This is a genomic window from Stutzerimonas stutzeri (genome assembly GCF_024448715.1).
GTDB classification, from domain to species: domain Bacteria; phylum Pseudomonadota; class Gammaproteobacteria; order Pseudomonadales; family Pseudomonadaceae; genus Stutzerimonas; species Stutzerimonas stutzeri_AR.
The window spans coordinates 1-55,293 of record NZ_JAMOHZ010000012.1 but is presented as its reverse complement, the minus strand read 5'-3'; the positions used below and the strand labels follow the sequence as shown (position 1 = coordinate 55,293).

The 55,293-nt window shown below is 57.1% G+C and carries 57 protein-coding genes and 3 tRNA genes (1 of these 60 only partly in view); 32 read left to right on the top strand and 28 right to left on the bottom strand.

The window, feature by feature from the left end:
* A protein-coding gene (locus tag NAV33_RS20560; RefSeq protein WP_255983551.1) for an OprD family porin crosses the window boundary here: on the bottom strand, positions 1 to 1,201 show its 5' portion. Its footprint begins 41 nt before the window's first position; only the first 1,201 of its 1,242 coding nucleotides appear in the window; the start codon lies at positions 1,199 to 1,201; its stop codon lies off the left edge, out of view.
* A gap of 201 nt (positions 1,202 to 1,402) precedes the next feature.
* The gene (locus NAV33_RS20555; protein ID WP_255983549.1) at positions 1,403 to 1,705 is read right to left on the bottom strand and encodes a putative quinol monooxygenase; all 303 of its coding nucleotides are present in this window, start codon (positions 1,703 to 1,705) and stop codon (positions 1,403 to 1,405) included.
* Between the two features lie 58 nt (positions 1,706 to 1,763).
* Here NAV33_RS20555 and NAV33_RS20550 point away from each other — a divergent pair, with 58 nt between their 5' ends.
* Both NAV33_RS20550 and NAV33_RS20545 read left to right on the top strand, forming a co-directional pair.
* The gene (locus tag NAV33_RS20550) at positions 1,764 to 2,168 is read left to right on the top strand and encodes a VOC family protein (RefSeq protein WP_255983547.1); all 405 of its coding nucleotides are present in this window, start codon (positions 1,764 to 1,766) and stop codon (positions 2,166 to 2,168) included.
* Positions 2,169 to 2,426: 258 nt separating this feature from the next.
* Positions 2,427 to 3,308: a restriction endonuclease gene (locus NAV33_RS20545; RefSeq protein ID WP_255983546.1), complete on the top strand. Its 882-nt coding sequence runs from the start codon at positions 2,427 to 2,429 to the stop codon at positions 3,306 to 3,308.
* A gap of 202 nt (positions 3,309 to 3,510) precedes the next feature.
* On the opposite strand, the gene NAV33_RS20540 is transcribed toward NAV33_RS20545, so the two are convergent.
* From NAV33_RS20540 to NAV33_RS20510, 7 genes are all read right to left on the bottom strand, one after another.
* On the bottom strand, positions 3,511 to 3,735 hold the full coding sequence (locus tag NAV33_RS20540; RefSeq protein WP_255983544.1) for a hypothetical protein: 225 nt from the start codon (positions 3,733 to 3,735) through the stop codon (positions 3,511 to 3,513).
* 246 nt (positions 3,736 to 3,981) lie between these two features.
* Complete coding sequence (locus NAV33_RS20535) at positions 3,982 to 5,430, bottom strand: hypothetical protein (RefSeq protein ID WP_255983542.1); 1,449 nt, start codon at positions 5,428 to 5,430, stop codon at positions 3,982 to 3,984.
* 88 nt (positions 5,431 to 5,518) lie between these two features.
* The gene (locus NAV33_RS20530) at positions 5,519 to 5,848 is read right to left on the bottom strand and encodes a hypothetical protein (protein ID WP_255983540.1); all 330 of its coding nucleotides are present in this window, start codon (positions 5,846 to 5,848) and stop codon (positions 5,519 to 5,521) included.
* A gap of 335 nt (positions 5,849 to 6,183) precedes the next feature.
* A complete protein-coding gene (locus NAV33_RS20525) occupies positions 6,184 to 6,414 on the bottom strand; it encodes a hypothetical protein (RefSeq protein WP_255983538.1) in 231 nt (76 codons plus the stop codon).
* A 247-nt stretch (positions 6,415 to 6,661) separates the two neighbouring features.
* Positions 6,662 to 9,133: an SIR2 family protein gene (locus NAV33_RS20520; RefSeq protein WP_255983536.1), complete on the bottom strand. Its 2,472-nt coding sequence runs from the start codon at positions 9,131 to 9,133 to the stop codon at positions 6,662 to 6,664.
* Entirely contained in the window at positions 9,123 to 9,626 is a 504-nt protein-coding gene (locus tag NAV33_RS20515) for a hypothetical protein (RefSeq protein ID WP_255983534.1), read from the bottom strand. The genes NAV33_RS20520 and NAV33_RS20515 overlap by 11 nt, the downstream gene beginning before the upstream one ends.
* Before the next feature lie 42 nt (positions 9,627 to 9,668).
* Positions 9,669 to 9,935 (bottom strand): DNA-binding protein, encoded by a 267-nt coding sequence (locus NAV33_RS20510; protein WP_082082143.1) that lies wholly within the window; start codon positions 9,933 to 9,935, stop codon positions 9,669 to 9,671.
* 109 nt (positions 9,936 to 10,044) lie between these two features.
* On the opposite strand from NAV33_RS20510, the gene NAV33_RS20505 reads away from it, so the two are divergent.
* The 13 genes from NAV33_RS20505 (at position 10,045) to NAV33_RS20445 (ending at position 18,648) form a co-directional block, all read left to right on the top strand.
* On the top strand, positions 10,045 to 10,317 hold the full coding sequence (locus NAV33_RS20505; RefSeq protein WP_046162628.1) for a hypothetical protein: 273 nt from the start codon (positions 10,045 to 10,047) through the stop codon (positions 10,315 to 10,317).
* A 308-nt stretch (positions 10,318 to 10,625) separates the two neighbouring features.
* Positions 10,626 to 10,964 carry a lysogeny maintenance protein PflM gene (gene pflM, locus NAV33_RS20500; protein ID WP_255983532.1) on the top strand — a complete coding sequence of 113 codons (339 nt, stop codon included), beginning with the start codon at positions 10,626 to 10,628 and terminating at the stop codon, positions 10,962 to 10,964.
* A gap of 3 nt (positions 10,965 to 10,967) precedes the next feature.
* Entirely contained in the window at positions 10,968 to 11,312 is a 345-nt protein-coding gene (locus tag NAV33_RS20495; protein WP_255983530.1) for a hypothetical protein, read from the top strand.
* A 284-nt stretch (positions 11,313 to 11,596) separates the two neighbouring features.
* A complete protein-coding gene (locus tag NAV33_RS20490) occupies positions 11,597 to 11,986 on the top strand; it encodes a hypothetical protein (RefSeq protein WP_255983528.1) in 390 nt (129 codons plus the stop codon).
* A 15-nt stretch (positions 11,987 to 12,001) separates the two neighbouring features.
* Entirely contained in the window at positions 12,002 to 12,181 is a 180-nt protein-coding gene (locus tag NAV33_RS20485) for a hypothetical protein (protein ID WP_255983526.1), read from the top strand.
* On the top strand, positions 12,178 to 12,393 hold the full coding sequence (locus NAV33_RS20480; RefSeq protein WP_255983524.1) for a hypothetical protein: 216 nt from the start codon (positions 12,178 to 12,180) through the stop codon (positions 12,391 to 12,393). Before NAV33_RS20485 ends, NAV33_RS20480 begins: the two co-directional genes overlap by 4 nt.
* Before the next feature lie 11 nt (positions 12,394 to 12,404).
* Positions 12,405 to 12,614: a major capsid protein gene (locus NAV33_RS20475; protein WP_255983522.1), complete on the top strand. Its 210-nt coding sequence runs from the start codon at positions 12,405 to 12,407 to the stop codon at positions 12,612 to 12,614.
* 149 nt (positions 12,615 to 12,763) lie between these two features.
* Entirely contained in the window at positions 12,764 to 14,200 is a 1,437-nt protein-coding gene (locus NAV33_RS20470; protein WP_255983520.1) for a virulence factor TspB C-terminal domain-related protein, read from the top strand.
* On the top strand, positions 14,200 to 14,514 hold the full coding sequence (locus NAV33_RS20465) for a DUF2523 domain-containing protein (RefSeq protein WP_255983518.1): 315 nt from the start codon (positions 14,200 to 14,202) through the stop codon (positions 14,512 to 14,514). Before NAV33_RS20470 ends, NAV33_RS20465 begins: the two co-directional genes overlap by 1 nt.
* A 4-nt stretch (positions 14,515 to 14,518) precedes the next feature.
* Positions 14,519 to 15,715, top strand: a complete 1,197-nt coding sequence (locus NAV33_RS20460) for a zonular occludens toxin domain-containing protein (protein ID WP_255983516.1) — start codon at positions 14,519 to 14,521, stop codon at positions 15,713 to 15,715.
* Positions 15,716 to 15,845: 130 nt separating this feature from the next.
* Positions 15,846 to 17,126, top strand: a complete 1,281-nt coding sequence (locus NAV33_RS20455; RefSeq protein WP_255983514.1) for a hypothetical protein — start codon at positions 15,846 to 15,848, stop codon at positions 17,124 to 17,126.
* Positions 17,123 to 18,115, top strand: a complete 993-nt coding sequence (locus tag NAV33_RS20450; protein WP_255983512.1) for a phage integrase — start codon at positions 17,123 to 17,125, stop codon at positions 18,113 to 18,115. The genes NAV33_RS20455 and NAV33_RS20450 overlap by 4 nt, the downstream gene beginning before the upstream one ends.
* A gap of 59 nt (positions 18,116 to 18,174) precedes the next feature.
* A complete protein-coding gene (locus NAV33_RS20445) occupies positions 18,175 to 18,648 on the top strand; it encodes a hypothetical protein (protein WP_255983510.1) in 474 nt (157 codons plus the stop codon).
* Between the two features lie 63 nt (positions 18,649 to 18,711).
* On the opposite strand, the gene NAV33_RS20440 is transcribed toward NAV33_RS20445, so the two are convergent.
* The 3 genes from NAV33_RS20440 to NAV33_RS20430 all read right to left on the bottom strand — a co-directional run bounded on the left by NAV33_RS20440 (position 18,712) and on the right by NAV33_RS20430 (position 20,957).
* Positions 18,712 to 18,788: transfer RNA gene (locus tag NAV33_RS20440), tRNA-Met, on the bottom strand.
* 139 nt (positions 18,789 to 18,927) lie between these two features.
* A complete protein-coding gene (gene dkgB, locus NAV33_RS20435) occupies positions 18,928 to 19,728 on the bottom strand; it encodes a 2,5-didehydrogluconate reductase DkgB (RefSeq protein ID WP_255983508.1) in 801 nt (266 codons plus the stop codon).
* Between the two features lie 20 nt (positions 19,729 to 19,748).
* Positions 19,749 to 20,957 carry an MFS transporter gene (locus NAV33_RS20430; protein ID WP_255983506.1) on the bottom strand — a complete coding sequence of 403 codons (1,209 nt, stop codon included), beginning with the start codon at positions 20,955 to 20,957 and terminating at the stop codon, positions 19,749 to 19,751.
* A gap of 101 nt (positions 20,958 to 21,058) precedes the next feature.
* Here NAV33_RS20430 and NAV33_RS20425 point away from each other — a divergent pair, with 101 nt between their 5' ends.
* The 3 genes from NAV33_RS20425 to NAV33_RS20415 all read left to right on the top strand — a co-directional run bounded on the left by NAV33_RS20425 (position 21,059) and on the right by NAV33_RS20415 (position 23,763).
* Complete coding sequence (locus tag NAV33_RS20425; protein ID WP_255983504.1) at positions 21,059 to 21,961, top strand: LysR substrate-binding domain-containing protein; 903 nt, start codon at positions 21,059 to 21,061, stop codon at positions 21,959 to 21,961.
* Positions 21,962 to 22,031: 70 nt separating this feature from the next.
* On the top strand, positions 22,032 to 22,226 hold the full coding sequence (locus NAV33_RS20420; protein ID WP_255983502.1) for a hypothetical protein: 195 nt from the start codon (positions 22,032 to 22,034) through the stop codon (positions 22,224 to 22,226).
* 421 nt (positions 22,227 to 22,647) lie between these two features.
* On the top strand, positions 22,648 to 23,763 hold the full coding sequence (locus tag NAV33_RS20415; RefSeq protein ID WP_255983500.1) for a metallophosphoesterase: 1,116 nt from the start codon (positions 22,648 to 22,650) through the stop codon (positions 23,761 to 23,763).
* Positions 23,764 to 23,769: 6 nt separating this feature from the next.
* Here the strand turns inward: NAV33_RS20415 and NAV33_RS20410 are convergent, their stop codons facing one another.
* From NAV33_RS20410 to NAV33_RS20365, 10 genes are all read right to left on the bottom strand, one after another.
* The gene (locus NAV33_RS20410; protein WP_255983498.1) at positions 23,770 to 24,468 is read right to left on the bottom strand and encodes a DNA-3-methyladenine glycosylase; all 699 of its coding nucleotides are present in this window, start codon (positions 24,466 to 24,468) and stop codon (positions 23,770 to 23,772) included.
* 225 nt (positions 24,469 to 24,693) lie between these two features.
* Complete coding sequence (ychF, locus tag NAV33_RS20405; protein WP_255983496.1) at positions 24,694 to 25,794, bottom strand: redox-regulated ATPase YchF; 1,101 nt, start codon at positions 25,792 to 25,794, stop codon at positions 24,694 to 24,696.
* A 132-nt stretch (positions 25,795 to 25,926) separates the two neighbouring features.
* Positions 25,927 to 26,511 carry an aminoacyl-tRNA hydrolase gene (gene pth, locus NAV33_RS20400; protein WP_255983494.1) on the bottom strand — a complete coding sequence of 195 codons (585 nt, stop codon included), beginning with the start codon at positions 26,509 to 26,511 and terminating at the stop codon, positions 25,927 to 25,929.
* A 34-nt stretch (positions 26,512 to 26,545) separates the two neighbouring features.
* Positions 26,546 to 27,163: a 50S ribosomal protein L25/general stress protein Ctc gene (locus NAV33_RS20395; protein WP_255983492.1), complete on the bottom strand. Its 618-nt coding sequence runs from the start codon at positions 27,161 to 27,163 to the stop codon at positions 26,546 to 26,548.
* Positions 27,164 to 27,286: 123 nt separating this feature from the next.
* Positions 27,287 to 28,228, bottom strand: coding sequence for a ribose-phosphate pyrophosphokinase (locus NAV33_RS20390; protein WP_255983489.1), 942 nt, complete (start codon positions 28,226 to 28,228; stop codon positions 27,287 to 27,289).
* A gap of 82 nt (positions 28,229 to 28,310) precedes the next feature.
* Positions 28,311 to 28,385 (bottom strand) — tRNA-Gln (locus NAV33_RS20385).
* 47 nt (positions 28,386 to 28,432) lie between these two features.
* A tRNA-Gln gene (locus tag NAV33_RS20380) sits at positions 28,433 to 28,507 on the bottom strand.
* 18 nt (positions 28,508 to 28,525) lie between these two features.
* Positions 28,526 to 29,386 carry a 4-(cytidine 5'-diphospho)-2-C-methyl-D-erythritol kinase gene (ispE, locus tag NAV33_RS20375; protein ID WP_255983487.1) on the bottom strand — a complete coding sequence of 287 codons (861 nt, stop codon included), beginning with the start codon at positions 29,384 to 29,386 and terminating at the stop codon, positions 28,526 to 28,528.
* Entirely contained in the window at positions 29,386 to 30,006 is a 621-nt protein-coding gene (gene lolB, locus NAV33_RS20370) for a lipoprotein insertase outer membrane protein LolB (protein ID WP_255983485.1), read from the bottom strand. Before lolB ends, ispE begins: the two co-directional genes overlap by 1 nt.
* A 3-nt stretch (positions 30,007 to 30,009) precedes the next feature.
* Positions 30,010 to 31,737, bottom strand: coding sequence for a tetratricopeptide repeat protein (locus tag NAV33_RS20365; RefSeq protein WP_255983483.1), 1,728 nt, complete (start codon positions 31,735 to 31,737; stop codon positions 30,010 to 30,012).
* Between the two features lie 180 nt (positions 31,738 to 31,917).
* On the opposite strand from NAV33_RS20365, the gene hemA reads away from it, so the two are divergent.
* From hemA to NAV33_RS20335, 6 genes are all read left to right on the top strand, one after another.
* Entirely contained in the window at positions 31,918 to 33,186 is a 1,269-nt protein-coding gene (gene hemA, locus NAV33_RS20360) for a glutamyl-tRNA reductase (protein ID WP_255983480.1), read from the top strand.
* Entirely contained in the window at positions 33,183 to 34,265 is a 1,083-nt protein-coding gene (gene prfA, locus NAV33_RS20355) for a peptide chain release factor 1 (protein WP_255983478.1), read from the top strand. Before hemA ends, prfA begins: the two co-directional genes overlap by 4 nt.
* A 108-nt stretch (positions 34,266 to 34,373) precedes the next feature.
* A complete protein-coding gene (prmC, locus tag NAV33_RS20350; RefSeq protein WP_255983476.1) occupies positions 34,374 to 35,201 on the top strand; it encodes a peptide chain release factor N(5)-glutamine methyltransferase in 828 nt (275 codons plus the stop codon).
* A gap of 23 nt (positions 35,202 to 35,224) precedes the next feature.
* Complete coding sequence (locus NAV33_RS20345; protein WP_255983474.1) at positions 35,225 to 35,980, top strand: molybdopterin-synthase adenylyltransferase MoeB; 756 nt, start codon at positions 35,225 to 35,227, stop codon at positions 35,978 to 35,980.
* Complete coding sequence (murI, locus tag NAV33_RS20340) at positions 35,973 to 36,764, top strand: glutamate racemase (protein ID WP_255983472.1); 792 nt, start codon at positions 35,973 to 35,975, stop codon at positions 36,762 to 36,764. Before NAV33_RS20345 ends, murI begins: the two co-directional genes overlap by 8 nt.
* Before the next feature lie 84 nt (positions 36,765 to 36,848).
* Complete coding sequence (locus NAV33_RS20335) at positions 36,849 to 37,367, top strand: acyloxyacyl hydrolase (RefSeq protein WP_255983470.1); 519 nt, start codon at positions 36,849 to 36,851, stop codon at positions 37,365 to 37,367.
* 191 nt (positions 37,368 to 37,558) lie between these two features.
* On the opposite strand, the gene NAV33_RS20330 is transcribed toward NAV33_RS20335, so the two are convergent.
* From NAV33_RS20330 to upp, 3 genes are all read right to left on the bottom strand, one after another.
* The gene (locus NAV33_RS20330; protein ID WP_255983468.1) at positions 37,559 to 37,873 is read right to left on the bottom strand and encodes a YkgJ family cysteine cluster protein; all 315 of its coding nucleotides are present in this window, start codon (positions 37,871 to 37,873) and stop codon (positions 37,559 to 37,561) included.
* A 114-nt stretch (positions 37,874 to 37,987) separates the two neighbouring features.
* Positions 37,988 to 39,250, bottom strand: a complete 1,263-nt coding sequence (locus tag NAV33_RS20325) for a uracil-xanthine permease family protein (RefSeq protein ID WP_255983466.1) — start codon at positions 39,248 to 39,250, stop codon at positions 37,988 to 37,990.
* 2 nt (positions 39,251 to 39,252) lie between these two features.
* On the bottom strand, positions 39,253 to 39,891 hold the full coding sequence (gene upp, locus NAV33_RS20320; RefSeq protein WP_255983464.1) for a uracil phosphoribosyltransferase: 639 nt from the start codon (positions 39,889 to 39,891) through the stop codon (positions 39,253 to 39,255).
* A gap of 178 nt (positions 39,892 to 40,069) precedes the next feature.
* On the opposite strand from upp, the gene NAV33_RS20315 reads away from it, so the two are divergent.
* The 4 genes from NAV33_RS20315 to NAV33_RS20300 all read left to right on the top strand — a co-directional run bounded on the left by NAV33_RS20315 (position 40,070) and on the right by NAV33_RS20300 (position 47,426).
* On the top strand, positions 40,070 to 40,627 hold the full coding sequence (locus tag NAV33_RS20315) for a hypoxanthine-guanine phosphoribosyltransferase (RefSeq protein ID WP_255983463.1): 558 nt from the start codon (positions 40,070 to 40,072) through the stop codon (positions 40,625 to 40,627).
* A 604-nt stretch (positions 40,628 to 41,231) separates the two neighbouring features.
* Positions 41,232 to 43,058, top strand: coding sequence for a DUF1302 domain-containing protein (locus NAV33_RS20310; protein WP_255983461.1), 1,827 nt, complete (start codon positions 41,232 to 41,234; stop codon positions 43,056 to 43,058).
* A gap of 108 nt (positions 43,059 to 43,166) precedes the next feature.
* Complete coding sequence (locus tag NAV33_RS20305; protein WP_255983459.1) at positions 43,167 to 44,528, top strand: DUF1329 domain-containing protein; 1,362 nt, start codon at positions 43,167 to 43,169, stop codon at positions 44,526 to 44,528.
* A gap of 276 nt (positions 44,529 to 44,804) precedes the next feature.
* Positions 44,805 to 47,426 (top strand): LuxR C-terminal-related transcriptional regulator, encoded by a 2,622-nt coding sequence (locus NAV33_RS20300; RefSeq protein ID WP_255983457.1) that lies wholly within the window; start codon positions 44,805 to 44,807, stop codon positions 47,424 to 47,426.
* A gap of 159 nt (positions 47,427 to 47,585) precedes the next feature.
* Here NAV33_RS20300 and NAV33_RS20295 read toward each other — a convergent pair whose 3' ends face one another.
* The 3 genes from NAV33_RS20295 to NAV33_RS20285 all read right to left on the bottom strand — a co-directional run bounded on the left by NAV33_RS20295 (position 47,586) and on the right by NAV33_RS20285 (position 48,927).
* Complete coding sequence (locus tag NAV33_RS20295; protein WP_255983455.1) at positions 47,586 to 47,855, bottom strand: DUF3509 domain-containing protein; 270 nt, start codon at positions 47,853 to 47,855, stop codon at positions 47,586 to 47,588.
* A 121-nt stretch (positions 47,856 to 47,976) separates the two neighbouring features.
* On the bottom strand, positions 47,977 to 48,240 hold the full coding sequence (locus NAV33_RS20290) for a YebG family protein (protein ID WP_255983453.1): 264 nt from the start codon (positions 48,238 to 48,240) through the stop codon (positions 47,977 to 47,979).
* Between the two features lie 225 nt (positions 48,241 to 48,465).
* Entirely contained in the window at positions 48,466 to 48,927 is a 462-nt protein-coding gene (locus tag NAV33_RS20285; protein WP_255983451.1) for a DciA family protein, read from the bottom strand.
* 315 nt (positions 48,928 to 49,242) lie between these two features.
* On the opposite strand from NAV33_RS20285, the gene secA reads away from it, so the two are divergent.
* The 4 genes from secA (at position 49,243) to ahpC (ending at position 55,125) form a co-directional block, all read left to right on the top strand.
* Positions 49,243 to 51,981: a preprotein translocase subunit SecA gene (gene secA / locus NAV33_RS20280; RefSeq protein ID WP_255983449.1), complete on the top strand. Its 2,739-nt coding sequence runs from the start codon at positions 49,243 to 49,245 to the stop codon at positions 51,979 to 51,981.
* A gap of 111 nt (positions 51,982 to 52,092) precedes the next feature.
* Positions 52,093 to 53,310 (top strand): bifunctional glutamate N-acetyltransferase/amino-acid acetyltransferase ArgJ, encoded by a 1,218-nt coding sequence (argJ, locus tag NAV33_RS20275; RefSeq protein ID WP_255983447.1) that lies wholly within the window; start codon positions 52,093 to 52,095, stop codon positions 53,308 to 53,310.
* A 90-nt stretch (positions 53,311 to 53,400) separates the two neighbouring features.
* Positions 53,401 to 54,342, top strand: a complete 942-nt coding sequence (locus NAV33_RS20270; RefSeq protein WP_255983445.1) for a Nudix family hydrolase — start codon at positions 53,401 to 53,403, stop codon at positions 54,340 to 54,342.
* 219 nt (positions 54,343 to 54,561) lie between these two features.
* Positions 54,562 to 55,125, top strand: coding sequence for an alkyl hydroperoxide reductase subunit C (ahpC, locus tag NAV33_RS20265; protein ID WP_255983443.1), 564 nt, complete (start codon positions 54,562 to 54,564; stop codon positions 55,123 to 55,125).
* The last annotated feature ends 168 nt before the right edge of the window (positions 55,126 to 55,293 follow it).

Sequence of the window (55,293 nt, the reverse complement as noted above, 5' to 3'; positions counted from 1 at the left end):
GATCGATGTCGTTACCCGTGCTTCGGTAGGTCCCGTTGCGCAGCTTCACGCCGAAGTTTTTCAGCGCGCCTTGCTGGAACACGTATGCGATATCGGTATCGCGCTCCCACTCGTGGCCGTCGCGTCCGCCAGGGCCGTCGAAGTTGTCGCCACGCAGATAACGCGTCATGAAGCTCAGGCCGGGAATGCCCATGGCGGAGAAGTCATAGTCGTAACGCACCTGCCAGGATCTCTCGCCAGGGCTGGCGAAGTCCGGCGAAATCATCACGTAGTTGACCAGATACGAGTTGGTGCCATTGATGTGCGGGAAGCCCGTCTCGCCACTCATTTTCTGGTACGCCGCGCCGAACGCGTGGCCGCCGAGCTGGTAAGTGAACTTGGCGCCGAAGGCATCGTTGTCGACGTTGGTGTTACCCGCCTCGGTAGAGCGGGCGAAGCGCAGATCGCTCTTGATAGCCTGGTCTTCACCCAGCGGCAGTACATGCAACAGGTTGAAGATGTGCTGTTTGTAGTTCTGATCTAGATGACCGTAGTGGTAGCCCGTGGTCAGATTCTTGTTCCAGCGGTAGCTGGCGCTGGCGAAATCGAACTGATCGCTGGGTTGCCCGCCGCTGATGCCTTTGCCCGCTACCAGCATGTCGTCGTTGGCAGCGGAGTTTCGCAGGCTGTTCTGGGTCAGGCGGCCCGCGTTGAGCGTTAGTCCGTCGATTTCTCGCGAAGTCAGCAGCCCGCCGCGGAAGGTTTGCGGCAATAGGCGTGAATCGTTAGGCAACACCGTGGGCAGTTTCGGCAACAGAGTGCCAACTCGCAGCGTAGTTTTAGAATAACGAGCCTTTGCGGCCGCGCCAAGCTGGCTGTATTCGTCCGGCGCCTTGTCGTCACCCACCGGTAACAGCCCCGTATTCTGCCGCTCCGGCCCCGAGTCGAGTTTTACGCCGAGCAGTCCGATCGCATCGATTCCGAAACCCACCGGACCCTCGGTGAAACCGGACTCGTAATTGAGCAGAAACCCCTGTGCCCACTCGTCGCGCTTCGACTGATTGGCGCCTTCCTGACGGTAGTCGGCATTGTGGTAGAAGTTGCGCAGTTCCAGCGTCGCCTTGCTGTCCGCAAGGAATTCCGCCATGACCACACCGGGCAAACCCGCACCCAGCGCAGCAACCGCAATCGCCGCAGCGAGCGGCTTCGGTGACTTGAGCATCACTGTCTCCTGTTTATTTTTATTGGAGGTCGACGCTGCCGGCGCAGAACCGGCAGCGTCTGGAGTGATGCTAATCACCAACGGTTGGGATTAAAAATATATAGATTGTCTGATATGGATATCTATCAGATATGGCTACTTGAACGATGTGGTTCCCTGTTCTACCAGATGAAGCACTCCCGCATCGGATATCCGAATAACTCAGCGCTTGCTATTGGCGCTGACCATGCGGCCCTTCATGGCCTCTTGCTTGACGATGTATTCGCCTACCAGCGGACGGCTCTGCAGGTAGTGCTCGGTGGTCTTGTGGTAAGTGAAGGCCGATTCGTCGCGGTACAGCTCGTAGAGATACACCAGATCAGGATCATTCACATCCTGCACGACATCGAACACCAGGCAATCCGGCTCGTTCTGCACCGAAGCGGCGGCGTTGATGCGCATGGCCTCCATGAATTGAGCGAACGAGCCAGGCTTGAGCTGCGTTTTCAAAATGAGACAGTACATAAGCACCCTATTTTGTTTTATGGTTGTGCCTTGATTGTATACAAAAAAGGATCAAGCCATGCCAACCCGTCCCGGTCGCCTGAATGGCCTGCGTCACCTGGCGCTTACCGCCCCGAATCTAGAAGAGTGCGAACGTTTCTATGTCGACGTGCTGGGCATGGAAGTGCTCAACCGCGCCAGCAAAGACCTCGTCTACCTGACCTGCGGCAACGACAACCTCTCCCTGGGCCGCGCCCAGGAAAAAAGCAGCGGCGTCCAGGCGATGGATCACTACGGCTTTATCGTCGACAGCCTGGAAGAATTGCACGCCTGGTACGAATACCTGAAAGCGCAAGGCGTAACCCTGCTGGACCGCCCCTTCGCCCACAGCGACGGCGCTCATAGCTTTCATATGCTTGATCCGGGCGGTAATACGGTTCAGCCGCTTTACCACCCGGCGATATCGGGGCAGCGTTTGCGTTGATGTGAGCAGAGGCAAGGTTTGTAGCTGAGTTGGCCGGGTGGCTGTGGATTCAGAAAATATCCAGCGTTATCGATCCGGCAGTGCGGAAGCCGACTTCCGGTCAGGTGCGGGCCATAGACGCGCTGCCAACTCCTTCTAAACTCAGCGCAGGTCATCTCCTCGCATCCTGTCGCGCCGGTCAACCTGCCTTAAGGAATTATGCGTGGATGTTGTGCATGCCGGTGCCTCTGCTGGCACCTACTTATAGTTAGGTAGATCATGAGCATCTGGGTGCATTGCGAGACCGGAGAGGCCCCGTCTATCGGAGAAATTGCCGGATTGCGTTGCCGATTCTGTGACAGTCGCCTTGTTCAAGTACAAATTGAAGACCGCTGGGCCGGAATCTCAAATGAAATCTATGAATTGCACAGGGATACTGTACTTGAGATGGCCAAAATTCATGGTGATTTCATGTTCAGGGAGATGGAGCTACTACATGAGCCAGATGAGAGGGAAGCATACATTTCCACGTGCCCCCTGTGCGGTTGGTGGCACGTATCTAAGGAAATCTATCTTTGCACCAAGAATCAGATTTGGTTTGTCGAGTTCGGCACGAGTGCACTCCTTTACAGATTCAACACGGTTGACATAACAATCCCGGCTGAAGAGGTGCGCCAATACTTAGCGGCAAAATATGAGAGTCGTTTTTACGTGCATCCACGTCGATTCGAGGAGGTAGTCGCAAGTGTTTTCTCAAGTCACGGCTTCACGTCGGAGGTGACGTCCTATTCAGGAGATGGGGGAGTCGACGTAATCCTCCGCGACGTGCTCGATCGTCCGATAGCCGTCCAAGTGAAGCGATCCAAGGGTGTAATTGAGGTGGCCTCGATTCGCGAGCTGCTCGGAGCTATGGTTCTGAAAGGCTTCACTAAAGGGGCCTTTGTCACAACATCTACATTTCAGGCAGGCGGTCGAGAAGCTGTGAAGAATGCATCAGCTCGGGGCCTCGCCCTAGAGCTGATTGACGGTACGCGCTTTTTAAGCAGCCTCCGAATCGCCCAGCTAGCAGATTTCCTTCGGTATCCGCGACTCCTTCAGGACGATGTACTGGCTTCACTAAAGCTCCGACTAGGCAATGAATACCACTGCAATTCCCTTTAAGGACAAAGCACCTACGTATTTCAACATCAGTGGCCAATGGCTGCCTAGCCGATAGCTGACGTGACGTTAAATCCCCCGATGCTTGTGTAGCCCCGCTCCAACCGCAGAGAGCGTCTATTTGACGGAACCTTGGGGCCGGGTGAGAAAGGGAGCGGACGTTTCTTTTTGATGCTATGCGCTCGATTGAAGGTGCGGCAGTGGTTTACCCCTGCTTCCCCGTCCACGGCACAACAATATGCACATCCTCAACCAGCAGCTGCGCCGCCACCATCCAAATCACCGCACCACTCAGCCCCAACGACAGATGCCCAACCACGATGCCGATGACGGTCTGTTTCCACAGCCCGGCATGCTGGTTGGCTTGGGTAGCGGCGGGGCGGTAGGGCGTTTCGCGCTCGGCGCGGAGGTTGTCGAAGTCGTCTCTCATGATGCGCGCTCGGTGGGGTTGGCTAAACGGCGGGCACAAAAAGAGGTTCAGCTTTCGCTGAACCCTTTTTGATTTGGTGGCTACGCAGGGACTTGAACCCCGGACCCCAGCATTATGAATCACCTGCATTGGGCATAGTAATCCTGAAACCTCCATATAATCGGCTTACAGACGGCTCGATTTCCGCATTAAACCAGTGTGTTCCGACAAAAGCTCCTTCCGCAGTCACTGTCGAAATAGCCATCCTCAGGCTTCCTCTTCAGGCTGCTTCGCTCGCTCTGCCTTGCTGGCCAAGCCTTTTTCGATCTGCTGCTCTTTTGCTAGTAATTCGCTAGCTCGTTGCCTCTCAAGAATATCCGCGAGCTTAGAAACACCGGGTATCTTTGACAGCTTATCTAGCGCCTGCCCAAGCTTCGCGCCTTTTTCTATGGCATCCATTACTGGATGATCCGCGTTGTTATAATCAGAGATCAGCTTTCCAGGATTCTCTGAGCTTGTATCGAGCAGGTTGTAAAGCAGCTTCGTCCTTAACGCCTGCGATAACTCACCGTCTGTTTCATCTATCTGTCGCGACAAGCCCTCAAAAGTTTTGCTGAGAACTTCTTTGTGCGTATATTCCTCAACAAGCCGCTTAGATAATTTAATCTTCTTACTGGTAGAGTAAGCCAGCCACAACAAGGGAGCATACAAAGGGAATATGCTTAAGGTTAACCGCGGGAGTTCCAGCAGCGTTTCTTGTAGAGTTCTCCCTTGATACAGTAATACCATGCCCGCCGCGAACGGTATTAGCGAGCACAAAACCAGATACAGTATCGACTTTCTAAAGTCAGAGCTAAATTTCTTGCCCTCTGCTATTTCTGCCACTCTTTTCTCAGAATAAGCCGAGCTCAAACCTGCAGTCATAGCTGCTGGCAGTAAAGCCTTTATTTGGCCAAGTATGTACTCGTGCGACTCTTTCCAACCTTTTAGGTTCTTGCCAAATTCATCGTCATTTTCTTTTAATTTATCCTTTAACTGCTGCTTTACCTCAGATTGAAAAATTACCGTGTTCTTTTTGATTCCCTCAATATCAGCCTTGGTTTTCTCAAATGCCGCCTCCAATTCCTGAACCATCCCAGGAACTTTGACTGTTTCTCCTGTATCCTCATCAACCTCTTCAGTTCCAAAGACTTGATAATACAATGTGTCTAGTTCATTCTTCCTTTTTGTTATGTTGTTGTATATTGCGCTGATCTTGTTCGCGCTGTCCTCGCTTGAGGTCGATAGTTCGGCTAGGTTTGAAATCTTTTGGGAGAGCTCATCTTGATTCTCAAAAAGGGCCTCAATGGTCTCACTTTTTTCTGTTATCTCATCGATGCTATCTTTTAGAGAGTCTATCTGATCGAGGCGGGCCTTTATTGCCGCAACCTGTCGATCACATTCACTTCTTACCGCCTCGATGGTGCTCGCTGCTTTCTGCACCTCCGCAACGTAGCCGTCTGTTAACTCTTTATTTCTTTCCGCCTTGTTCTTAAATTCACTAGTTTTTCTAGATGCCTGCCTGGCGTCCTTCTCAGCTTCAGGTGTCTTTTTGTCGACATACTCGCGCAGTGAATTAATTTCAGAAATTACGCCATTATCAATTTGTTCTTTCAGCGAGGTGATTTCTTTCCACAGCTTTTTCCGCTCGTCTTCAAGGTACACTAATTCGTCCATTTTATTGTTCTCGCGGCAGATCTGTTGAAAAGCAAAGGCGATAGCGTTTAATTATGAATGTAAGTGTACCCATCGGCATCGTTATTCCTTACCATGTTCTTTCCCGTAACCCTTCCGTGCACTCCTTTACGTCATCATCAATGACGTTCCCAGGCTTAATGCAGTCCTTCATGGTGCGCCGAACCCCGCGATTTGCTTCGCGCTCGCGTCGGTCTTGGGATATGAGGTTGGCTCGTGCGGCTTCGCCCATGGGGCCTTTGGAGCCAGCGAAGAATTCGTTCACCAGCTCCTGCACACCTTTGCCGTAGGCTTCTGCAGCAGGTCGCATCGCATCACCGACTTGGGTGGCAAAGGGTTTTGATTCGTCAGCGAGGGCAGGGCTTGAGGCTAACGCCAGCGCCAGTAAAGTCCGTTTCATTGATCCTCTCCGTTCCTTCGGGCGTACCAGCGCCTAGCTACTTTCTGTGTGATCGCTATCCCGCGTTTGGATTGGCCAAGTTTCGATTGGCCTCGTCGTGGTCGGGGCTACTGTGGCCATTCTCTAGTAGCACATCGCCATTAATCAACCACCAGCGGTACCGGGGGAAGTCCCTCCGGGGATCTCAATTTCGTTCGCTCCGATCCGTGCTTTACCTCTTTTGATGTTCTGCCATCGGACATAGTCCGTGCTGCCAGCCTCGGCCAACGCTTTAACGAAAAGGGGACAGATTTATTTTCTCGGACGTGGCCTCCTGCTCAAACGCAGAAACCATATCATCCCCGATGTTCCCCTGCCCACGGCATCACAATCTGCAAATCGCCAACAAGCAGTTGCGCCGCAACCATCCAGACCACAGCACCAATCAACCCCAACGACAGATGCCCGACCACGATCCCAATGGTGATCTGCTTCCAGAGCCCTGCGTATTGTTTGGGTGGGGTAGCAGCGGCGGTACGGTAGGGCAGTTCGCGCTCGGCGCGGATGTTGTCGAAGTCGTCTCTCATGGTGCGCTCTCGGTGCGGTTGGCTAAACGGCGGGCACAAAAAAAAGGGTTCAGCTTTCGCTGAACCCTTTTTTGAATTTGGTGGCTACGCAGGGACTTGAACCCCGGACCCCAGCATTATGAATCACTTGAGTTGCCGCAGTCTGCTACAGAAAAGTCCATAAATTATGGTGTTACAGCTTCTCTTACCCATAGTAAACCACAGCTTTCCAAAGATGTTTCCGTTTGTAGTCACCCGCGCATCCTGCTTATCTGGCTCTTTCCTTTTCAATGTCATGTAAGATTTTTGAAAGATTATCCTTTGCTCTAGATATCATACTTTGCTTCGAGTGAGTCTCACCTGTGTTTTCAATTCTTTCTATCGTTCGAAGCATTGCTTTGCAAGAGTGCTCAAGCTTAACTCTATTTTTTATTGAAAGACCATTAAAGAAGCGCTCGTAAAATTCCAGATACAACTGAACTTGTCTGAATTTATAAGGATCATTTTTTATTCTGGATAGGAGACTGTTTGCCTGCTCAAAGGCGTTATAAGCAACATTTGGGTCTTGCTCAAGTTTTATAGATTTTTTTAAATACAATCTTGCCTGTTGTGTGTCAATGTGTTCAGTATGATAGTTATCTCTAAGTTCTGCTATCGAGTATGCTTGGTCGAAGTTACTTTGCGCTTTGCCAAAGTCATCAAAAGCCAGGCAGGCCATTCCATACTGGAGCCAGTAGTGGGGGTCCTTTTTCAACCAGGGTAGTGTTGTTTTTAGTGACTCATAATAGTGTTTTAGAGTGTTCAGCTTATTGGCATCAGGAAGAATACTTTCAACGCTTGAAAAACGCAGGGTGGCTTTAAATATGTGCTCTAGAGTGGAGTCGCCACTTCTATACTTGTCAAGATTTTTAGCTATTAATTGAAGCTGTGCTGAAACATAGCTCGGGCTGAAGTGGTTTTGTATAAGGGAGAGACAGAATAAGCTTGACTTAGAAATCACCTTTGTGGCGTTGAGCTTGAACAACTCTTTGAATCCCGGATCTGACCGCAGTCCAGAATGGTAGATTTCGTTATTTCCAGCAACTTCTGAAATCGTGCTAAAGTTATTGTTTGAGCCTAATGTCTCTATAAAGGCGATTGCAAAAATTGTATCCTTGTAGCTTTTTTTCTCCAACAAATTCTTTAAGAGTGCAGAAACTCTATTTTTCATTTGCGGTGCTTTTAGAAGAGTTAAAAGCGCTAATGAAAATTGCAAATTGTTTTCTTTTTGTAGGAAACGAAGCTTCCTTTCTTTAGATAGCCCAGCTTTATCGCCCCACAGGCCAACATGATCAATGATTTCTACAAAGTCCGAGGACTCTTGAGCCGTCAGTATATCGGTGCTGATCTCTGCGTACTGAAAGTCAATCTCACCAAGATTCTCCCTGTTTCGCTCGTGTTCAGAATCACGAGCAGCAGCAATGATTATAATTTTTTCTGGCTTCGTCAGCGCATGATGCGCTAATAGATGTATGTATCTTGAATAATCATCGATAATTATAACGCAAGTGCGTGGTTGCTTTGCTAGGATATCCATTTCCCCCGCACAATCACCTTCAGGATCGATGACTTCATAAACATCTATTGAGTTACTACTTAGATATGGCTTCAACTCTTGCAGTATAATACTTTTCCCATTACCGAAAGCTCCAGTAATTATTGTATTTTGCCCGGATCTTACGAAGCCAGCTATTTGCTCTAGATTTTCTCGCACAACTAGATAATGAGACTCTTCGTCATTAAGAACGGCATTTTCAATCAAGCTTAAATCGTGATGACCAAACAGCAGCGATGATTCGATCTCGGCATCGCGAGGAGATCGTATGGTCTTATTGAATTCATATTTTCCGATAGATCGCAATGGCAGATCTTCGTTTTCTTCAAGCGCTCTAGGATTTTTATTTATTAGCTCGGCAAATCCTTCGATACCTATAGGTAGGACATGGCCAAAGTTTGAGAGTGTAAATATTGTCTTGCTGCTTGGCTCGGGTCTAGTGATGAAGTAGGTCTTTTCTTTTAGGTACTCATTTTCATAAAGAACTTTTTGGATATCAATATCGTAGAGTGAATACCCTGCAAATACAATTGCCGCTGCCCGCTCTAAATCCTTTTTGAAAAAATAGTTCCATGGCGATTTAAGAAATGAATCAGGGCTTATGTAAGATGACGCAGAAAGCTTAAATGAGTCATTCAATGTTTCATCGGTAAGATTGTTTATTGAGCCATTTAAATGGATGCATAAACTTTCCCTTTTGTAGTACTCCGCGGCATTGTAATCGATGTCAATACACTCTGTTACCTTTCCTAGTTTTGCCCTAGAGGTTTCTATGCTTTGATCGTAATTTGTAGTATAGAATCTTCGCCAAGGAATTGAACATATAGTATCAACATCAGGCGGTGTTTTTATTATGGTGAATTCTTTTTTGAGTAACTCAATCAACCCGCTAGAGCCAAATTTTTTGATGTGGTAATCGGAGGCGTATCTAAGATCATCATCCTCTTCGATACTGCATCTCCTACAAATTGCAGCAGCTAGATCTTTTGCAAGCAGCAATTCACCACCATCTACTTTCGTGCACTTTTTTGAGAACCCGGCACCAGTAAATAATATTGCGGTACCGCTTGATAGCCTATCTAGCAACTCATCAGTATCGACCCCGGACTGGGGGACTTGTAGCCTTTTAAGGAAATTAATATCCACATATACTCCTTGTGCATTTTCTAGTAGCGCACTTTGAATTTATTTTTACGTAAGTTTTGATAATTATCTTATTCGTTATAGGAAAAATTTTTATGGCGTGAGCTCTTGCATTTATGGAAGTAGCCTTTGGCGCCTCATAAAAGCGGTGCTCACCATTCTTTAGATCTAAGTCCATTAATGCATTCGTTAACATCGCATCAATGACGTTCCCAGGCTTGATGCATTCCTTCATGGTGCGACGAACCTCGCGATTGGCTGCGCGTTCTCGTTGATCTTGGGCTTTGAGGTTGGCTCTGGCTGCATCGCCAAGCGGGCCTTTGCTGGCACCAGCCATGTATTCGTTTACCAGCCGGTTCATGGTCCTGCCGTAAGCTTCGGCTGCTGGCCGCATTGCTTCACCAACCTGGGTGGCGATTGGCTTAGATTCTTCTGCGAGGCGGGGCTTGCGGCTAGGGCCAGTGCCAACAGCATCCTTTTCATTGGTCTTCTCCATCCCTTCGGGCGTACCAGCGCCTAGCTACTTTATGAGTGATCGCTATCCCGCGTTTGGATTGGCCAAGTTTCGGTTGGCTTCATCATATTCAGGGCTTGTCTGGCCACACTCGGGCGCGGTCTCTCCAGTTACAAGCCACAGCGCATATTGAGGAAACACCTTCACCACTGCCTCGATCTCTGCATCAGAAAGGCGCGCCTTACCGTTGCGAATGTTCCCCCACCGATATCGATCGATGCCGGTCTCTTTCTCGAACCAGACACTTGTTCGGTTGCTATCAAAAAGGCTTATAAGCCGAGCTTTTATCATTCTAAAAAGATCTACTTAGTAGCTTGTACTCAGTAAAGCATGAGTCATAATGACCTCAGCTTAGTAAGTATTACTTAGTGGTCGATTGGATGATTATAGGGCAAATACTATGGAACAGTCTGGTGTAGCGGGGTTAACAATCGAAGGGCAGGCCGAACGGATCGTCAGCTTCCGAGAAGCGCCGTTCTGCACGCAGCTCGTGCTGGCCGAGATGATGGGTGTCGAGCAGATCACCGAGGACGTGGTTCGCGGCTGGGTGGAAACCTACACCCTCCCGACGGTAAAGATCGGTCGCCGTCGCGTCATCAACCTGCACCGCATCCGCCGCGACATCGAGCGGGGCAAGTCGGTGTTCTGCCAGGGGGACTACGCCGATGAATAGCCAACTCGGCCTAGCGCTTAGCTCCTTGCTGCATACGCTCGTAACGGTCCGTTGTGCTTTGCCGGAACGCTCGTCCGGTCGCTACTGGGCTGTGTTTGGTACGGCTCAAGGTCAGATTCGCGCCCTGGTGGATCTTGCCGTCATTACCCCAGAGCAGGGTTACCTCCTTTCTGACCTTCTTATGAACGCCTCGGAGCACGGCGGTAAGCCATTCCCCTCGACTAAGAATGTGGGGCCGGTGATGCCGTACCTGATCGCGCTCAAGCGTCGCCTGCCTGCGGTACAGCCACAACCGGAGTTGTCAGCCGATGAGCCAGCTAGCGAGCTACCTACGCCTGCCACACCCCGAGCACTGCGACTGCTCTGTCTGCTGGTCCAGACGCGAAATAACCAAGCCCGATCCTTGCCGGTCCACACGATGCGCCCGATGCCGCCCCGCGTCTGTGCTGCCGATTCGCACAACCCGCATGGGCAAGATCGCTGGTGTCTGGACAGTCCTGGCCTCGGAATGGGCGGTGATACCGGCCTCTACCTGCGAGAAACACACGCCACCAGCCCGACCGCCGAAGTATTGGAGCGTTGTGTTCGACACCGGCAAACCCACGCCCTACGTGCCGATCCACGAGCCGTTCGAGCTGGAGGCCTGACCCATGGCTAATCAGGAACCACACGCTGACTTCTTCTGGCGCGTCTATCTGCCCATCGCATTGCTCGCGGTAGTGATCTTCGGCTTCCCCTGGTTGGCAATGAAGTTCAGCCAGCACCGCGACGGAGCCAAGCCCGATAGCGTTCCCGCAAAAACAACCAACACCGAGGCCGAACAGGTCCAGGGCCGCGCTCCCGGCTTGTCCGAACACGCTTCACCGTTCGGACAAACGGAAGCACGGGCGAAGCGCACCCTTGACCCTGCACGAACAGAAAAAGCCTCCGCTCGGGAGTGTGGGGAGTGCTTTTCTCCCCGCGCTCCTGAGCCCTCGGCGGCGAGAGTGGGATGACAAGGGCAAAGCCCTTGGTGTTAATGAACTATCGATGAAATTAATAGTGCGAAAGTTTAAACACCAGACTATCCCACTGTATTCCATAAAATAACAGCAACTATGAAGTTTATTTTCAAGTGATAAAAACGCTTTCCAAGCGTGTATAACTAGTACCACAAACCCGTTGTAAGCCGCGTAAACCCTGGCGAGAGAAAAACTTTAACAGTTTCTCGGCCTGGGCTCTCTCGGCCCGCAAAAAGGCAAACCCACGCACTAAGCGTAACTAACTGAGGTAACACAACATGGCACGTTCAACTATGGAAGTTGCATTTCTCGGCACTCAGAAGCTCGCATTCAGCCAAAACGGCACCGAAGTAAAGATTGTGAAGGTCTTTTACGGCGATGAGCCGGACGGCCAAACCGAAAACGGCCTGTCCATCGTCAGCATGGACGTTCCCCTGGAAGTAGCCGATGAGGTGTTTGCCTCCGGCGCCAACTTCGAACCGCTGGAAACCGTGCGTATCCATTTCGAGATCGCCCGAGCTGGCAAACAGAAGGGCAACAATCTCTGCCTGCATCTGGAGTCCGCGAAGACCAACGCCACCCAGTCCAGCAAGCCCACTCAGCAGCCTACCCAACAACCCGGCAAACCTGCGACCGGCACCCAGCCGGAACCAGCCAAAGCCAACTAACGGGGAGGGCGGACCATGCTGATCGGTGACCGCGTGATTTGCGACTGCTGCGGCAACGACATGGGCAAGCTCATGAGCCTGCCTGCACCGCAGAGCGATCTGCTGCCCGATCTGCGGTTGCCGCCTCACTTCGCCGTCTGCCCCGACTGCGAACCCCTCGAACAAGCCGCCGACCTCATTGAGGCCGGTGCATGAATTTCCTCGCCTGTGAGGGTGACTGGCTGCAAGGCGCCGATGGTTCGCCTGTCTGCTCCGGTTCGCTGGTTGCCCTCACGGTCGAGGAAATGCAGGGCCTCTACGGCGCTGCACTTACCTGGGAGCAGGTTTCCGAATTACAGGCAGAGGCCATCGTGCTTTTCGCCACCGTGTTCGGTTTTCTGGTCCTCAAAAAAGTCCTGAAACAGTGAGGTATCACCCCATGCAACTGAACAAGCACTTCATCAAGAAAATCGGCGTTGGCGCTGCTGCCGCGCTTTCCACTCTGGCTGGCTCCGTCTATGCGGCTGTTCCACCGGAAGCCACTGGCGCGCTGACCGAGGCGGGCACCGACGTCGGCACCATCGGCTGGGCCGTCTTCGCCGTGATCATCGCCGCCATGGCGTTCAAGTACATGCGCCGCGCCCTGTAATCCGGGGTTGCGCACCGCACGTGCCGAAGCAAACAAACCCCGCTCCGGCGGGGTTTTCACTTTCGAGGGAACGCCAATGAGTTATGAACTATATGTATTGATTCTGACCACGTTGGCGTTCTATCTCGTGTTCTTTGGGCGGGTGTGATATGGATATTTCTAACTTCGTCTTTCGAGTAACGCAGCGTCCGCCGTCGGTTAGACCGACGGAGGAGGGCAACCGTCGTCGGTCGCTGCTTTTTATTCTCACGTTACTTACCTTTCCACTTTTCTTTTTCTCTCAGGGCGTTTTTGCGGAGGACTATTATTGGAAATGTTCGCAAGTCCAATGTACGGCAAAACCAAGCTTGAAAGCTGCCGCGCTTAACTCAGCGACAGTACAAGGAAATGACACGACCAACTTCCAGTTTGTTTCCTGCACTTTCAGTTCCCCCACTTATGCGTCGTGTAAGTGGAAGGTTCCCAATCCTGAGAATCCGGCTTCGATTTCTTATTACACTTATTATGCCCAGCGATTCGGAACGTCCTGCCCGATCGGTTTCAACTATGATGATTCCATTGGTGAATGTTTGCCTTCGTCTAATCCCTGCGAAGCAACTAACGGCCAAACCATTCTTCATCAACACTTGATGAAGTCATCAGTTGGTCAACCGTCAACTGAGCCACCTGGAAGCGTCTGCGCTAATAGCTGCCAATACACCTGGGGTTTTACTGCGGCGACCAACGTATACGTCTACACAAGCGGCAATCCTCCCGGAGTCTTCGGCTCCTACGAATACAAGAGCGCCGGTTTCGAATGCACTGGTGGCGAACCCGCTCGTACCGCGCCTGGTGGGACTAGTGACACCACTAATCCAGATGACACCCCCGCTCCAGATCCCGATAACAACTGCCCTGAGGGTTATGTTTGGAACGGTACGTTCTGCTCGTTGCCACCTGATTCTACTGACCCGACTGATCCTACTGATCCCACAGATCCGACAGATCCGACAGATCCGACAGATCCGACAGATCCCACAGACCCAGGTGATGGCGGTGGGGATGGCGGCGGTGATGGCGACGGTGGAAGTGGCGACGGTTCCAGTGATGGCGATGGTTCAGGGGATGGTGACGGCACTGGTGATGGTGAAGGAGACGGCGAAGGTGAATGCGACCCGGCCACCGATCCGAACAAATGCGTTCCATCTGGCGTAACCGGCGAAGCCTGCGATGCGCAGATCAGCTGCAAGGGCGATGCGGTCCAGTGCGCCATCCTCAAGCAACAGAAGCAGATGCGCTGCAATGCCGAAGAGCAGGCCGACTTCGACAAAAAGAAGACCGATATCGAAGGGCTGTTCCAAGGTGAACAGTTCGAGCTGAAAGAAGCTGAGGTTCAAGCGCCGAGCTTCATCGACAGCGCTGGCCGCTTCCTCCCGTCCGGTTGCCCGTCACCCGAGAGCATGAACCTCCGTTCCAGCGGTGGCCGCACCCTGCAAATTACCTATGAGCCTCTGTGCCAAGCCGCTACGGATATGTCCTGGCTGATCGTGGCGTTCACCGCAATGTTCTGCGCCGTCTATGTGGGCCGCGCCTTTGGAGGTGCCTGATGCACTTTTACTACCTCGCCGTACTCGCCGTGATGATCGTCAAACCGCTGGTGATGATGGTTTTACGGGTGCTTGGCATTGGCATGGTCAGCTACCTCGGCATCAACTTCGTGATCGGTGAGGCGAAAGATTACATGCTCGCCAACATGGGCAACGTGGCGCAGTCGATCCAGATGATCCTGGGACTGGCCAAGATCGATGTCGCGTTCAATATGTACTTCGCCGCCATCACCACGCGCCTGGTGCTGTCCGGTATCGACAAGCTAGCCGACCGCCGCACCAAGCTCGGCAACGTCACCACCTTCACGGCCTGATCCCATGCTCATCATCCGCACGGGTAAGCCGGGGCACGGCAAGACCCTCAACACCATCCGCGAAGTCGACCAAAGCGCCCACGCCCAAGGTCGCGTCGTCTACTACCACAACATCAACGGCCTCAAGCCCGAGCAGCTGAAAGCCAGCTGGTTCGTGTTCGAAGATCCCGAGAAGTGGTTCGAGCTGCCGGCCGACGCGATCATCATCGTGGATGAAGCCCAAGGCTGGTTTGGCTCACGCGATCCACGAGCACGGCCGCCTGAGCACATCACCCGCTTCGAGACCATGCGTCACCAGGGCCACGAAGTGCATCTGGTCACTCAAGACCCGCGCTACCTCGATGTTCACCTGCGCCGTCTGTGCAACTCGCATATTCACTACTGGCGCGTCTTCAAGTCATCCCAACTGCTGCGCTTCGAATCCGAAGTGGTGGTTGAAAAGGTCGAGGTGAAATCCAGCTTCAAGGATGCCGACAAGAAGTCGCTGCGGCTGGATAAGAAATACTTCGGTGCCTATACCAGCACCAATGCCAAGCACCACTTTCAGGCCAAGGTGCCGACTAAGTTCCTGTTGGCCGCGGCGGTGATCATCGGGGCGGGGTTTCTGGTGTACCGCGCCTATGCCCGATACGAACAAGAGAAGACCGCGCCCCAGGCGGCAGATCAGATCGGCGCGCCGATTGAATCCGAAAGCATGGTTGATCAGGCCAAAAGCGTCGTTGGCTCGTTCATCAACCCCATCGGCAACCAGGGCGCAGAGCAGCCGCAAACGCTAGAGCAGTATCTCGGCTCTCGCGTTCCACGTATTCAGGATGTGCCCGGCTCCGCGCCGATCTATGACCAGCTGAACACCCCGCAAGCCTTTCCCAAGCCGATCTGCATCGCCACCACCGACCGAGAGCTGATCAGCCGCAACCGAAGGCGAATGAGCATCGGCGATACCGACGATGGGCTGACCGGCTGCCGATGCAACACCCAACAAGGCACGTTGCTGGAGGTGTCGTTCGAGTTCTGCATGACCGTTGTGCAGAACGGCTACTTCGACCCGACCAAGCCCGACCGAGGCTCGATGCAGGACCAGAACCGGAACAACCAGCTCCCGGCACCGCAGCCGGTGGCACAGCCGCGCCAGAACCAGAACGAACCCCAGCGCACACGCTTTACCCGCGTGCCGTATGAGAAGGGGAAGTTCCTGTGGTGAAGACCGTCAGCGTGCCCCAGGCACGCACGGCGAGGCACGAGCCGGCGTGCTGCGCGCGCTGACGTCCCTGTAGCACGTCAGATAAATCCAACCGAACAACCTTAGTAACCCATAGTAAAGGGGAAACAAAATGGCCAACAAAGACTTCAAACGAATCGACCTCATCACCGGATTGGAAGACGGTCGAAGCCGGTTATTCGTCGACCCGGGCACCGCTCGGATAGCCGATCTATCCAACGTCCGCTTGTTGCATTGCGGCGTCGATACGGTCCGCCAGTTGTATCGCGGACTGATCCGTCCCGAGATCATGGCGCTGTTCGAGAAACCGGGCGTCATGGTCGAGTTTGCTGGAGAGTTCTGGCACGCCGGTCGTGTTGGTCGGGACTCGGGCTACCAGTACAAGCTTCAGAACGCCGACCTCGGGTTCATTCTGCTCATCAAAAATTTCAACGCCAAGCTGGACCAGATCGGCCCACATCTGAAAATCGAAGTGTCGCCGCATGCCATCGATGCGCTGTCGCCTGAGCGTTTGCAAGAGCGGATGGACTACTACGCCGCAGCCGTCATGACCAACCGCGAACGCAATCAGTGTGCTGTCCATCTGGCGCTGGATCTCCAGGGTTGGACGCCTCCGGCTGACTTGACCGCCCGCATGCACTGTCGCGCCCGCGCTAACCGGGATATTTCGGGTATCAAAGAAATCCAGTGGACCATGGAAGCAGCCACCTACGGGCGGGGCCAGTCCTTTCTATTTGGCTCTGCCGGGGGTGTTCAACTCGGCATTTACAACAAGACGCTTCAGGCGCGTTCCCATGACAAGCTCGACTATTGGGAAAGTGTCTGGCGTCGTCGTGACTCTCTGGACCAGATAGACCCTGACAACTACGACCCGACCCAAGACGTGTGGCGCGTCGAACTGCGTTATCACCACTCAGTTATCCAGCAATTCGCGAGTGGCTCCGTGGATGTGAAGACCGGACAAGCCATTGATATCGACTCCTTCGCAGCGTTTTCAGCACACCTCGACGGCCTCTGGCGCTACGGCCTGGGCCAATTCAAGTTACTCGCCCGTCCTGGCTACTTCGAGCCGATCTGGACCCTCATCCGTGATGACGTGCGGGTGGATGTGCCGGTCGATTCCTTGATTGATGAAACCGAATACAAGCGCTACTACAAAACCTCTCGCGGCTTCTCTGGCAAGAACGTGGAGCTCTTCCTGGGAAACTTCGTAAGCCTACTAGCAAGGGAGCGGGTGGGCGCTAAGCAAGCTTTTGACCGGTTGCGCGAGTGGGAATGCTGGCCGGTAATCCGTGATCACTACGCGTCCAAGGATATGACGGAGCGTGATCTATACAAGCACATCAAGAACCTGCTCCAAGAGCGTCATGTTCGATGGGGTAGGGCGGTATGACGGCTCGAAAAGACGGCAAAACCTGGACGGCTGATTTCTACGAGAATGGCCGGGCAGGGCGGCGTATTCGCAAGAAAGGATTTTTGACGAAGGCAGCAGCTCAGCGCTATGAATCCGAGTTCTTTGCGACCTTCAAGCTGACAGGCCGACCGCTAGATGATCGTCTTTCTGACTTGGTAACCCTGTGGCATTCGCTGCACGGCTGCTCGCTGAAAGACGAGAAAACACGACTGTCACGAACACTCGCGATCGCTGAGCGGCTAGGTGACCCTCTGGCCTCTGAGTTCGATGCCCTGGCATGGGCACGTTATCGTCAGCGCAGACTCACGGAAGCCTCTCCGCACACCGTCAATCACGAACAGCGCTATTTGTCTGCGGTGTTCTCCGAGCTGATCCGTCTTGGCGCCTGGGTGGGTAAGAACCCGCTGGCTAGCATCCGTCAGATCAAAACCGACCAAACCGAGCTGACCTTTCTGACGCTTCCACAGATCCGCCAGCTGCTCGATGAGTGTCGCCGGTCGACCAACAATCACACCTATCCGGTTGCGCTCCTGTGTTTGGCCACGGGCGCTCGCTGGGATGAAGCGGAATCCCTCTCCCGTGCAGCCCTATTTGGTGGCAAGGCGCATTTTCACCGGACAAAGAACAGGCAGTCTAGGTCTGTACCGATCCCGAAGGAGGTCGAGGAAATCGCACTGAAGCTGGGGATGCCCGGTAATGGACGGCTGTTCATGTCCTGCCGGTCTGCTTTTCGGAGTGCATACAAACGATGCGGATTCGATACCCCAGGACAAATGACCCATATCCTGCGGCACACCTTCGCTAGTCATTACATGATGGCCGGGGGTGACATTCTTGGCCTGCAACGGATTCTGGGTCACTCGTCGATCACGATGACGATGCGCTACGCACACCTGTCGCCTGACCATTTGGAGTCGGCGCTCCGGTTGTCCCCGTTGGCACAGTCCGAATACAGGGCAGCTCTATGATTTCATTCTCGAGTAGCTACCATGCATACTCCGATTTCCTACGGAAAGTTGGAAAGAACATGGAAAATAGGATCCCGCTTCCTACCGATAATCTCTATAAGTTTGCAGCTCTTTTTTCTCTGTTACTCGTTGCCTCTGGCTTCGCACTTGTTGTGTACGCAACTAAGGCAACGAACTCAGTAGTGTTCGAACATTGGGTAGAGCTGGAGACTCTGCGGTCAGAGGCAAAGCTGAGCCTGCCTCAGGAGGCTCGGAAGGCCTCTTTGGAACGAGTTGTAGAGGTTGCGTCGTCCGACAAGCAGACCTACATCACTCTTGCCGTCATCATGGCGACCCTTGGTGCTTTGGGCGTGGTTTCAGGTTTTATGCACTGGTATCGGTGTATTCAGCCTGTCGCTGATCAGATGGCTGCTACCCAGTTGGAGCTGGCAAAATTGCAGCTACTTGCACTTCGGGCCGATCTTAGGGCTAGGGGGGTTGACTTGGATGAGGGGCTGCCAGCGCCGGTAGGTGGCAAGGTAGACAAGGCGTAGTCACTCTGTAGTCATCAGGCGCAACAAAAAAGGGCCTACCTTTCGGTAAGCCCTTGTTTTGTTTGGTGGCTACGCAGGGACTTGAACCCCGGACCCCAGCATTATGAATGCTATGCTCTAACCAACTGAGCTACGTAGCCAAGTGGCGCGCATTATTCTCGTCGCGCCTGTGGCTGTCAACCCTCCTTCCGTGATTTTTCGTCCGTCTATCAAATGCTTATGCCGCGCCACCGATGGGCACTTGAAGCCCGCGCGGCGGCGCGTCTGTTTGCGTGTCGATCAGTCCCACTTTGGCGCGAAGCCGGGGTTGGCCAGGCGCTCGTTGCGATCCAGCGTGGCGATCTGCTGCATCTCTTCGTCAGTCAAGCGCAGCTTCTGAGCAGCCAGATTGGCGGCGAGGTTTTCGCGTTTGGTGGATGACGGGATCACGGCGAAGCCTTGTTGCAACAGCCAGGCGAGCGCAATCTGCGCGGGGCTGGCGTTGTGGCTTTCGCCGATGCGTTGCAGTACCTCGTCCTGCATCACCTTCCCGTAGGCCAGCGGCATATAGGCGGTGAGGTGGATGCCCTGGCTGCGGGCGAAGTCGATCACCTTACGGTTCTGCAGAAAGGGGTGCACCTCGACCTGGTTGGTAGCGATGTTCTTGGCGCCGATGGCGTCGATGGCCTGTTGCATATGGCTGATGGTGAAGTTGGAGATGCCGATGGCGCGGGTCAGGCCGCGCTCTTTGGCTTCCAGCATGCGGGCCAGGTAGTCGGCGACCGTTAGCTCGTCGTTGGGCGAGGGCCAGTGCACGAGGGTGAGGTCCACCTGCTCCATGCGCAATTTGCTCAGACTTTCCTCCAGGCTGGGGATCAGGCGGTCGGCGCGGAGGTTGCTGGTCCAGACCTTGGTGGTCACGAACAGCTCTTCGCGCGGCACATCGATCTCGGCGATGGCCTGTCCGACTTCAGCTTCGTTCTCGTAAATCTGTGCGGTGTCGATGTGGCGATAGCCGAGTTCGAGACCCATCTTCACCGAATCGATGACTTGTTGGCCCTTGAGGCGGAAGGTGCCGAGGCCGAAAGCGGGAATGCTCATAGGTTCTCCTGTGTGATTGATCAATGCGAGGCGGCGAGGGCCGACTCGTGTATGGCGTCGCCTGATCGCGTGTCCAGGCTATCCAGCCGGCCGCTGCAATACGTGAGGGCCAGGGCGATCAGCACCACCAGCGCGCCGATCCAGGCGGTATGGATCAGACCCATAGATGCGACGATGTGTCCCCCGAGCCATGCGCCACCGGCGATGCCAAGGTTGAATGCAGCGATGTTCAGACCCGAGGCAACGTCCACGGCGTTCGGTGTGTAGTGCTCGGCCTGGCGTACCACGTAGACCTGCAAACCGGGCACGTTGCCGAACGCCACCGCACCCCAGAGCAAAACCGTCGCCAGTGCCAGCCAGGGGTTGGCCGCGGTAAAGGTGAGCGTGAAGAGGACGGCCGCCAGCAGCGCAAAAATCAACTTCAGGGCGCTGATCGGCCCGCGACGGTCGGCCAGTTTGCCGCCCCAGATATTGCCCACCGCCACCGAGACGCCGTAGACCAGCAGTACCAAGCTCACCGCGCCTTCGCCGAAGCCACTGATCTCCTGCAGGATCGGCGCAAGAAAGGTGAAGGCGATAAAGGTGCCGCCGTAGCCGACCGCAGTCATCGAGTAGACCAACAGCAGGCGCGGCTGTTTCAGTACGGCCAGTTGCTGGACGATGGAGGCGGGCTTGCTGTGCTGGATGGTACGTGGCACGAAGATCAGGCTGCCGATAAAGGCGATCACGCCGAGCAACGACACCGCGAGAAAGGTCTCGCGCCAGCCGAACTGCTGGCCGATGAAGGTGCCGAGTGGCACGCCGGTGACGAGGGCGACGGTGAGCCCGGTAAACATGATGGCGATGGCGCTCGCGGCTTTCTCTTTCGAGACCAGGCTGGTGGCAATGGTCGAGCCGATGGAGAAGAACACGCCGTGGGCGAGGCCGGTGACGATGCGCGCCAGGATCAGCGACTCGTATCCCGGCGCCTGCCAGGCGAGCAGGTTGCCGGCGGTGAACAGCACCATCAGCGACAGCAGCAACAACTTGCGCGGCACCTTGCCGGTCAGGGCGGTGAGCAGTGGCGCGCCGACCGCGACGCCGAGGGCATAGAGGCTGACCAGCAACCCGGCCGAAGGCAGGCTGACGGCGAGATCACTGGCGATGGTGGGAATCAGGCCGACGATGACGAACTCCGTCGTGCCAATGGCGAATGCGCTGAGGGTCAGCGCGAGCAAGGCGATGGGCATGGAATGAAACTCCGGGTGGATTGCATGCCGCGTAGTGTCTACCGCAGACTCGTGCGGAAAAACCGGGTCTCAAGCCAAACATAATTGACTGCGAGTCACAGATGAAAACGACGCTCGACGAACTGCAAGCCTTCACGGCGGTGATCGATACCGGCTCGATTTCCGGCGCCGCGGTGCAACTGGGGCAGACGGCCTCGGGTGTCAGCCGCGCCCTTAGCCGTCTCGAAGCCAAGCTTGCGACCACTTTGCTGCGTCGGACGACGCGGCGTCTGGAGCTGACGGAGGAGGGCGCGGCCTTTCTGATTCAGGCCAGGCGGATTCTTGATGCGGTAGAGGAAGCCGAGGAGCAGATGTCGCGTCGCCTGCAACATCCGGCCGGAAGGTTACGGGTCAACGCCTCGGCACCCTTTATGCTGCATGTGCTGGTGCCGCTTGTTGGTGGGTTCCGCAAGCGCTATCCGGATATCGAGCTGGAGCTGCACAGCAGTGATCAAATCATCGATCTGCTGGAACATCGCACGGACCTCGCGCTGCGCCATGGCCCGCTACGTGATTCCACCCTGCACGCTCGGCCGCTGGGGCGTAGTCGTTTGCGTGCAGTGGCGAGCCCCACGTATCTGGCAGACCGGGGTGTGCCGCAGCAGGTCGAGGACCTGGCGACGCATAGCCTGATCGGTTTCACCCAGCCGGAGAGCCTCAATCATTGGCCACTGCGCCATCCCCTCGGCGAGACCTGGCCCATCGTGCCGAGCCTGTGGGCATCCAGCGGCGAGACAGTGAGGCATCTAGCGCTGGCCGGGCAGGGTATCGCCTGCTTATCTGACTTCATGACCGCGCGCGATCGCGCCGAGGGCATGCTGGTCGAGGTGCTGGCCGAGGCGAACGTCCGGGTGCTCCAGCCGATCCACGCGGTGTATTACCGCAATACCGCATTGGCGGCGCGCATCACCTGCTTCCTCGATTACCTCAGTGAGTGCTTGGGCGAGCAGGAGTGGACGCGCTAGGGATGATCGGTCCGAACCATGCATGCATGACCCTGCCTAACATTGCAGGCCTATTTGCGAGGACACGACCATGCTGAGCCTTAACTTCCCAAGCGATCCGCTGCTGTACCCCTGGCTTGCGGACGAATCGCCCCTGAACGATCTCGACGACGCCGAAAGTGATACCGAACTGGACGACGGCGACACCCTGCCCAATGAGATACTCGAACAGCTGGAAAAAGAGCCGCCGCCACCGGACCCGATGCCAGATCCGGGTGTGATGTAACGTTCGTTGTACTGGCTAGCGGGCTCGGCGCCCTGTTGAGGGTGCAATGGCGTGACCCTGGAACGGTCCCATAAGCGGTTCCCACGCGGGAGCGTGGGAACCATCGGTCACCATCGATGTTAGATCCGCACTGATCGTACCCACGCTCCGGCGTGGGGACGCGGGTAGGCGCCGTGCGCTTGTTTGCGAAGTGACCATGTCCGGCTAGCTCGCAATGGCTGCGCTTCCAGCCTTCGAGCTGGCACTGCAGTTCACCGACCCATGACATCATTTGCCGCGAGCGCGATGGGGATTTCACGATGCCAAGCGGCACAACGGCTCGCGTGATCGATTCCCGAACTCATCCAAAAACCAGCTAGACGCCCGCTGTTAACCAGGCAGGGCATCCAGGCGTGTCCCCCTTTGCTAAGAGAGATGATGCATGAACAGGCGGTTGTTGGTTGGAGTGCTGTTGATTGGCCTGCATGTGTTCGTTGGCGTCACGCTGATTCCGGATTTATCGCTCGGTCTGCCCGGCAGCGTTCTGGCTTGGTTGTATCTCACGCTTTCGGCCGTTCTGATGCGGTACGGCGTGCTGGTACGAGGTTCGGGTAGCGCGTTGTTGGCGTGGTCCGGATTGCTGGCCATGGGGATCTTTTCAAGCCTGGCGGTTTTATCGCTGGTTCGTGCCTTCGTTCTCACGCTGGCATCGCTGCTGGGCTGGGAGTCGGCAGGTTTTACGCAGGGATCGGCTCTGTCCGTTATCGCCGCCGTGCTGGCGGTGACGCTGTTCGGCGTGCTGAACGCGCGGCGCACGGCTCGGGTGATCGAGCGCGACATCGCCATGCGCAATCTGCCTGTCGCGCTGGACGGATTTAGCGTCGTCCAACTCAGCGATATCCATGTGGGCCCGACGATCAAGCAGGGTTATATCGATGCGATCGTGAAGCGGGTCAATGAGCTTTCGCCTGATCTAATCGTTATCACTGGCGACTTGGTGGACGGCAGTGTTGCCGATCTGGCCGACGACATCGCCCCACTAGCGCAGCTACGGGCGCGTCACGGCGTTTACGTGGTCACCGGCAATCACGAGTACTACTCCGGTGCGGACAGCTGGATCGCCGAATTCGAGCGGCTGGACATGAGGGTATTGCTCAATCGTCATGAGCTGCTAGAGCACGCTGGGGCGCAGTTGGTGCTGGCAGGCATCGCGGATTATTCAGCCGAGCTGTTCAGGCCCAACCATAAAAGTGATCCGGTAGCGGCCTTTGCTGGCGCGCCAGTCGATGTGCCGCGCATTTTGCTGGCGCACCAGCCGCGGTCGGCGAAGGCCGCGCTGGAGGTGGGCTGCGATCTGCAGCTATCCGGACACACCCATGGCGGACAGTTCTGGCCGTGGATGCACTTTGTGCGTTGGCAACAGCCGTGGGTGGCGGGGCTGCAGCGCGTCGGAGAGATGCAGATCTACATCAGCCGCGGCACCGGCTACTGGGGACCTCCGCTGCGTTTCGGCGCACCATCGGAAATCACCCGCATTCGTCTGGTCAGCGCCGGATAGCCTTTCTCAGCTCGCCAACAATTCGCGGCGCATCATTACGTAGTCTTCGCCTTCCAGCTGTCCGCGGCGCAGCGGATTACGTGTGCAGTGCGCGGCGAATCCGGCATCGACGAAGCGATAGGGCAAATGCTCGTCGCGTCCCTTCGGAATGCCGAGGCGGGTGGTTTGGACGATGTCCGGTCGCGCGCCGATGTCGTCCACGCGCAGCCGAGCGGGGTCCATGCGTCGGGCGTTCCATTCCGTTACGGTCAGGCCGAGCGCCTTGCACAGCAGCGTCTGGCCGGAGCAGAGGCGAGTCAGTGGACGAGGGCCTCCGGCTGCGGCCGGGCTGTTGGTACGCATACGTTCAATGGATTCTTCGCAGGAAAGCGAGTCGACCCAGGGGTAGCCGGCCTTGATGCATACCGCATTGCCTTCACCCTGGACGCTGAAGTTCAGTGAATCGCCACCGCGTGAGTAATAAAGGTAGAGGTGCCCGGCCGGCATAAACATTGCTCGGCGTGAAGGGCTGTAGCCCAGGGATGAGTGGCTGGCCTTTTCGTCGACGTAATAGGCCTCGGTCTCGATGATGCGCGCCGACAGCCACAACCCGTCGACACAATGGCGAATCACGGTGCCCAGCAGCTCCTGGGCAACGGTCTGGGCGTCCCGGTCGAAAAAGTCATCGTCTAGATACTGTAGCGGCGGTTCGGTGAGGCTGTTCATCAGGGCTCCGGCTTCGGCAAGTCTGCCTGTTCCGACCGATAAGCGGGACGAATATTCCCCAATCGACGATTGGATTTGGTGCCAGTCGTCAGGCAAACAAGCGGTGCAGGCGCGGCAGTTCGTGCTTTATCCAGTCCGAACGGGAAGCTAAAAAAAGCAAAAAGCCCTGCTTGGGCAGGGCTTCTTTTTTCTGATGCCTGGATCAAATCATCGATCCAGTTTCGCTTAGACGTTGAAACGGAAGTGCATCACGTCGCCGTCCTTGACGATATATTCCTTGCCTTCCAGGCGCCATTTACCGGCTTCTTTGGCCCCGGCTTCGCCCTTGTACTGAATGAATTCGTTATAGGCGATGACTTCGGCGCGGATGAAGCCTTTCTCGAAATCGGTGTGAATCACAGCGGCGGCCTGCGGAGCGGTGGCACCGATCTTGACGGTCCAGGCACGAACTTCCTTCACGCCAGCGGTGAAGTACGTCTGCAGGTTGAGCAGCTCATAACCAGCGCGGATCACGCGGTTCAGGCCGGGCTCTTCGAGGCCGAGGGACTCGAGGAACATGTCCTTTTCCTCGCCATCGTCCAGCTCGGCGATTTCCGCTTCGATCTTGTTGCACACCGGAACCACGACAGCGCCTTCTTCAGCGGCGATGGCGTTGACCACGTCCAGATGCGGGTTGTTTTCGAAGCCGTCTTCGGCAACGTTGGCGATGTACATCACCGGCTTGCTGGTCAGCAGGTGGAAACCTTTGGCCAACTGAATCTCTTCATCACCCAGCTTCTTCAGCAACGTGCGGGCCGGCTTGCCTTCGGTGAAGTGGGGGATCAGTTTTTCCAGTAGCGCTTTCTGCGCAACCGCTTCCTTGTCGCCGCCCTTGGCGTTGCGGGTCACGCGCTGCAGTTGCTTCTCGCAGCTGTCGAGGTCAGCGAAGATCAGTTCCAGTTCGATGATCTCGATGTCGCGCTTGGGATCGACCGAGTTGGAGACGTGGATGACGTTTTCGTCTTCAAAGCACCGCACCACGTGGGCGATGGCATCGGTCTCGCGGATGTTGGCCAGAAACTTATTGCCCAGACCTTCGCCTTTGGACGCGCCTTCGACGAGGCCGGCGATATCGACGAACTCCATTGTGGTCGGGATCACGCGCTCTGGTTTGACGATTTCAGCGAGAGCCTGCAGGCGCGGATCAGGCATCGGCACGATACCGCTGTTCGGCTCGATGGTGCAGAAAGGAAAGTTTTCCGCAGCGATACCGGACTTGGTCAGCGCGTTGAACAGGGTGGACTTGCCGACGTTGGGCAGGCCGACGATGCCGCAATTGAATCCCATGGTGTCTTTGCCTCGGTGTTGCTGGCAGTCAAAGAGCTGCCGGCATTTTGCCAAACTGCGTTAAACGGCCTCGGGATGCGCTCTATTGCAGCCGTCCTGCTCAGCCGTTGCCTTGTCTTGCGTGCCCGCGCTTCAGGCCTTCTGGCTATGCAGGCGCTGCATCGCGCGCGTCCAGTCGCCAGCGAGGATTTCCGGCAGCACGTCGAAGGTGAAATCGATGCTGGCGTCGAGCTTCTCGCGTTCTGTCTGCGGCGCACGTCCCAGTACGTAGCCGGTCACCAGGCTGCTATGCCCGGGATGGCCAATGCCCAGACGCAGGCGGTAGAAGTTGTTCTGATTGCCGAGCTTGGCAATGATGTCGCGAAGCCCGTTGTGCCCGCCATGGCCGCCACTCTGCTTGAGCTTGGCAATGCCTGGAGGCATGTCGAGTTCATCGTGGGCAACCAGGATGGACTCGGGAGGAATTCGGAAAAATCCGGCCAGTGCCGCCACCGCCTGACCGCTGCGGTTCATGAAGGTGGTGGGAATCAACAGGCGGATGTCTTCGTCCTGATGGCGAAATTTGCCGACCAGACCAAAGTATTTGCGATCGACGCTGAGATTGACGCCCTTATGGGCAGCCAGACGCTCAACGAAAAGGGCCCCTGCGTTATGCCGGGTCTGGTCGTATTCAGGGCCTGGGTTACCCAGGCCGACGATCAGTTTAACGGCAGTCACGACAGAGGCCCTTCCTCAGGTGATGGCGAGTGGATTACTCGGCAGCGCCTTCTTCTTTCGGAGTGTCTTCCTTGTTCACGCGCGGCGCATGAACGTTGGCAACCGGCAGGTCGCTGCCATGAGCCAGGGCGACCAGCTCAACACCTTTCGGCAGCTTGAGGTCGGTCATGTGCAGTACCTGACCGACTTCGACGTTGGCCATGTCGACTTCGATGAACTCCGGCAGATCCTGCGGCATGCAGGACACTTCCACTTCGTTGATGTTGTGCAGGATTTCGCCACCCTGCTTCTTCACGCCAACCGAGCTTTCCTGGTTGATGAAGTGCAGCGGAACGGTAGCGGTCAGCTTGTGGCCTTCAACGACGCGGACGAAGTCAGCGTGCAGGACGAAGCCCTTGGCCGGATGACGCTGCAGCGCCTTGATCAGAACGGATTCGTTCTGGCCATCGACGTTCAGGGTCAGGACGTGACTGAAAGATGCTTCGGTTTCTAGCATCTTGGCCAGGTCTTTAAGCAGCAGGCTGATGGACTGTGGGGCCTTGTCGCCACCGTAGATTACGGCTGGGACGAGGCTGGCGTTACGACGCAGGCGGCGGCTCGCACCTTTCCCCAGGTCGGAACGCACTTGGGCATTCAGAGTGAAATCAGTCATTGTGTTTCTCCAGGATAACAACGCGCCCGAAGTGCTTGCGACCAGCACTACCGGGTGGTTGGGCAAAAAGCCCCGCACGAGGCGGGGCACATTTTCGTCTGCGCGAATGGCCAGGCTTTCGCCTTAGCGGAACATCGCACTGATCGATTCAGCATTGCTGATGCGGCGAACCGCTTCAGCCACCATTGGCGCGATGTCCAATTGGCGAATACGGGTACAAGCTTGCGCCGCTGCGGACAGCGGAATGGTATTGGTCACCACCAGTTCGTCGAGAACCGAGCCGTCGATGTTCTCGATGGCGCGGCCCGACAGAATCGGATGAGTGCAATACGCGTAGACCTTTGAAGCGCCATGATCTTTCAGAGCAGTTGCTGCGTGGCACAGAGTGCCAGCAGTATCGACCATGTCATCGACGAGGATGCAGGTCCGACCTTCGATGTCACCAATGATGTGCATCACTTCGGACTGGTTGGCCTTTGGGCGGCGCTTGTCGATGATCGCCAGATCCACACCCAGCGACTTGGCCACGGCGCGAGCACGCACCACACCGCCAATATCAGGGGAAACGATCATCAGGTTCTCGAATCGCTGAGCCTGAATGTCGTCCACCAGGACCGGCGAGCCGTAGATGTTGTCTACGGGCATGTCGAAGAAGCCCTGGATCTGATCGGCGTGCAGGTCGACGGTAAGGACGCGGTTGACACCCACCACATCGAGCATGTCGGCCACGACCTTGGCGCTGATCGGCACTCGTGCGGAGCGCGGGCGGCGATCCTGGCGGGCGTAACCAAAGTAGGGAATGACTGCCGTGATGCGGGTGGCAGAGGAACGGCGGAAGGCATCAGCCATCACTACCAGTTCCATCAGGTTGTCATTGGTGGGAGCGCAGGTCGGTTGAATCAGGAACACGTCCTTACCGCGAACGTTCTCGTTGATCTCGACACTGATTTCGCCGTCGGAGAATTTTCCGACGTAGGCATCACCGAGGGGAATATGCAGCTGACGTACAACACGCCGGGCCAGGTCGGGGTTGGCGTTCCCCGTGAAGACCATCATCTTGGACACGCGCAGTACCTGCCTGAGGGTGGATCCGATGAAACAAAAAGCTGTTCAAAAGGCCAGGCTTTTTGAACAGCTCTCAAGTGTATGGCAGGGGCGGCTGGATTCGAACCAACGCATGCCAGGATCAAAACCTGGTGCCTTACCGCTTGGCGACGCCCCTGTAGATTCAACCTGAATGTGCAGCAATCGTACGAACCCTGAGGGTTGTGGCAGGGGCGGCTGGATTCGAACCAACGCATGCCAGGATCAAAACCTGGTGCCTTACCGCTTGGCGACGCCCCTGTATCGTACAACCGAATGCTAGGCATTCACTTCCTGCGCCATTTGCTCGAGCTTTCGGTGCAGCATCGAAATGTTGCGACCCTGGGCCACGAAACCTGGCATATCGGCTGGAAGTTGGCGGCAGACTTTATCAGCCTCGCCTTTGTTTGGAAAGCTCCCAAACACACAAGCTCCAGTGCCGGTCATGCTTGCTGGAACAAAATTATTCAACAAGCTCAAAGCGTTACGTACTGCTGGATAGCGCTTTTCGACCACCGGCTGGCAGTCGTTATGACCACCCCCTGCAAGAAGGCTGCGAACTGTAATGGCCGGGGTATTGCGTGTCAACTCTGGGTCGGAAAATATTTCTGCTGTACTAACAGAGACTTGCGGGGCGATGACGAGGAACCAGGGTTCACTTAATTCGACCGGTTGCAAGCGCTCGCCAATCCCTTCGGCAAAGGCCGCGCGACCGCGCACAAACACCGGCACGTCGGCACCCAACAGCAGCCCGATCTTTGCCAGACGATCCTCGCCCAGGTGCGTTCGCCAGAGATGATCGAGGCCGAGTAGGGTAGTTGCGGCATCGGAACTGCCGCCACCGATGCCGCCGCCCATGGGCAAACGTTTGATCAGTTGTATATCGGCGCCCTGGCCGCTACCGCTATGGCTCTGCAGCAGGCGAGCTGCACGCACGATCAGGTTGTTGTCATGATCGACACCGGGCAGTTCGGTGTGCAGGTGAATCTGAGCGTCTGCGCGTGGCGTGAAGGTCAATTCATCGCCATGGTCGAGGAACTGGAACAGCGTCTGCAGTTCGTGATAGCCATCGGCACGGCGGCCAAGAACATGCAGCATCAGGTTGAGCTTGGCTGGAGCCGGTAAGGTCAGCTCGTCCATTAGTGGCCGAGCTGGCGCGGATGCCAGTCCTTGACCACGAGCGTGATCTGCAGGTCTCGGCCTACCAGTTTGATGCGCGATGGCAGCATGAAACCGTCCTCCTCGATATAGCCGAGATACTGCACGTCCCAGCCGTCCTGCTGGAGATTGGCGAGGCGTCCATCGCTGTCGAGCGCGACGCGGCTGCGGCTGTCCGGGGCGGGGAGGCCGCGGATCCACCAGAGCAGATTCGAGACCGGCAACTGCCAACCGAGCTGGCTTTCCACCAGTGCCTCTGGTGACTCCGCTTCGAAGCGCCCTTGGCCTGCCACTTCCAGCGCCACTGCATCCGGTCGGCCAGTCAGGCGCGTGGCGCCGCGGCCAAGCGGGCCGGACAGGCGAATGTCGAAATAATCTTGGCGCTGCAGCCAGAAGAGAGTGCCGCTGCCGGAGTTCTGAGGCGCACGAATGCCGATCTTGCCGTTGATTTGCCAACCATCGATTTCGCTGATGCGCGCTTTGTGAGTCTTCCAATCTTCTGCACTTCCGGGGCCTTCGACGGACTCCTGTGGGCCGAGGCCGGCACAACCGGCGAGCAGCAGAGCGAGAGCAGGAATCAGCAGATTTCGCATCAGCTTCATGGGTCAGGGTTTCTCCGAGCCTGTCAGGCGTTTGATGGTTTCGCGGAGGATCTGGCTATCCGGCTGTTGTTTCAGGGCTTCGTCCCAAATAGCCCGTGCTTCACGCTGTTCGCCAGACGTCCAGAGTACTTCGCCCAGGTGGGCGGCGATTTCATGGTCCGGAAAAAGCTCATATGCCTTGCGCAGGTGGGTCTCGGCTTCGGCGATATCGCCCAGCCGGTAATTCACCCAGCCGAGACTGTCGAGAATGGCCGCGTCGTCGGGATTGAGCCGGTAGGCCTGCTCGATAAGCGCAAGGGCTTCTTCAAACCGGTCGGTGCGGTCGGCCAGGGTGTAGCCGAGCGCGTTAATTGCCATGGCGTTGTCCGGTTCACGCTCGATGATGAAGCGCAGATCCTGTTCCAGCTGTGCCAGGTCGCCGCGCTTCTCGGCGATCATGGCCCGCGTATAGAGAAGGTTGAGGTCTTCGGGGAATTGCTCCAACGCTTGCTCGGCAAGCTGCCAGGCCTCTTCGAGCTGCTGCTGGCCGGAAAGCGCTTCGATCTCGATCAGGTACAGCTGGATCGCATAGTCTGGCTGCTCATCGCGCGCGTTCGCCAGTAGCTGCGAGGCTTCCTGGCTGCGGTCGAGAGAGAAAAGCAGTTCGGCCTGCATCAGCTTCGCGGGCAAGTACTCGTTGCCGGGGCCGACCTTGGCGAAGGCGGCCAGCGCCTGCTCGTGCTTGCCCATCTCGTGATAGGCGCGACCGAGGTTGAAGTTGGCGGCATCGACGTGGCTGCCGCGCTCGATCAGCTCCTCCAGATAAACGATCGCTTCGCGCCAGGCCTCAGCCTCGAGGCACACCAGTGCCATGGAAAAGCGCAGGTCGTCATCGTCGGGGTATTGCTGGACCAGCGTGGCGAACTCGCCCATGGCCTCGTCGAGGCGGTCCTGTTCGACCAATAGTCGTGCATAAGTCAGTCGCAGACGCTTGTCTTCGGGGTGCTGGTCGAGGCTTTTCTCCAGTAGCGGCAATGCTTCGTTGCCGCGCTCGAGGACCTGCAGCAATCGAGCCTGGAGCAGAATCGACGGGATTTCCTGCTGATTGGCAGGTTGCTCTTCGAGCAGCGCCAGCGCTTCTTCAGGGCGTCCGTCCTGCTGCAGCAACACGGCTTTGCCGAATTTTAGCTGCGCATTGTCAGGGTGTTTGGCCAGCAGCTGGTCGAAGCTGTTCAACAGACCGGTTCGCGTGTCCGGATCGGTTTCGGCGGCCGACAGGGCGAGGAAATCGAAGTGGGTATCGCCCTGGCCCTGCAGGACCTTTTCCATGAATTCCATGGATTCTTCGTAGCGCCCAGCGCGCGCCAACTGCACGGCCGCTACGCGCTGGGCATCAAGATTCTCCGGTGCGTTGTTCGCCCAGATCATCGCGGTATCCAGCGCAGCCTGCTCGGCACCAAGGTATTCGGCGATGCGGAAACCGCGCTCGGCCACGCCGGCATCCTGGGTCGCGTTGGCCTGCTGCACATAGCTACCCAAGGCGATGTCGAAGCGATTGCGTTGGCCGGCCAGCTCGGCCACCAGTAGCGCGTAAAGCGTGTCTCGGCTGAAAGATCCATATTCACCAGGACTCGTTTTTGCAGGTTCCGGTGTTGCTTCCTCGACCGGCGGGCTGCTGTCGGGAGCGCTCTGCATGAAGCTTTGGCAGCCACCGAGAAACAGGACGGCGCTGATAACGAGGAGTTTTTTCATAGGGATTATAAGGCTGATCTGCGGTCGCGGCATGATGACACAAGCCGTCAGGCAAGCACATGGGCCGGCTTGCGAGGCGATTCGGTCGGCTCGATAGGTACAGACAATGACGGGCAACTGTTGTTCTGGGACAGGCGAAGTAGGAGAATCGCGCGCTCCGTTTTCGAATCAGCGACCTGCATGGCTTTCATCGCGCTTGGCATTAATCACAAGACCGCATCGGTGGACGTGCGCGAGCGTGTGGCGTTCACGCCTGAGCAGATGGTCGAGGCGCTGCAGCAACTGTGCCGTGTCACGCCAACGCGTGAGGCGGCGATCCTGTCGACGTGCAACCGCAGCGAGCTGTACTTGCAGCAGGATCAGGTCGAAGCCGAGATGGTGCTGGCCTGGCTGGCCAACTATCACGGCCTGAGCCTGGAAGATCTCAAGGCCTGCGCCTATGTGCACACCGACGACCAGGCGGTACGGCATATGATGCGCGTCGCCTCCGGGCTGGATTCGATGGTGCTCGGCGAGCCGCAAATTCTCGGGCAGATGAAATCCGCCTACGCCGTCGCGCGCGAGGCCGGCAGCGTCGGGCCGCTGCTGGGGCGCCTGTTTCAGGCGACCTTCAGTACCGCCAAGACCGTGCGGACCGACACGGCTATCGGCGAAAACCCGGTATCGGTGGCCTTCGCCGCTGTCAGCCTGGCGAAGCAGATTTTCGCCAACCTCGACCGCAGCCAGGCGCTGCTGATCGGCGCCGGCGAGACCATCACGCTGGTTGCCCGCCATCTGCATGAGCAGGGCGTGAAGCGCATCGTGGTTGCCAACCGTACCCTCGAGCGTGCCAGTGCGTTGGCTGAGCAGTTCGGCGCGCATGCGATCCTCCTCGCTGATATTCCTCAGGAGCTCTACAACAGCGACATTGTCATCAGCTCCACCGCCAGCCAGTTGCCGATTCTCGGCAAGGGCGCCGTCGAGCAGGCGCTGAAGAAGCGTAAGCACAAGCCTATGTTCATGGTCGACATCGCCGTGCCCCGCGATATAGAAGCGCAGGTAGGCGAGCTGGGCGATGTCTACCTTTATACCGTCGACGATCTACACGAAGTGGTCGCGGAGAATCTCAAGAGTCGCCAGGGGGCTGCCCAGGCTGCCGAGGAGCTGGTCGCTGCAGGCACCGATGAGTTCATGGCGCGGCTGCGTGAGCTGGCGGCAGTGGATGTGCTCAAGGCCTACCGGCAGCATGCCGAGCGCATTCGCGACGAAGAAATGCTCAAGGCCCAGCGGCTGCTGGCTAACGGCGGCACGCCCGAGGATGCCCTGGCCCAGCTGGCTCGCGGGCTGACCAACAAGCTGCTGCACGCACCCAGCGTACAACTGAAAAAACTATCCGCCGAAGGGCGTGTGGAGGCCCTGACCGTCGTCGAGGAGCTCTTCGCCCTGCAAGACAGCACGGACAAACCATGAAAGCGTCACTGCTCAACAAACTCGACATCCTGCAGGACCGCTTCGAAGAACTGACGGCGTTGTTGGGCGATGCCGAGGTCATCAGCGATCAGAGCCGCTTTCGTGGCTATTCGCGCGAATACGCCGAAGTCGAGCCGGTCATCGCTACCTACCGCGAATTCCTCAAGCTGCAGTCCGACCTCGAAGGCGCTCAGGCGCTGCTCAAGGACAACGACCCCGACGTGCGCGAGATGGCCGAGGAAGAAGTCACCGAGGCCCGCGGTAAGCTCGAAGAAATCGAGACTCGCCTGCAGCGTATGTTGCTGCCGAAGGACCCAAAAGACGGTCGCAATGTTTTCCTGGAGATCCGCGCCGGCACTGGCGGAGACGAAGCGGCGATCTTTTCCGGCGACCTGTTTCGCATGTATTCCCGTTATGCCGAGCGGCAGGGCTGGCGCGTCGAGATTCTTTCCGAAAGTCCCGGCGAGCACGGCGGCTACAAGGAAGTCATTTCGCGCGTAGAAGGCGACAATGTGTTCGCCAAACTGAAGTTCGAGTCCGGGGCGCATCGCGTACAGCGTGTCCCAGAGACCGAGTCCCAGGGGCGCATCCATACCTCGGCCTGCACCGTCGCTGTGCTGCCGGAGCCGGACGAGCAGATCGCGATCGAGATCAATCCGGCTGATCTGCGTGTCGACACCTATAGAGCGTCCGGTGCCGGTGGGCAGCACATCAACAAGACGGATTCGGCGGTGCGCATAACGCACTTGCCCAGCGGCATCGTGGTGGAGTGTCAGGAAGAGCGCTCGCAGCACAAGAACCGCGCCCGTGCCATGTCCTGGCTGGCGGCCAAGCTGCAGGATGTGCAGGACAGCGCTGCGCATAAAGAAATATCCGATACGCGCAAACTGCTGGTCGGCTCGGGTGACCGCTCTGAACGTATTCGTACCTATAACTTCCCGCAGGGGCGGGTGACCGATCACCGTATCAACCTGACCCTGTACTCCCTCGGTGAGGTCATCGGCGGGGCGGTGGAGCAGGTAATCGAGCCCCTGCTGCAGGAATACCAGGCGGATCAACTGGCGGCACTGGGCGATTGATCGCGCTCGTTAGCTGGCCGCAGCAAGGCGGCTTGCTTTGCCACGATCATTGTTTGACTAATCCAGTACTGTCGCGCCTGCCGCCAGGTCCATACGGAAATGCTGAAAATGGCCTCCATCGAATCCCTGTTGCGTGCTGCTGATTTGCCAGATTCATCAAGTGCCAAGCTCGACGCTGAGTGGCTCTTGGCTGCTGCTCTGGGTAAGGCGCCGAGTTACCTGCGTACCTGGCCCGAACGCGAAGTTCCTCCTGAGTGCGAAGCCCGTTTTGCTGCTGATCTGGAGCGCCGTCGTAGTGGCGAGCCGGTGGCCTACATTCTCGGTCGCCAAGGCTTCTGGAGTCTTGATCTTGAGGTTGCACCGCATACGCTGATCCCCCGTCCGGATACAGAGCTGTTGGTCGAAACTGCACTGCTGTTGCTTCCGGCGACGCCGGCACAGGTGCTGGATCTCGGTACCGGTACCGGCGCGATCGCCTTGGCGCTGGCCCATGAGCGACCGGCGTGGCAGGTCACCGGCGTGGATCGCGTCGTCGAAGCCGTGGCCTTGGCCGCACGTAATGCCCAGCGGCTACGATTAGGGAATGTCACCTTTCGGGAAAGCGATTGGTTTTCCGCGCTCGACAGCCAACGCTTTGCGCTGATCGTCAGCAATCCACCTTATATACCGGCCAGCGATCCGCATCTTTTGCAGGGCGACGTACGTTTCGAGCCGAGCAGCGCCCTGGTTGCCGGTGAGGACGGGCTGGATGACATTCGGCACATCATCGGGGCCTCGGCGAGTCATCTAGTAAGCGCCGGTTGGCTGCTGCTGGAACATGGCTACGATCAGGCTGCGATGGTACGAGCGCTGCTCGCCGAAGGCGGGTTCACCAAAGTAGAAAGCCGCAGGGACTTCGGCGGGCATGAGCGCATAAGTTTGGGGCGCCTGCCATGAACGACATTTATCAGGAGAGCTGCATGCTGAGCGACGATGAGCTGCTGCGTTACAGTCGGCAGATATTGCTGAAACAGGTCGACATCGAAGGGCAGCTAAAGCTCAAGCAGAGCCGTGTGTTGATCGTCGGGCTTGGCGGCCTGGGATCTCCGGTGGCGCTGTATCTGGCTGCCGCCGGTGTCGGTGAGTTGCACCTGGCCGACTTCGACAGCCTCGATCTGACCAATCTGCAGCGCCAGATCGCCCACGACACTCCCTCGGTTGGCATGGCCAAGGTGGATTCGGCGATCGCCCGGCTGTCGGCGCTTAATCCCTTGGTCACGCTGGTGCCGCACCGCACAGCGATGGACGCCGACTCCCTCGATGAAGCGGTCGCTGCGGTGGATCTGGTGCTGGACTGCACGGACAATTTCGCCGTGCGCGAGGCGGTGAACGCGGCCTGTGTGGCCGCGAAGAAACCGCTGGTGAGCGGCGCCGCGATCCGTCTCGAAGGGCAGTTGTCAGTATTCGATCCGCGTGTAGAGACCAGCCCTTGTTACCACTGTCTCTATGGCCATGGCAGCGAAGCCGAACTGACTTGCAGCGAGGCCGGCGTGCTGGGGCCTGTTGTTGGAATGGTAGGAAGCCTGCAGGCCCTTGAGGCGATGAAACTTTTGGCCGGTTTCGGTGAGCCATTGGTGGGTAGGCTGCTGCTAGTGGATGCGCTATCCAGTCGATTCCGTGAGCTTAAGGTCAAGCGAGACCCGGCCTGTGCGGTCTGTGGCAGCGGTCATGGCTGATAACGCGCCGATCGGCGTCTTCGATTCCGGGGTGGGCGGGCTGTCGGTGCTGCGGGAGATCCGCTCACGCTTGCCGCAAGAGTCGTTGTTATATCTGGCCGACAGCGGCTACGTGCCCTATGGCGAAAAAAGTCCGGAGTTCATTCGCCAGCGTTGTCGGTCGATCGCCTCATTCTTGCTGGGGCAGGGTGCCAAGGCGCTGGTGTTGGCCTGCAATACCGCCACTGCGGCTGGCATTGCCGAGCTGCGCGAACTTTACCCCCAGCTTCCGTTGGTGGGCATGGAGCCCGCGGTTAAGCCGGCTGCCCAGGCGACTCGCAGTGGTGTGGTGGGTGTGCTGGCGACTACCGGCACGTTGAAGAGTGCCAAGTTCGCGGCCTTGCTGGATCGTTTTGCCTGCGACGTACGTGTCATCACCCAACCTTGTCCCGGCCTCGTCGAATGCATCGAGGCCGGTGAGCTCGACGCGCCAGCGACGCGCGCGCTGCTCGAAAGTTACGTCCATCCCTTGATCGAGCAGGGCTGTGACACGGTGATTCTCGGATGCACGCATTATCCGTTTATCAAGCCGCTGTTGATCGAGATGCTGCCGGCTACGGTCACGCTGGTCGATACCGGGGCGGCGGTGGCGCGACATCTCGAAACGGTACTCGCGGCGCGTGATCAACTCGGTAATGGCGAGGCGGCGACACGCTTTTGGAGCAGCGGCGATCCGGGCCGATTGGCCGCCGTACTGCCAGTGCTTTGGGGTGAATGCGGGATGGTTGCCGACTATCCTGACTAGGAACTCCCCGCTGCGCCTGCTTTCTGTATTTGGGTTAATGCTCGAAAAAACAAGCGATGCCAACTTTCGATAAGGAAATTCCGAATGAAAAAACTGATCTCCCTGGCTGCGGTTGCCGCTGTTTCGTTGGGTCAGGTGGCTGTTGTCCATGCGTTGGATTTGACCGCTGCCGTCGGCCAGACTGGTGAGTCAACGATGACCTATCGGCTCGGTGCTCAATTCGACTTCAATCGCAGCTGGTTCCAGACCAGTGTGGGCCGACTCACCGGTTACTGGGACGCGGGCTACACCTATTGGGAAGGGGACGAAACCTCAAGTAACCACAGCGTATCGCTCGCCCCTGTGTTCGTTTATGAATTCAATGGCGATTCGGTGAAGCCATATCTAGAGGCAGGCATCGGCATTGCGGCTTTCGAAAACACCGAAGTGGAGAATAACGAGTTGGGATCGTCGTTCCAGTTCGAGGACCGCTTCGGCGCAGGCCTGCGATTCGCGGGTGGCCACGAGATTGGCGTGCGGGCGATTCATTATTCCAATGCCGGCATCAAGAATCCCAACGATGGCATCGAGAGCTATGCACTGCACTATCGGGCATCGTTCTAAGAAAGCCGAACGGAAGAAACGGAAGGATTCGAAGTGGTCTAGAAACGGGGCGCTGCGCCCATCCATCGTAGGATGGGGCGGGTCGCATAGGTGAAGCCCATCAGCACCAAGCTTGATGGGCTTCACCTACTCATTTGTCGGCCAGCCTACAGCCGAGTTCGGCGATTGCCCTGATACGCCGTGGCTACGCTTCATTTCCGGTAAGCCGATTCGGTCCCCTTTCGCTCTTCCAGGCAATCATCCGAGCCGAGTTCGAACTCCCTACAAATCAGTGGGCGTTTCTCATAGATTGTGCAGCGCATGCTGTCGCGGTCGAGCGCTGCGCACCAGCCGTCATCGAGACGGCGCATGACCTGGCCACCCCAGACGTCCTCATCGATAAAGCGCTCTGGTACGCCGGTGTCGGTGATGAGAAGCACCTCGAGTCGACAGCAGCAGGCGGCACAGGTGGAGCAGCTAACGGCGGCTTCGCTCAGTTGTCGGTGGGGGATGTTTGGGGGGCTCATCGCGGCAGTGTACCCATCCTGCTCAGCGATAGCTGCAAGCGCTGCTACGGTGATGTCGCACTATCGGGGTGAGGAAGGCCAGCCCGTGAAAAGCGGCTGGCCAGGTATCGCGTTTCAGTTGTTTTCTTCGAGCTGCTTGTTCTTCCATCCTTCGCCGCCGGGCAGAACCAGGTTGAGAATCAGCGCGACGATTGCACACAACGAGATGCCGGACAGGCTGAATTCCCCATAGCCGATCGCCATGCCGCCGATGCCGAACACCAATGTCACCGAAACGATGATGAGGTTGCGCGCTTCGGACAGGTCCACCTGGTGGCGGATCAATGTGCTCAGGCCGACCACGGCGATCGAACCAAACAGCAGACAGAGAATGCCGCCCATTACCGGCACCGGAATGCTCAGAAGGCCCGCTCCGAATTTGCCAATGAAGGCCAGGACAATTGCGAAGACCGCTGCCCAGGTCATGATTTTCGGGTTGTAGTTTTTGGTCAGCATCACCGCGCCGGTGACTTCCGCATAGGTGGTGTTTGGCGGACCGCCGAACAAGCCAGCGGCCGAGGTTGCCAGACCATCTCCGAGCAGCGTGCGATGCAGGCCAGGCTTCTTGATGAAGTTATTGCCGGTGACGCCACCGATCGCGACAACGCCGCCGATGTGCTCGATGGCCGGCGCCAGCGCCACCGGGACCATAAATAGGATTGCACCCCAATGAAATTCCGGCGCGACGAAGTTCGGCACCGCCAGCCAGGGCGCGGACGCGATACCGGTGGTATCTACGACCCCGAAAACGAACGACAGAACATAGCCCACCGCGACACCTGCCAGGATAGGTACCAGGCGGAACAGCCCCCTGCCCAGTACAGCCACCAGCAGTGTGGTTAGCAAAGCAGGCATCGAAATCAGCATCGCCGTTTCGTAAGGCACCAGCTGGGCGCTACCGTCGCCAGCCTTGCCCATGGCCATGTTTACTGCAACCGGCGACAGGGCGAGACCAATGGAAATAATTACCGGGGCGATTACCACGGGCGGCAACAGGCGATCGATGAAGCTCGGCCCTTTCAGGTGGACCGCAAAACCGAGAATGATATAGACGACACCCGCAGCGACAACGCCACCGAGCACTGCCGGCAGGCCGAAGTCACCCTTGGCGGCGATGATCGGGGCGATAAAGGCGAAGCTCGAAGCAAGAAACACCGGCACCTGGCGCTTGGTGACCAGTTGGAACAGCAAGGTGCCGATACCTGCGGTGAACAGCGCAACGTTAGGGTCCATCCCAGTGATCAGCGGCATCAGAACCAGTGCGCCGAAGGCAACGAACAGCATTTGCGCGCCGGCCAGCACCTGGCGTCCGAGCGGCTCTTCCATGTGTTGCGACATGCTCAGATGTCCTTCTGCTTGGTGCCGAAGATCTTGTCTCCCGCGTCGCCCAGGCCGGGCACGATGTAGCCGTTGTTGTCCAGGCGCTCATCAATTGAGGCGGTATAAATGATGACGTCCGGGTGGGCCTTCTCCACCGCCTCGATGCCTTCCGGTGCGGCGACCAGTACCAAGGCACGAATCTCCTTGCAGCCGGCTTTTTTCAGCATGTCGATCGCCGCGACCATGGAGCCGCCAGTTGCCAGCATTGGATCGATGATCATAGCCAGACGCTGATCGAGATCGTCAACCAGTCGCTCGAGGTAGGTATGCGCCTGCAAGGTTTGTTCGTTGCGAGCGATGCCCACCGCGCTGACCTTGGCGCCGGGAATCAGGTTGAGCACGCCGTCGAGCATGCCGATACCCGCCCGCAGAATCGGTACGACGGTAATCTTCTTGCCGGAAATCTTCTCGACCTGCACCGGACCGCACCAGCCATCGATGCTGTAGTTCTCCAGCGGGAGGTCACGGGTCGCTTCGTATGTCAGGATCGATCCGACCTCCTGCGCCAGTTCGCGGAAGTTCTTGGTGCTGATATCGGCTCGGCGCATCAGTCCAAGTTTGTGGCGAATAAGCGGGTGGCGAATCTCTCGAATGGTCATGGCTGACTCCGGCGGTCGAATAAACCGGCGTAGATTAATGCATCGACGTGTTAGCGGCTATTGATGAGGTCAAACGGCACTTGCCCTGTCCGCAATTGCATCGGTATCGTCGCGCCCCTTGCATCTGTGCGCAGCCGACGAGCTGCTTCCATCCTTTTTACTGCCCTGGAGCATCGCCATGTCCGTCGATCTCGCACACATCCGCCAAGTCATGGCTGAAGCCGATTGCCTGTACGCCGAAGCTGAGGTTGACGCAGCCATCGACGCGGTCGCGGCACAAATCAACGGTGAACTGGCCGATCGCAATCCCGTGGTGTTCTGCGTGATGAACGGCGGACTGATTTTCTCCGGCAAATTGGTTCCGAAGCTCAGTTTTCCGCTGGAACTCTCCTATCTGCACGCCACGCGTTATCGCAACGAGACGAGCGGCGGCGAGTTGTTCTGGAAGGCTAAACCGGAAATTTCCTTCATCGACCGCGACGTGCTGATCGTTGACGACATTCTCGATGAGGGCCATACCCTTGGTGCGATCATCGATTTTTGCCGTCACGCCGGTGCAGCCGCCGTGCATACTGCTGTGCTGGTCGACAAGGAACATCAGCGCAAGGCCCGCCCGGATCTGAAGGCCGATTACGTCGGGCTGAGCTGCGTCGATCGCTATGTGTTCGGTTACGGCATGGATTACAAGGGATATTGGCGCAACGCGCCGGGTATCTATGCTGTTAAAGGTATGTAAGTCGGCGTCTTCTGATATGGCCTTGTAAAGGACCGAGTGTGTTCGGTCCTAATCGTCAGAGGCGACAAAAACTGCCTGGTCGCGCCTTTGCCATAACCTCGATTACAGGCGGCCTCTTGCCTTGTCTGGCTATGGTCTGCGCATGCGCGCTTCCCTTTGTTTCGGATGTGGCTCATGCGCCACGCTTTGACCTGTTCCTCTAATTCCCCCTTTGACTGTTTCGTTTCACCCCAGGCGCTGCGCTTCGGTAACGCACTGGTGCGTTGCGGCTCTTCTTTCTTGATTGTTGCTGGTGAATCTGGCGTCGAGTCAGACGTTCTGGTTCAAGCAGCCAGCGGCCGGCTGGCCGAGATTTCGCTGACGTTCTCGCCAATGAGCTCTTAACTGCTCTAGTTCGCAGGTTGCGCCAATTTCGTTCGCGGCTAAGCTCTCGAATAGCTTCGTTTGGGGTTGCGTTTCAATTGAGCCAACGCTCCCCTGAAGCCCAATAGTGGGAAGGCCGTTAATACTTAAGGATTACAAAACAAATCAAACCTTAGTGCGCTTAACCCTCTGCGGCCGTGTGGTTAGGGTGAGCGTACTTCGAACCAACCAGGAGCGCCTCATGACAAAAACAACAAGGCAAGGAATCTTCCAGCCCAAGACACTGGCCCTCGCGGTCGCGTTGGGTACCGCCGCACCGGCTTATGCCGTCACTTTCAATATCGGGGAGATTGAAGGTCAGCTGGATTCATCGATGTCCATTGGAGCGAGTTGGTCGACGACTGATCGGGATATGGACTTGGTGGGCATCAACAATGGCGGTACCGGGTTTACGCAGACGGGCGACGATGGCCGTCTGAATTTCAAGAAGGGGGAGACCTTCTCAAAAATTTTTAAGGGCGTACATGATCTCGAGCTTCGCTATCGCGACTCAGGTGTGTTTGTGCGCGGCAAATACTGGTACGACTTCGAATTGAAGGATGAGGACCGGCTCTTCAAAGACATCAGCGATAGCAACCGCAAAGAGGCTGCCCAATCTTCCGGCGCCGAAATTCTCGATGCGTTTCTCTATCACAACTATTACCTAGGCGATCTGCCAGGTACTGCGCGTGTCGGCAGACAAGTCGTGAGCTGGGGTGAAAGTACTTTCATCGGCAACAGCATCAACTCGATCAACCCGCTGGATGCCGCCGCTTTCCGCCGACCGGGCGCTGAAATTAAGGAAGGCCTGATTCCCGTCAACATGCTGTACGTATCGCAAAGTCTGACCGACCAGCTCAGCATGGAAGCCTTCTATCAGCTGGAGTGGGATCAGACGATTGTCGATAACTGCGGCACTTTCTTCGGTGGTGACGTGGCCGCTGACGGCTGTGACATGAACTACACAGTTGGCACTACGTCGTTTAGCGCTGCTCAACAAGCGGGTTTGGCGGCTGGGTTCGGCATAGCCACTACCGCCGAAGGGGTGGTTGTCCCTCGAGGTGCTGACCGTGACGCTCGTGACTCTGGGCAGTACGGGCTCGCGTTCCGTTGGCTCGCGGATGCAGCCGAATATGGCGTTTATTTCATGAACTACCATAGCCGTACGCCCTTTGTTGGGGTACAAAATGGTGGGGCCGCGGGCGTAGCTGCAGCGGGAGGTTTCCTGCAGGCAAATGGAATCGACTTTTCGAACTATCAGAGTCTAGCGAATGCGCAAGCCGTCGGCACTGCGCAAGCGGTTCTTCTGGGCACAGGTAATTATTACCTTGATTACCCCGAAGATATTCGTCTTTATGGGGCTAGTTTCTCTACAACCCTTCCGACGGGAACGGCGTGGTCTGGAGAAATAAGTTATAGGCCCAACGCTCCAGTGCAAATTAACGCTACCGACTTAACGTCGCGTTTGGCTTCGCAGCCTTTCGCCGGTTATTTAGGCGGCGGTATTGCTGGAGCTGTAGCTGCTGCTGGCATTGATCATCGCGGTTACAACCGCAAGGAAATTACTCAAATTCAGACAACCTTTACGCACTTTTTCGATCAAGTGCTAGGTGCTGGTCGAGTGACGGTAGTCGGCGAAATTGGATACACGCATGTCGGCGGGCTAGAAAGTACAAGCGATGTCCGATACGGGCGTGATTCGATTTATGGAGTCGACAATGCTCGCTACGGTGATGATGGTTATGTGACGGCCGATTCGTGGGGCTACCGTCTGCGCGCTCTGGCCAACTACAGCAACGTATTCGCCGGTGTAAACCTGACGCCGAACCTGTCTTTCTCGCATGACGTTCACGGCTATGGCCCGAACAATCTGTTCAACGAAGGCTCCAAGGCCGTCAGCGTCGGCGTCGATGCTGAATACCAGAACACCTACACCGCCAGCCTGTCTTACACCGACTTCTTCGGTGGCGACTACAACACCCTGGTCGATCGTGACTTCCTCGCGCTGAGCATGGGCGTGAACTTCTAAGGAGGCCGCTTCAATTGTCGCCGCGCGGAGGCCTTTGGCAGGTCTCCGTTGCGCTAGAAGTTATGTAAGGCCTCCGGCCAAAACAAGATCAAGAGGAACTGGAAACGTATGAAAACAACAAGAAAACTATTCAGTGTCTTGGCTCTCTCGCTGCTCGCAAGTAGCGTTATGGCCGCCGTATCGCCCGAGGAAGCCGCGAAGCTCGGTAACTCGTTGACTCCGCTCGGTGCCGAGAAAGCCGGTAACGCCGATGGGACCATCCCTGCATGGACGGGTGGCCTTCCGACTGACGCCGCACCGCTGAAAGATGGACATCTCACCAATCCCTTCAAGGATGAGCAGCCTAAGTTCGTCATCACAGCGCAGAACGTCGATCAGTACAAAGACAAGCTGACCGCAGGCCAGCAAGCGATGTTCAAGCGTTATCCGGAAACCTACAAGATTCGCGTATTCCCGACGCATCGCAGCGCCGCGGTACCGGATCGGATTTACGAGGCAGCCAAGAAAAGCGCGCTGAATACCGAGCTGGTAGGTGGTGGTAACGGTCTCGCCAACTTTGCCGACAGTCGCTATTACGCCTTCCCGATTCCTAAGAACGGTCTGGAAGTCGTCTGGAACCACATCACCCGCTATCGGGGGGGCAATGTACGCCGCAACATCGTACAGGCCACACCGCAAACCAATGGCAGCTACACGCTGGTGCACTTTGAGGATGAAGTGGCGTTCCCGAGCGACATGACGGATCTCGATCCAGAGCGCGCCCAGAACGCGCTGCTGTTCTTCAAGCAGCGAGTAACAGCGCCGTCGCGCCTCGCCGGTAACGTGCTGCTGGTGCACGACTCGCTGGATCAGGTGAAAGAACCACGTCAGGCCTGGATCTACAACGCTGGCCAGCGTCGTGTGCGTCGTGCTCCGCAGGTTGCCTATGACGGCCCGGGTACCGCAGCCGATGGTATGCGGACTACCGATAACTTCGACATGTTCAGCGGTGCCCCGGATCGTTACGACTGGAAACTGGTCGGCAAGAAAGAGCTGTACATCCCCTATAACAGCTATGAAATCAACTCCAGCGATGTGAAGTACAGCGACATTCTCAAGGCGGGTCACGTCAACCAGGATCTGGCTCGTTACGAGCTGCACCGTGTATGGGAGATCGAAGCTAACCTCAAGGATGGCGAACGTAATATTTACGCCAAGCGCCGTTTCTTCGTTGACGAAGATACCTGGACCATCGTGCAATCCGAACTCTATGACGGTCGCGGCCAGCTGTGGCGCGTCGGTGAGGCGCACATGCTGCAGTACTACCAGCATAAGGTTCCGGCCTATGCGTTCGAAGCGCTCTACGACGTGATTTCTGGCCGCTACATTGCGATCGGCTTGAGCAACGAAGAAGAAGCCCATGAGTTTGGCTACAAGGCATCGGCTCGAGATTTCACGCCTGCCGCTTTGCGAAATGCCGGGGTGCGCTGATCGTTTAGTATCCATGCAGTGAATAAGGCGGCCAGTTGGCCGCCTTTTTTTTTATTGCGAAGCGGGGGATGATACTTTTTAGCCATCAGCTAGGCCGGATATCGGTTCGAACAGTCCCTGTTCTTTCTGCGAGTCGACAAAAGTTGCCGAATCGTGCAGCGTGGTCACCGCATAAGCGCACCGATACGGTTCAGGCAGGCCGGATCTTGAGTGGGCCTTTGGCGCTGCGCTCGTTGCGTTCCTCAATGGACTGATACGAATAAGAGAAACCTCGCTATGTCCGTACGCTTCAACCCTGGTGTAATCAGCACAGAAGCCGCCGCGCAGGTTCAGGTTGCGACTATTCCCCGTCTTCCTCCAGTGCATGTTCCCAGGCCGCGGCTGGTAGATGCTTTGCTTGAAGCTCGTTGCCGACTGCGTTTGATCTGCGCACCGGCTGGTTTTGGCAAGAGCGTGCTGATGAACGAGTGCGCCCGGCTGGTGCCTGCCGATACCCATCTCTTCTGGCTCGATCTAGGTGGCCGAGCTTTCTCCGCCGAAGCGCTTTATTCCCACCTGAGCCGATTCCTGACTGGTTCATCCGCACCGACTGGGGACGTACAGCAAGATCTCATTAACCTGTTGAATGGTTTTCAGCGGCCGCTGTGGATCATGCTGGACGATTACCCACGAGACGCAACTGCCGAGCTCGATGCCTGCCTCGACATGCTTCTCGAGCAAGGTCCCGAATCCCTCAGCTGGTGGGTCAGCAGCCGACGGCAACCCGCATGGAAATTACCCAGACTTTTGCTTCAAGGTGATCTCTTCGAACTGGAGGCCGAGGCGCTGGCGCTGACCGCCGGTGAGCTTAGGCAGGTACTCAAGGTGCATCGTCTAGACGTTGCTGACGATACCTTCAAGCAGTTATTGGCGGGTAGTGAAGGTTGGCTGGCCGGTGTCAGCCTGTTGTTACTCAATGCAAATGAGCAGGCTGTACGTGAGCGCTTGGTGGCGGGGACGCCATTGCTTAAGGATTATGTTCAGCGTGAGGTGCTTGAAGGGCAGGGCGAAGATGTTCGCCGAGCCCTGTTCGCGCTGGCGCGCATGCCGCGCTTCTCACCGCAGCTTTGTGAGCATGTACTCGACGGGATTGGCAGCGACATCCTCGATGTGCTGAAAACCTTCCAATTATTTATTCGCCAGATCGACAACTGTGGTGAATGGTTTCGCCTGTGGCGTCCGCTAACCCTGATGTTGCAGCGCATGCCGGAAGCTGTATCGCCGACCCAAACCCATTTACGAGCGTGTCAATGGTTCGCCAATCGCGGCGAGATGCGCGAAGCGGTCGAGCATGCCTTATGGGCGGGGCAGCCGGAGGTCGCAGCCAACTTCCTGCAACGCTACGGGCAGGAACAATTGCTCATCGGCGATAACGTCTCGCATTTCATGAAGTGGCGTAGCGAGTTGCCGCAGGATCTGTTCAACAGTACGACTCGGTTGATTGTGCTGCATGGCTGGGCGTTGATCATTTCCGCCCGGCTCGATGAAGTGGACGATTGCCTTGCCGATCTGGCGAAATTCTTTCCCCAGCCCGACGCCCGGCGTCAGGCGCAGTTACTGGCCCAATGGCAAGCACTGCGCGGATTTCTTGCGCGACTGCGTGGTGAGCCGGAGGCCAGAAACTATTGTCTCCAGGCACTGGAAGTTTTGTCGGATCACGCCTGGGCGCAGCGCGTATTGTGCTACCAAGCGCTGTCCCAGCAGGCGATGGCTGAAGGCCAGCTCGAACTGGCTCAGCAATACAACAGCGAAGGGATGAAACTGGCGCGGCTCAAGGGCAGCGTGCTCTACGAAGCGATGCTTAACGTCGACCGAGTCCAGTTGCTCGAGCTCACCGGAGAATTCGAACGGGCCGTTGGGGTTCTTGAAGAATCTCTAATGGTGTTACGCGATAGCGTCAAACATAGCCCGATCATTGGCCGGTTGAAGCTGCTGCAAGGTCACTTACTGGCGTATCAAGGCCTCGATGAGCCGGCCCGCGAGGCATATCAGCAGGGGCGAATCGAAACCGAAACCTGCGGCGACTCCTATGTGTTCTTCGGCTACGCCGGACTGGCGGAGCTGGCGGCTCGCAACCAGGAATTCCCAACGGCCTATCATTGGTTGCGTGAGGCTGAGCGGCTGACGCAGTGGCGGCACGTGCCAGAGGCGCGTTTCCGCGGCATCCTTCCGCTTATCACCGGTCTGACCTGGCTGCATCAGGGGCAACTGAAAAAGGCCCGGGCCGTCTTCATTCAAATGCTGGAGCTATACGAGGGGCAAGCGTATCTGGCTCCCTCCGGATTCTACGAGTTGCTGCCACGCGTTCAGCGCTACCTTGCGGTAATTGATTTAATGTCGGGGCGTTGCTCGTTGGCCATCGAGACGTTACGCGAGCTGATCGAGCAGAATCTTCGTGTGCAGCGCCTGGGCTTGGCTTGTGAGTGTCGATTTACGCTTGCAGAAGCGCTGCAGTTGGAAGGCCTCCATGAGGAAGCTGAGCTGGAGTTACGCAAAGCTTTGGGCGAGGCGGCGAGGCAACATCTGATCAAGCCGCTGTACGAATTGCAGCATCGTCAGCCGCAATGGCTCGCCAAAATGTTGCCTGCCGGCAAAGGTGAAAGCCTGCGTGATCGGCTCCTGCAGTTCGAGCGCGAACCCGAAGAGTCACTTGCTCCAGGCGATGAGGTGATTCTGAGCAATCGTGAACTCACGGTGCTGCGTCTCATCGCGCAGGGTTGCTCGAATCAGGAAATCGCCGAGCAGCTCTTTATTTCGCTGCATACGGTCAAGACTCATGCGCGGCGCATCAATACCAAGCTGGGCGTGGCTAGACGTACCCAGGCGGTGGCGCGGGCCAAGGCCTTGGCTTGGCTCTGAGCTCAGATGGCTAGCAACCAGCCGAAATTGGGTAAATCAGGCTTTAATGCCAAAGCGGCGTGCGAGGCTATACCATCGTGCGGCAAAGATGGTCATTGGTAAGCTGTCGGAATAGCGTAGCTCGGGCTGCCCGTGGCTCGCATGCAATCAGGCTGGACGTTACTGAACGGTCGGGTGCGAATGCCCGGTGAGCAGATGGGAGCCGGCTTGTCCGCCGCGTTCGATTGCGAGGCTGAACTGCAGGCTAGTAATCAGTCGCTCGAGTTGCTGTTGGTCCCGCCACTGATTAGCGCTGATGAAGCGCTTGACCGCCACGCCGGCAGAGTCGGTCAAGGTCAGCAGGATACTGCCGTCAGGCTTTTCGATGCTGAAGTTGACGCTGTAGCCTGGTTGAAATACATCGCTGATCTTTTTGAATGGACTTTCCATGCCGGTTACCTGATTGGAAGACTGCTACCAATGGACCGAATGAGGAATAACTAGTTTCGCCCGCTGGGTCTGTTGGCTGGCAAAAGCGCCGAATGGATATCGGCACTGCAATACCATCTAATCAGGACGCCTCGACCGAGTCCGGTAGCTCCGCCAACGCCTCGGGATTGCTCTTGAATGCCTTGGCGAAGAGGTCCCGGTGTCTAGCCATAAAAATGCCGATATCGTCGGCCTGCTGTTCGCTCAGCGACGGCGAAGCCTTCTGCAACGCTGCGGCCAAGGCTTCGGCCAGTTCGAGCATTTTGTCGTGACGATCGGCTTCGGCTTTATCCATGAACAAACGCTCCAGGTCCCGGCTGCTGCGGTACATCACTTCGACGGCCATCTACCACCTCGGCTCAATTGAATTAACACTACTGGTTTTTTGTACAGCTTAAGCTGCTTGGCTGGGAATGGAAAGCGCTTGTGTCATCCAAGAAGTGTCTTAGCTGGCGAACTAGCCTTTGTAGTCGTTCTGCCAGATTTCGATGGGTTCAGCGGACGCTCTAGCGCTGGCATAGCCGGGCTGCGACTCAACAACCTAACAATCGCAAGCGGCGGGTCGCTCCGGTCAATCTTCTGCCGCTGGCTTGGCGTGGCTGGCGAGCCGCTCAAGCGCGGCCTTGAGCTTGGGGTCCGTGATGCCTCGTGCAGTTTCTTGGATGTTGCCCGCGGCGCGCATGGACAGTTCCGGTGATGGTCCAGGTTTGTGGCGGGGCGTCTCGGGGGGCTGGACCTTGAACAGGATGCGACTCAGGCTGGTGAATTCTTCCATGTTCTGCAGCTGGCGTTGCAGGCGGCGTTGCTGATAGCGCAAGCGCGTCGCCCAGTGGCCATCTGTCACGATGAGCAGCAGGCTACCTTCACGCCAGGAAGCGACGTGGCAATGCTCACGCGCCGCGGGTTGCAGCTGGCTCTCGACCAGTTGCTGCAGGCGGTCGAGTCGTCTCGCCTCGCCGAAGAGGGCTTTCAGCGGCTTTGCCTCGCGCAGCAGCGCAGCGGGCGCTCGAGCTGGCAATGGGCGCAACGACATGGTGATGACCCGTAATAGGTGATGAGCCGTTATGTTAGCAGAAGCACCTGAAGGCTCTGCGCTTGCGCTCGTTGGCTGCACGGCAGACACGAAGAAGCCTCACCACGTTTAGCTGAATTGGGCATACTGGCAGATCGCTTGTAACGGCGTTGCACGTGACTGCCGGGTCGGCAGGTTTGCTGCGCTGATGGTTGCCGCAGCTGCGCAGTAGGCACCTTTCCTCTCAAGCGTTTCCGAGTAGAATGCCCCCTTTGCACGAAGCCGTGGTGGCCCTGCGGCTGTGCCTCCATCCCCAGCATGGAAGTCTTTGTCGATATGTTTGCGCCTTTAATGAAGAAGCTTTTTGGTAGCAAGAATGAGCGTGAGGTCAAGCGCATGCTCAAGGCGGTTCAGTCCGTCAATGCGCTCGAAGAGCAGATGCTGTCGCTCTCCGATGAGCAACTGCGAAGCAAGACCGAAGAGTTCAAGGCCCGCCTCGGCCAAGGCGAGACCCTCGACCAGATTCTTCCCGAAGCCTTCGCGGTCTGCCGTGAAGCCGGCAAGCGTGTAATGGGCATGCGTCACTTCGATGTGCAGCTGATCGGCGGCATGACCCTGCATGAAGGCAAGATCGCCGAGATGCGTACCGGTGAAGGTAAGACCTTGGTCGCGACGCTTGCGGTCTACCTCAACGCACTTGCTGGCAAGGGCGTTCACGTGGTGACGGTGAACGACTATTTGGCGCGCCGCGACGCCAATTGGATGCGTCCACTGTATGAATTCCTCGGGCTGACGTTGGGCATCGTCACGCCTTTCCAGCCGCCGGAAGAAAAGCGTGCCGCTTATGCCGCGGACATCACCTACGGAACCAATAACGAGTTCGGCTTCGACTACCTGCGCGACAACATGGCATTCAGTCTGGGGGAAAAGAACCAGCGGGAACTCAATTTCGCGGTCATCGACGAAGTGGACTCGATTCTTATCGACGAAGCTCGGACCCCGCTGATCATCTCCGGTCAGGCCGAAGACAGCTCCAAGCTCTATCAGCAGATCAATCAGCTGATCCCGTTGCTCAAGCAGCACATCGAGGAAGAGGAGGGTGTCGTCACCCAGGAAGGGCACTTCAGCATCGATGAGAAGACCCGGCAGGTTGAGCTGAACGAGCAGGGCCATCAGTTTGTCGAGGAAATGCTGACCAAGGCGGGGCTACTGGCAGAAGGCGAAAGCCTGTACTCGGCCCACAATCTCGGCCTGTTGACACACGTTTATTCAAGTCTGCGTGCGCACAAGCTGTTCCATCGCAACGTCGAATACATCGTGCAGAACAATCAGGTACTGCTGATCGACGAGCACACCGGACGAACCATGCCGGGCCGCCGTCTGTCCGAAGGACTGCATCAGGCTATCGAGGCGAAAGAAGGACTGCCGATCCAGCCTGAAAGCCAGACCCTGGCATCGACTACTTTCCAGAATTACTTCCGCTTGTACAACAAGCTTTCCGGTATGACGGGCACCGCCGATACCGAAGCCTTCGAATTCATGCAGATTTACAACCTGCCGGTAATGGTGATCCCGACCAACAAGCCGCTGGCGCGCAAGGATTACAACGACCTGGTCTATCTGACCCAGGAAGAAAAATTTGCGGCGATCATCGCTGATATCAAGGATTGCCAGAACAATGGCCGTCCGGTCCTGGTGGGCACCGCGACCATCGAGAGTTCGGAATACGTGTCGCAACTACTGCAGAAGGAAGGTATCGAGCACAAGGTGCTCAACGCCAAGCACCACGACAAGGAAGCGGAAATCATTGCCCAGGCGGGTCGCCCCGGTGCGGTGACCATCGCCACCAACATGGCTGGCCGGGGCACCGACATCCTTCTCGGTGGTAATTGGGAAGTAGAAGTGGCTTCGTTGGAGAACCCTTCCGACGAGCAAGTCGCGCAGATCAAGTCCGAATGGCAAAAGCGCCATCAGGCGGTGCTGGAAGCGGGTGGCCTACATGTGATTGCGTCCGAACGTCACGAATCGCGTCGTATTGACAACCAATTGCGCGGCCGCGCCGGTCGTCAAGGCGATGCCGGCTCAAGCCGTTTCTACCTGTCCCTGGAAGACAGCCTGATGCGCATCTTCGCCTCGGACCGGGTGAAGAACTTCATGAAGGCGCTGGGCATGGAATCCGGCGAGGCCATCGAGCATCGCATGGTCACCAATGCCATCGAAAAGGCTCAGCGCAAGGTCGAGGGCCGCAACTTCGATATGCGCAAGCAACTGCTCGAATACGACGATGTCGCCAACGAGCAGCGTAAAGTGATTTATCACATGCGTAACAGCTTATTGGCTGCCGATGAAATCGGCGAGACCATCACCGAATTCCGCCGTGAAGCGCTCGACCATGCGATCAGCCAGCACATACCGCCGCAGTCTCTGCCGGAGCAGTGGGATATCGCCGGTCTGGAAGCCGTGCTCTACAGTGATTTCGGTACGCGTCTGCCGGTTCAGCAGTGGCTCGACGAAGACGAAAAGCTCTACGAGGAAACCCTGCGCGAACGCATTCTGCAGTCTCTGACCGACGCCTACAGAGAGAAGGAAGAGATGGCTGGCGCCGAGGCGCTGCGCACCTTCGAGAAGCAGATCGTACTGCGCGTGCTCGACGATCTGTGGAAGGACCATCTGTCCACCATGGACCATCTGCGACATGGTATCCATCTGCGCGGTTATGCCCAGAAGAACCCGAAGCAGGAATACAAGCGCGAGTCCTTCACGTTGTTCCAGGATCTGCTCGAATCCATCAAGCGCGACGCGATTCGCGTGCTCTCCCATGTCCAGGTGCGTCGCGAAGACCCCGCTGAGGAAGAACAGCGTCTGCGCCGCGAAGCCGAAGCATTGGCGCAGCGTATGCAGTTCCAACATGCCGAGGTTTCGCCGCTGGACCAGACGGAAGATGAGCCAGAGGCCGAGGGTGGCGCGGCCGCAGCCGTGGCGCCAGTGCGTACTGAGCAGAAGATCGGGCGCAACGAGCCGTGCCCCTGTGGCTCAGGCAAAAAGTACAAACATTGTCACGGACAGGTTCAGTAACCGTTCCGTTCGCTATGACCCCGCGCCGCGACCGGCTTAGCCGCTCGCGGCGTTTTTCTCCCTGATTCCCGGTGGCCGAAGGCCATCTATCCTTCTCAAAGGAGCGCATCAATGGCTGTCGGTCTTGGTCCCTTACCTATATTGCATCCTGTACCGGGTTTTGAACTCGGCATCGCTTCGGCCGGCATCAAGCGGCCGGGGCGCAAGGACGTCGTGGTGATGCGCTGTGCAGAAGGTTCGACGATCGCGGGCATATTCACGCTCAACGCCTTCTGCGCCGCGCCGGTCATCCTTGCCAAACAGCGCGCGCAGGGAACTGTCCGCTATCTGCTGACCAATACCGGCAATGCCAACGCTGGTACTGGCGAGCCGGGTATGCAAGCAGCGATTCGCAGCTGCTCCAGTCTGGCCAGGCTGGCGGATGTCGAAGATAGTGCCATTTTGCCGTTTTCCACTGGCGTGATCGGCGAGCCACTGCCGGTGGACAAGATCGAGGCGGCGTTACCGGCGGCCCTGGCTGATCTCGACGAAAACCATTGGGCCGAAGCGGCTACCGGTATCATGACTACCGATACTCTGCCGAAGGGTGCCAGCCGGCAGTTTGAACATCAGGGTGTTATCGTCACTGTTACCGGTATATCAAAAGGCGCCGGCATGATCCGCCCGAACATGGCGACAATGCTTGGCTACATTGCGACCGACGCCAAGGTTGCGCAGGGCGTTCTGCAAGACCTGCTGCGCGATGCGGCGAACAAATCCTTCAACCGCATCACCATTGATGGCGATACCTCCACCAACGATTGCTGCATGCTGGTCGCGACCGGCCAGGCCGGCTTGCCGGAAATCACCGAAGCTAGTGGCGAGCTTTTCATAAAGCTCAAGCAGGCGGTGTTCGAGGTGAGCATGGAGGTTGCGCAATCCATTGTGCGTGATGGCGAGGGGGCGACCAAGTTCGTCACGGTGATGGTCAATGGCGGCAAGAATCATCAGGAATGCCTTGATGTCGGTTACGCCGTCGCGCATTCGCCGCTGATCAAAACCGCGCTGTTCGCTTCCGATCCGAACTGGGGCCGTATCCTGGCAGCGGTTGGCCGAGCCGGAGTGCCTGAACTGGACGTCAGCAAGATCGACGTGTACCTGGGCGCGGTGTGCATCGCCAGCAAAGGCGGCCGCTCGCCCAGCTACACCGAAGAGCAGGGTGCTGCGGTGATGGCCGAAGAGGAAATTGAAATTCGCATCGAGCTGGGGCGTGGCAGCTGCAGCGAGACCATTTGGACGACCGATCTATCCCATGAGTACGTGCGTATCAATGCCGAATATCGCACCTGAGGCGCAGCGGCAAACGGCAAGCCACAAGCCGCAGTTCGCGCATCGGCTTCTGCTTGGGGCTTATAGCGTGCGGCTTGGAGCTGTTGAAGCATGAACCGAATCCATGTCGCCGCCGCGGTGATCCGTTCCGCCGACGGCCTAGTGCTAATCGCCAAGCGGGCGCTCGATAAGCACCAAGGCGGGCTATGGGAGTTCCCTGGCGGCAAGGTCGAGGCCGGCGAAACCATTGAGACCGCCCTGGCGCGCGAACTGCACGAAGAGCTGGGGATCACGGTCACCAAGGCCCGCCCGCTGATTCAAGTGCGCCACGATTATCCGGACAAGCAGGTTCTGCTGGATGTTTGGGACGTGTTGGCGTTCTCCGGCGAACCGCATGGCGCCGAGGGCCAGCCGCTGGCATGGGTGGAGCCTGCTGATTTGCCGGGCTACAACTTTCCTGCGGCGAACCGGCCGATAGTCGCTGCAGCGCGTTTGCCGGATCGCTACCTGATTACCCCTGACGGTCTTTCTCCGCAACAGCTGCTGAACGGATTGGCCTTGGCACTGGATACCGGCGTTCGGCTGATTCAGTTGCGAGCGCCATCCCTGTCTCTCCGTGATTACCGAGCGTTGGCGACCGACGTCATGGAACTGTGTGTCGGGCGCGCCCAACTGATGCTGAAGGGCCCTTTGGAATGGGTGGGCGAGTTTCCGACTGCCGGTTGGCATCTGACGGCTGAGCAGTTGCGACAACATGCCGGACGAGGCAGACCGGTCCCGGTCGGGCAATGGTTCGCGGCGTCCTGCCATGACGCCGCTGAACTGGATATGGCCTCGACAATTGGGGTCGATTTCATCACGCTCTCTCCTGTGCTGCGTACTACCACTCACCCTGAGGTACCGCCTTTGGGCTGGCCACGCGCCGCTGAATTGCTGTTAGGCTTCAACCAGCCTGCTTATCTGTTGGGCGGCCTTGGCCCCTCCGAACTCGAAAAGGCTTTACATGCGGGCGGTCAAGGTGTCGCAGCCATCCGGGCATTCTGGCCGGGGTAAAACGATTGGGGTTGTTAACCGTTGGCCATCACCTCGGCTCAACCTCGAAAGCCCTGATCCGAATTGCCCTTCAATGACGTTGTCGTATTCGTCGGAGTTGCAGATATTGCAGTGATAGCGGAATTTTATCGTTGCTATGTTCTCAATCAATTAACCATATGCGACCAGCTGCGTTATCGTAGCGCCCGTCAATTTATCAATCCCCAAAGGAGTTAATAGATGTCTCTGGTCAACACCCAAGTCCAGCCGTTCAAAGTCAACGCTTTTCATAATGGCAAATTCATCGAAGTCACCGAACAATCCTTGAAAGGTAAGTGGTCGGTGCTGATCTTCATGCCGGCAGCCTTCACCTTCAACTGCCCGACCGAGATCGAAGACGCTGCCAATAGCTATGCCGAATTCCAGAAGGCCGGTACCGAGGTGTACATCGTCACCACCGATACCCATTTCTCGCACAAAGTTTGGCACGAGACTTCCCCGGCTGTTGGCAAGGCCCAGTTTCCGCTGATCGGCGACCCGACTCATCAGCTGACCAACGCTTTCGGCGTACACATCGCTGAAGAAGGTCTGGCGCTGCGCGGCACCTTCCTGATTAACCCGGAAGGCGTGATCAAGACCGTTGAAATCCATTCCAACGAAATCGCTCGTGACGTTAGCGAAACCCTGCGCAAGCTGAAAGCTGCCCAGTACACCGCTGCGCATCCGGGTGAAGTTTGCCCGGCGAAGTGGAAGGAAGGCGAGAAGACCCTGGCTCCATCCCTGGACCTGGTCGGCAAGATCTAAATGGCCGGTAAGCGCTGCGCTTAGCCGCAGCGCCTGCAGTGCCGTTCTCGACCGGATCGTCGGTCGGGGATGCCAAACGCCTGGGCGCGAACCGTCCGGGCGTTTTATTAACCGATTTCTGCAAAAAGGGTACCGCTGCTCATGTTGGACACCAATCTCAAAACCCAG

Bases quoted from the DNA above. Each gene is read 5' to 3' on its own strand.
- ychF (WP_255983496.1), bottom strand. From the start codon at position 25,794: ATGGGATTCAATTGCGGCATCGTCGGCCTGCCCAACGTCGGCAAGTCC.
- NAV33_RS20270 (WP_255983445.1), top strand. From the start codon at position 53,401: ATGAACCGAATCCATGTCGCCGCCGCGGTGATCCGTTCCGCCGACGGC.
- NAV33_RS20535 (WP_255983542.1), bottom strand. From the start codon at position 5,430: ATGGACGAATTAGTGTACCTTGAAGACGAGCGGAAAAAGCTGTGGAAA.
- argJ (WP_255983447.1), top strand. From the start codon at position 52,093: ATGGCTGTCGGTCTTGGTCCCTTACCTATATTGCATCCTGTACCGGGT.
- NAV33_RS20450 (WP_255983512.1), top strand. From the start codon at position 17,123: ATGACGGCTCGAAAAGACGGCAAAACCTGGACGGCTGATTTCTACGAG.
- NAV33_RS20365 (WP_255983483.1), bottom strand. From the start codon at position 31,737: ATGAAAAAACTCCTCGTTATCAGCGCCGTCCTGTTTCTCGGTGGCTGC.
- NAV33_RS20505 (WP_046162628.1), top strand. From the start codon at position 10,045: ATGGAACAGTCTGGTGTAGCGGGGTTAACAATCGAAGGGCAGGCCGAA.
- NAV33_RS20485 (WP_255983526.1), top strand. From the start codon at position 12,002: ATGCTGATCGGTGACCGCGTGATTTGCGACTGCTGCGGCAACGACATG.
- NAV33_RS20295 (WP_255983455.1), bottom strand. From the start codon at position 47,855: ATGGAAAGTCCATTCAAAAAGATCAGCGATGTATTTCAACCAGGCTAC.
- NAV33_RS20445 (WP_255983510.1), top strand. From the start codon at position 18,175: ATGGAAAATAGGATCCCGCTTCCTACCGATAATCTCTATAAGTTTGCA.
- NAV33_RS20300 (WP_255983457.1), top strand. From the start codon at position 44,805: ATGTCCGTACGCTTCAACCCTGGTGTAATCAGCACAGAAGCCGCCGCG.
- ahpC (WP_255983443.1), top strand. From the start codon at position 54,562: ATGTCTCTGGTCAACACCCAAGTCCAGCCGTTCAAAGTCAACGCTTTT.
- NAV33_RS20335 (WP_255983470.1), top strand. From the start codon at position 36,849: ATGAAAAAACTGATCTCCCTGGCTGCGGTTGCCGCTGTTTCGTTGGGT.
- NAV33_RS20480 (WP_255983524.1), top strand. From the start codon at position 12,178: ATGAATTTCCTCGCCTGTGAGGGTGACTGGCTGCAAGGCGCCGATGGT.
- NAV33_RS20470 (WP_255983520.1), top strand. From the start codon at position 12,764: ATGGATATTTCTAACTTCGTCTTTCGAGTAACGCAGCGTCCGCCGTCG.
- pflM (WP_255983532.1), top strand. From the start codon at position 10,626: ATGAGCCAGCTAGCGAGCTACCTACGCCTGCCACACCCCGAGCACTGC.
- prfA (WP_255983478.1), top strand. From the start codon at position 33,183: ATGAAAGCGTCACTGCTCAACAAACTCGACATCCTGCAGGACCGCTTC.
- lolB (WP_255983485.1), bottom strand. From the start codon at position 30,006: ATGAAGCTGATGCGAAATCTGCTGATTCCTGCTCTCGCTCTGCTGCTC.
- NAV33_RS20310 (WP_255983461.1), top strand. From the start codon at position 41,232: ATGACAAAAACAACAAGGCAAGGAATCTTCCAGCCCAAGACACTGGCC.
- NAV33_RS20530 (WP_255983540.1), bottom strand. From the start codon at position 5,848: ATGAAACGGACTTTACTGGCGCTGGCGTTAGCCTCAAGCCCTGCCCTC.
- NAV33_RS20395 (WP_255983492.1), bottom strand. From the start codon at position 27,163: ATGACTGATTTCACTCTGAATGCCCAAGTGCGTTCCGACCTGGGGAAA.
- NAV33_RS20550 (WP_255983547.1), top strand. From the start codon at position 1,764: ATGCCAACCCGTCCCGGTCGCCTGAATGGCCTGCGTCACCTGGCGCTT.
- NAV33_RS20410 (WP_255983498.1), bottom strand. From the start codon at position 24,468: ATGAACAGCCTCACCGAACCGCCGCTACAGTATCTAGACGATGACTTT.
- NAV33_RS20475 (WP_255983522.1), top strand. From the start codon at position 12,405: ATGCAACTGAACAAGCACTTCATCAAGAAAATCGGCGTTGGCGCTGCT.
- NAV33_RS20455 (WP_255983514.1), top strand. From the start codon at position 15,846: ATGGCCAACAAAGACTTCAAACGAATCGACCTCATCACCGGATTGGAA.
- NAV33_RS20325 (WP_255983466.1), bottom strand. From the start codon at position 39,250: ATGTCGCAACACATGGAAGAGCCGCTCGGACGCCAGGTGCTGGCCGGC.
- NAV33_RS20315 (WP_255983463.1), top strand. From the start codon at position 40,070: ATGTCCGTCGATCTCGCACACATCCGCCAAGTCATGGCTGAAGCCGAT.
- NAV33_RS20425 (WP_255983504.1), top strand. From the start codon at position 21,059: ATGAAAACGACGCTCGACGAACTGCAAGCCTTCACGGCGGTGATCGAT.
- NAV33_RS20465 (WP_255983518.1), top strand. From the start codon at position 14,200: ATGCACTTTTACTACCTCGCCGTACTCGCCGTGATGATCGTCAAACCG.
- prmC (WP_255983476.1), top strand. From the start codon at position 34,374: ATGGCCTCCATCGAATCCCTGTTGCGTGCTGCTGATTTGCCAGATTCA.
- NAV33_RS20545 (WP_255983546.1), top strand. From the start codon at position 2,427: ATGAGCATCTGGGTGCATTGCGAGACCGGAGAGGCCCCGTCTATCGGA.
- dkgB (WP_255983508.1), bottom strand. From the start codon at position 19,728: ATGAGCATTCCCGCTTTCGGCCTCGGCACCTTCCGCCTCAAGGGCCAA.
- NAV33_RS20290 (WP_255983453.1), bottom strand. From the start codon at position 48,240: ATGGCCGTCGAAGTGATGTACCGCAGCAGCCGGGACCTGGAGCGTTTG.
- hemA (WP_255983480.1), top strand. From the start codon at position 31,918: ATGGCTTTCATCGCGCTTGGCATTAATCACAAGACCGCATCGGTGGAC.
- NAV33_RS20495 (WP_255983530.1), top strand. From the start codon at position 10,968: ATGGCTAATCAGGAACCACACGCTGACTTCTTCTGGCGCGTCTATCTG.
- NAV33_RS20330 (WP_255983468.1), bottom strand. From the start codon at position 37,873: ATGAGCCCCCCAAACATCCCCCACCGACAACTGAGCGAAGCCGCCGTT.
- upp (WP_255983464.1), bottom strand. From the start codon at position 39,891: ATGACCATTCGAGAGATTCGCCACCCGCTTATTCGCCACAAACTTGGA.
- NAV33_RS20525 (WP_255983538.1), bottom strand. From the start codon at position 6,414: ATGAGAGACGACTTCGACAACATCCGCGCCGAGCGCGAACTGCCCTAC.
- NAV33_RS20415 (WP_255983500.1), top strand. From the start codon at position 22,648: ATGAACAGGCGGTTGTTGGTTGGAGTGCTGTTGATTGGCCTGCATGTG.
- NAV33_RS20345 (WP_255983474.1), top strand. From the start codon at position 35,225: ATGCTGAGCGACGATGAGCTGCTGCGTTACAGTCGGCAGATATTGCTG.
- NAV33_RS20285 (WP_255983451.1), bottom strand. From the start codon at position 48,927: ATGTCGTTGCGCCCATTGCCAGCTCGAGCGCCCGCTGCGCTGCTGCGC.
- NAV33_RS20490 (WP_255983528.1), top strand. From the start codon at position 11,597: ATGGCACGTTCAACTATGGAAGTTGCATTTCTCGGCACTCAGAAGCTC.
- NAV33_RS20305 (WP_255983459.1), top strand. From the start codon at position 43,167: ATGAAAACAACAAGAAAACTATTCAGTGTCTTGGCTCTCTCGCTGCTC.
- secA (WP_255983449.1), top strand. From the start codon at position 49,243: ATGTTTGCGCCTTTAATGAAGAAGCTTTTTGGTAGCAAGAATGAGCGT.
- murI (WP_255983472.1), top strand. From the start codon at position 35,973: ATGGCTGATAACGCGCCGATCGGCGTCTTCGATTCCGGGGTGGGCGGG.
- NAV33_RS20430 (WP_255983506.1), bottom strand. From the start codon at position 20,957: ATGCCCATCGCCTTGCTCGCGCTGACCCTCAGCGCATTCGCCATTGGC.
- NAV33_RS20555 (WP_255983549.1), bottom strand. From the start codon at position 1,705: ATGTACTGTCTCATTTTGAAAACGCAGCTCAAGCCTGGCTCGTTCGCT.
- NAV33_RS20540 (WP_255983544.1), bottom strand. From the start codon at position 3,735: ATGAGAGACGACTTCGACAACCTCCGCGCCGAGCGCGAAACGCCCTAC.
- NAV33_RS20515 (WP_255983534.1), bottom strand. From the start codon at position 9,626: ATGGAGAAGACCAATGAAAAGGATGCTGTTGGCACTGGCCCTAGCCGC.
- ispE (WP_255983487.1), bottom strand. From the start codon at position 29,386: ATGGACGAGCTGACCTTACCGGCTCCAGCCAAGCTCAACCTGATGCTG.
- NAV33_RS20510 (WP_082082143.1), bottom strand. From the start codon at position 9,935: ATGATAAAAGCTCGGCTTATAAGCCTTTTTGATAGCAACCGAACAAGT.
- NAV33_RS20460 (WP_255983516.1), top strand. From the start codon at position 14,519: ATGCTCATCATCCGCACGGGTAAGCCGGGGCACGGCAAGACCCTCAAC.
- NAV33_RS20420 (WP_255983502.1), top strand. From the start codon at position 22,032: ATGCTGAGCCTTAACTTCCCAAGCGATCCGCTGCTGTACCCCTGGCTT.